Source organism: Niallia oryzisoli, assembly GCF_043641075.1.
Classification (GTDB): Bacteria; Bacillota; Bacilli; order Bacillales; family Cytobacillaceae; genus Bacillus_BD; species Bacillus_BD oryzisoli_A.
The window spans coordinates 176,697-218,500 of sequence record NZ_JBHZRC010000008.1; the positions used below are offsets into that span (position 1 = coordinate 176,697).

45 protein-coding genes are annotated in these 41,804 nt (G+C 40.3%); 27 read left to right on the forward strand and 18 right to left on the reverse strand.

The features are described 5' to 3' along the window. Positions 1-102 precede the first annotated feature (102 nt). The 3 genes from ACHUFV_RS19975 to ACHUFV_RS19985 all read right to left on the reverse strand — a co-directional run bounded on the left by ACHUFV_RS19975 (position 103) and on the right by ACHUFV_RS19985 (position 1,210). On the reverse strand, positions 103-321 hold the full coding sequence (locus tag ACHUFV_RS19975; RefSeq protein ID WP_394237191.1) for a DUF2922 domain-containing protein: 219 nt from the start codon (positions 319-321) through the stop codon (positions 103-105). A gap of 34 nt (positions 322-355) precedes the next feature. Next, positions 356-580: a DUF1659 domain-containing protein gene (locus tag ACHUFV_RS19980; protein ID WP_394237193.1), complete on the reverse strand. Its 225-nt coding sequence runs from the start codon at positions 578-580 to the stop codon at positions 356-358. Positions 581-742: 162 nt separating this feature from the next. Continuing rightward, positions 743-1,210 carry a sigma-70 family RNA polymerase sigma factor gene (locus ACHUFV_RS19985; RefSeq protein WP_394237195.1) on the reverse strand — a complete coding sequence of 156 codons (468 nt, stop codon included), beginning with the start codon at positions 1,208-1,210 and terminating at the stop codon, positions 743-745. Positions 1,211-2,009: 799 nt separating this feature from the next. Here ACHUFV_RS19985 and ACHUFV_RS19990 point away from each other — a divergent pair. The 7 genes from ACHUFV_RS19990 to ACHUFV_RS20020 all read left to right on the forward strand — a co-directional run bounded on the left by ACHUFV_RS19990 (position 2,010) and on the right by ACHUFV_RS20020 (position 9,676). After that, positions 2,010-3,680 carry a glycoside hydrolase family 13 protein gene (locus ACHUFV_RS19990; protein WP_394237197.1) on the forward strand — a complete coding sequence of 557 codons (1,671 nt, stop codon included), beginning with the start codon at positions 2,010-2,012 and terminating at the stop codon, positions 3,678-3,680. 66 nt (positions 3,681-3,746) lie between these two features. Beyond that, complete coding sequence (locus ACHUFV_RS19995) at positions 3,747-5,387, forward strand: PTS transporter subunit IIBC (protein WP_394237199.1); 1,641 nt, start codon at positions 3,747-3,749, stop codon at positions 5,385-5,387. Between the two features lie 3 nt (positions 5,388-5,390). After that, entirely contained in the window at positions 5,391-6,179 is a 789-nt protein-coding gene (locus ACHUFV_RS20000; RefSeq protein ID WP_394237201.1) for an endonuclease/exonuclease/phosphatase family protein, read from the forward strand. A gap of 18 nt (positions 6,180-6,197) precedes the next feature. Beyond that, positions 6,198-6,689: a PTS sugar transporter subunit IIA gene (locus tag ACHUFV_RS20005; protein WP_394237203.1), complete on the forward strand. Its 492-nt coding sequence runs from the start codon at positions 6,198-6,200 to the stop codon at positions 6,687-6,689. An 85-nt stretch (positions 6,690-6,774) separates the two neighbouring features. After that, positions 6,775-7,797 (forward strand): LacI family DNA-binding transcriptional regulator, encoded by a 1,023-nt coding sequence (locus tag ACHUFV_RS20010; protein WP_394237205.1) that lies wholly within the window; start codon positions 6,775-6,777, stop codon positions 7,795-7,797. A 169-nt stretch (positions 7,798-7,966) separates the two neighbouring features. Next, positions 7,967-8,923 (forward strand): ROK family glucokinase, encoded by a 957-nt coding sequence (locus ACHUFV_RS20015; protein WP_394237206.1) that lies wholly within the window; start codon positions 7,967-7,969, stop codon positions 8,921-8,923. A gap of 264 nt (positions 8,924-9,187) precedes the next feature. Further along, positions 9,188-9,676 carry a glycosyl-4,4'-diaponeurosporenoate acyltransferase CrtO family protein gene (locus ACHUFV_RS20020; protein ID WP_394237208.1) on the forward strand — a complete coding sequence of 163 codons (489 nt, stop codon included), beginning with the start codon at positions 9,188-9,190 and terminating at the stop codon, positions 9,674-9,676. A gap of 189 nt (positions 9,677-9,865) precedes the next feature. Here ACHUFV_RS20020 and ppnP read toward each other — a convergent pair whose 3' ends face one another. From ppnP to ACHUFV_RS20040, 4 genes are all read right to left on the reverse strand, one after another. After that, on the reverse strand, positions 9,866-10,186 hold the full coding sequence (gene ppnP, locus ACHUFV_RS20025) for a pyrimidine/purine nucleoside phosphorylase (RefSeq protein WP_394237210.1): 321 nt from the start codon (positions 10,184-10,186) through the stop codon (positions 9,866-9,868). A 15-nt stretch (positions 10,187-10,201) separates the two neighbouring features. Continuing rightward, positions 10,202-11,002 (reverse strand): pyrroline-5-carboxylate reductase, encoded by an 801-nt coding sequence (gene proC, locus ACHUFV_RS20030; protein WP_394237212.1) that lies wholly within the window; start codon positions 11,000-11,002, stop codon positions 10,202-10,204. 152 nt (positions 11,003-11,154) lie between these two features. Beyond that, the gene (gene hypD, locus ACHUFV_RS20035) at positions 11,155-13,563 is read right to left on the reverse strand and encodes a trans-4-hydroxy-L-proline dehydratase (protein ID WP_394237214.1); all 2,409 of its coding nucleotides are present in this window, start codon (positions 13,561-13,563) and stop codon (positions 11,155-11,157) included. A gap of 183 nt (positions 13,564-13,746) precedes the next feature. Then, complete coding sequence (locus tag ACHUFV_RS20040) at positions 13,747-14,523, reverse strand: glycyl-radical enzyme activating protein (protein ID WP_394237216.1); 777 nt, start codon at positions 14,521-14,523, stop codon at positions 13,747-13,749. 783 nt (positions 14,524-15,306) lie between these two features. On the opposite strand from ACHUFV_RS20040, the gene tnpB reads away from it, so the two are divergent. After that, positions 15,307-16,482 (forward strand): IS200/IS605 family element RNA-guided endonuclease TnpB, encoded by a 1,176-nt coding sequence (gene tnpB / locus ACHUFV_RS20045; protein WP_394237218.1) that lies wholly within the window; start codon positions 15,307-15,309, stop codon positions 16,480-16,482. 71 nt (positions 16,483-16,553) lie between these two features. Continuing rightward, positions 16,554-17,036: a rhodanese-like domain-containing protein gene (locus tag ACHUFV_RS20050; RefSeq protein ID WP_394237220.1), complete on the forward strand. Its 483-nt coding sequence runs from the start codon at positions 16,554-16,556 to the stop codon at positions 17,034-17,036. A 58-nt stretch (positions 17,037-17,094) separates the two neighbouring features. On the opposite strand, the gene ACHUFV_RS20055 is transcribed toward ACHUFV_RS20050, so the two are convergent. Beyond that, entirely contained in the window at positions 17,095-17,586 is a 492-nt protein-coding gene (locus ACHUFV_RS20055; protein WP_394237222.1) for a DUF6803 family protein, read from the reverse strand. 246 nt (positions 17,587-17,832) lie between these two features. Here ACHUFV_RS20055 and ACHUFV_RS20060 point away from each other — a divergent pair, with 246 nt between their 5' ends. From ACHUFV_RS20060 to ACHUFV_RS20095, 8 genes are all read left to right on the forward strand, one after another. Beyond that, positions 17,833-18,027: a hypothetical protein gene (locus tag ACHUFV_RS20060; RefSeq protein WP_394237224.1), complete on the forward strand. Its 195-nt coding sequence runs from the start codon at positions 17,833-17,835 to the stop codon at positions 18,025-18,027. 456 nt (positions 18,028-18,483) lie between these two features. Then, positions 18,484-18,969, forward strand: a complete 486-nt coding sequence (locus ACHUFV_RS20065) for an aromatic-ring-hydroxylating dioxygenase subunit beta (protein ID WP_394237225.1) — start codon at positions 18,484-18,486, stop codon at positions 18,967-18,969. Between the two features lie 35 nt (positions 18,970-19,004). Further along, positions 19,005-20,339: an aromatic ring-hydroxylating oxygenase subunit alpha gene (locus ACHUFV_RS20070; protein WP_394237227.1), complete on the forward strand. Its 1,335-nt coding sequence runs from the start codon at positions 19,005-19,007 to the stop codon at positions 20,337-20,339. After that, positions 20,336-21,235, forward strand: a complete 900-nt coding sequence (locus tag ACHUFV_RS20075; protein WP_394237228.1) for a VOC family protein — start codon at positions 20,336-20,338, stop codon at positions 21,233-21,235. The genes ACHUFV_RS20070 and ACHUFV_RS20075 overlap by 4 nt, the downstream gene beginning before the upstream one ends. Before the next feature lie 9 nt (positions 21,236-21,244). Beyond that, positions 21,245-21,445, forward strand: coding sequence for a hypothetical protein (locus ACHUFV_RS20080; protein WP_394237230.1), 201 nt, complete (start codon positions 21,245-21,247; stop codon positions 21,443-21,445). 24 nt (positions 21,446-21,469) lie between these two features. Further along, the gene (locus ACHUFV_RS20085; RefSeq protein ID WP_394237232.1) at positions 21,470-22,546 is read left to right on the forward strand and encodes a zinc-dependent alcohol dehydrogenase; all 1,077 of its coding nucleotides are present in this window, start codon (positions 21,470-21,472) and stop codon (positions 22,544-22,546) included. Positions 22,547-22,829: 283 nt separating this feature from the next. After that, positions 22,830-23,708 (forward strand): alpha/beta fold hydrolase, encoded by an 879-nt coding sequence (locus tag ACHUFV_RS20090; RefSeq protein WP_394237234.1) that lies wholly within the window; start codon positions 22,830-22,832, stop codon positions 23,706-23,708. Positions 23,709-23,858: 150 nt separating this feature from the next. After that, positions 23,859-25,097, forward strand: a complete 1,239-nt coding sequence (locus ACHUFV_RS20095) for an MFS transporter (protein ID WP_394237236.1) — start codon at positions 23,859-23,861, stop codon at positions 25,095-25,097. A gap of 520 nt (positions 25,098-25,617) precedes the next feature. On the opposite strand, the gene ACHUFV_RS20100 is transcribed toward ACHUFV_RS20095, so the two are convergent. Both ACHUFV_RS20100 and ACHUFV_RS20105 read right to left on the reverse strand, forming a co-directional pair. Beyond that, a complete protein-coding gene (locus tag ACHUFV_RS20100) occupies positions 25,618-25,836 on the reverse strand; it encodes a Spo0E family sporulation regulatory protein-aspartic acid phosphatase (RefSeq protein ID WP_394237237.1) in 219 nt (72 codons plus the stop codon). Beyond that, entirely contained in the window at positions 25,829-26,770 is a 942-nt protein-coding gene (locus ACHUFV_RS20105) for a CobW family GTP-binding protein (protein WP_394237239.1), read from the reverse strand. Before ACHUFV_RS20105 ends, ACHUFV_RS20100 begins: the two co-directional genes overlap by 8 nt. A 162-nt stretch (positions 26,771-26,932) precedes the next feature. Between ACHUFV_RS20105 and ACHUFV_RS20110 the strand changes: the two genes are divergently transcribed. The 4 genes from ACHUFV_RS20110 to ACHUFV_RS20125 all read left to right on the forward strand — a co-directional run bounded on the left by ACHUFV_RS20110 (position 26,933) and on the right by ACHUFV_RS20125 (position 31,116). Further along, complete coding sequence (locus ACHUFV_RS20110) at positions 26,933-27,721, forward strand: IclR family transcriptional regulator (RefSeq protein ID WP_394237241.1); 789 nt, start codon at positions 26,933-26,935, stop codon at positions 27,719-27,721. Between the two features lie 393 nt (positions 27,722-28,114). Then, the gene (locus ACHUFV_RS20115) at positions 28,115-29,122 is read left to right on the forward strand and encodes a Bug family tripartite tricarboxylate transporter substrate binding protein (RefSeq protein WP_394237242.1); all 1,008 of its coding nucleotides are present in this window, start codon (positions 28,115-28,117) and stop codon (positions 29,120-29,122) included. A gap of 16 nt (positions 29,123-29,138) precedes the next feature. Beyond that, entirely contained in the window at positions 29,139-29,597 is a 459-nt protein-coding gene (locus tag ACHUFV_RS20120; protein ID WP_394237244.1) for a tripartite tricarboxylate transporter TctB family protein, read from the forward strand. A 13-nt stretch (positions 29,598-29,610) separates the two neighbouring features. Further along, positions 29,611-31,116 (forward strand): tripartite tricarboxylate transporter permease, encoded by a 1,506-nt coding sequence (locus tag ACHUFV_RS20125; RefSeq protein ID WP_394237246.1) that lies wholly within the window; start codon positions 29,611-29,613, stop codon positions 31,114-31,116. 81 nt (positions 31,117-31,197) lie between these two features. On the opposite strand, the gene ACHUFV_RS20130 is transcribed toward ACHUFV_RS20125, so the two are convergent. Further along, the gene (locus ACHUFV_RS20130) at positions 31,198-31,701 is read right to left on the reverse strand and encodes a GNAT family N-acetyltransferase (protein ID WP_394237247.1); all 504 of its coding nucleotides are present in this window, start codon (positions 31,699-31,701) and stop codon (positions 31,198-31,200) included. A 307-nt stretch (positions 31,702-32,008) separates the two neighbouring features. On the opposite strand from ACHUFV_RS20130, the gene ACHUFV_RS20135 reads away from it, so the two are divergent. Continuing rightward, the gene (locus ACHUFV_RS20135) at positions 32,009-32,194 is read left to right on the forward strand and encodes a Spo0E family sporulation regulatory protein-aspartic acid phosphatase (RefSeq protein WP_394237249.1); all 186 of its coding nucleotides are present in this window, start codon (positions 32,009-32,011) and stop codon (positions 32,192-32,194) included. A 65-nt stretch (positions 32,195-32,259) separates the two neighbouring features. On the opposite strand, the gene ACHUFV_RS20140 is transcribed toward ACHUFV_RS20135, so the two are convergent. Next, the gene (locus tag ACHUFV_RS20140) at positions 32,260-33,180 is read right to left on the reverse strand and encodes a DsbA family oxidoreductase (RefSeq protein WP_394237251.1); all 921 of its coding nucleotides are present in this window, start codon (positions 33,178-33,180) and stop codon (positions 32,260-32,262) included. A gap of 182 nt (positions 33,181-33,362) precedes the next feature. On the opposite strand from ACHUFV_RS20140, the gene ACHUFV_RS20145 reads away from it, so the two are divergent. Beyond that, complete coding sequence (locus ACHUFV_RS20145; protein WP_394237253.1) at positions 33,363-33,905, forward strand: TetR/AcrR family transcriptional regulator; 543 nt, start codon at positions 33,363-33,365, stop codon at positions 33,903-33,905. A gap of 115 nt (positions 33,906-34,020) precedes the next feature. Here the strand turns inward: ACHUFV_RS20145 and ACHUFV_RS20150 are convergent, their stop codons facing one another. The 5 genes from ACHUFV_RS20150 to ACHUFV_RS20170 form a co-directional block, all read right to left on the reverse strand. Next, on the reverse strand, positions 34,021-34,863 hold the full coding sequence (locus ACHUFV_RS20150; protein ID WP_394237255.1) for an aldo/keto reductase: 843 nt from the start codon (positions 34,861-34,863) through the stop codon (positions 34,021-34,023). Between the two features lie 186 nt (positions 34,864-35,049). After that, positions 35,050-35,232, reverse strand: a complete 183-nt coding sequence (locus ACHUFV_RS20155) for a hypothetical protein (RefSeq protein ID WP_394237257.1) — start codon at positions 35,230-35,232, stop codon at positions 35,050-35,052. A gap of 263 nt (positions 35,233-35,495) precedes the next feature. Beyond that, positions 35,496-35,768, reverse strand: a complete 273-nt coding sequence (locus tag ACHUFV_RS20160; protein WP_394237259.1) for a hypothetical protein — start codon at positions 35,766-35,768, stop codon at positions 35,496-35,498. A gap of 213 nt (positions 35,769-35,981) precedes the next feature. Further along, on the reverse strand, positions 35,982-36,566 hold the full coding sequence (locus tag ACHUFV_RS20165) for a helix-turn-helix domain-containing protein (RefSeq protein ID WP_394237261.1): 585 nt from the start codon (positions 36,564-36,566) through the stop codon (positions 35,982-35,984). Positions 36,567-36,713: 147 nt separating this feature from the next. Then, positions 36,714-37,346 (reverse strand): LysE family translocator, encoded by a 633-nt coding sequence (locus ACHUFV_RS20170; protein ID WP_394237263.1) that lies wholly within the window; start codon positions 37,344-37,346, stop codon positions 36,714-36,716. Between the two features lie 240 nt (positions 37,347-37,586). On the opposite strand from ACHUFV_RS20170, the gene ACHUFV_RS20175 reads away from it, so the two are divergent. Together ACHUFV_RS20175 and ACHUFV_RS20180 are read left to right on the forward strand one after the other, a co-directional pair. Beyond that, positions 37,587-37,811, forward strand: coding sequence for a helix-turn-helix transcriptional regulator (locus tag ACHUFV_RS20175; RefSeq protein ID WP_394237265.1), 225 nt, complete (start codon positions 37,587-37,589; stop codon positions 37,809-37,811). Beyond that, a complete protein-coding gene (locus ACHUFV_RS20180) occupies positions 37,792-38,223 on the forward strand; it encodes a hypothetical protein (RefSeq protein WP_394237267.1) in 432 nt (143 codons plus the stop codon). The genes ACHUFV_RS20175 and ACHUFV_RS20180 overlap by 20 nt, the downstream gene beginning before the upstream one ends. A 79-nt stretch (positions 38,224-38,302) precedes the next feature. Here ACHUFV_RS20180 and ACHUFV_RS20185 read toward each other — a convergent pair whose 3' ends face one another. Next, on the reverse strand, positions 38,303-39,643 hold the full coding sequence (locus ACHUFV_RS20185; RefSeq protein ID WP_394237269.1) for an MFS transporter: 1,341 nt from the start codon (positions 39,641-39,643) through the stop codon (positions 38,303-38,305). 613 nt (positions 39,644-40,256) lie between these two features. Between ACHUFV_RS20185 and ACHUFV_RS20190 the strand changes: the two genes are divergently transcribed. Beyond that, positions 40,257-41,150, forward strand: a complete 894-nt coding sequence (locus ACHUFV_RS20190) for a fumarylacetoacetate hydrolase family protein (RefSeq protein ID WP_394237271.1) — start codon at positions 40,257-40,259, stop codon at positions 41,148-41,150. Positions 41,151-41,439: 289 nt separating this feature from the next. Then, complete coding sequence (locus tag ACHUFV_RS20195) at positions 41,440-41,724, forward strand: hypothetical protein (RefSeq protein WP_394237273.1); 285 nt, start codon at positions 41,440-41,442, stop codon at positions 41,722-41,724. Positions 41,725-41,804 lie beyond the last annotated feature (80 nt).

The following is a 41,804-nucleotide window of genomic DNA, read 5'->3' on the forward strand; positions in this document are numbered from 1 at the left end:
TGTTATTTGTGCTGTGATTTTAGATTTTCTCCACGTTATCGGAACTACTTACCGGAAGGAAAGCAGCCTTTTTGTTTTCATTGATCACGAAGGGAATGGACCTTACACGATTTCGTAATCGGTTACGTTATGCTCCACAATACGTGCTTCCTTCACGCTGACAAAGCTTTGAGTTTCACTGCCGAAAATATTGGCCGCAATAATCAAATCCATCACCTGTTTTACAGCGATCTTATCCACCGGCTCTTTCGGATAATCAACCGTCAGCTTAGCCGTTTTACCTACACTATTAATAAAGTGCAATTCGAGTGTTTTTGCCATTTCTGTCATCCTCTCCTATTCTTGTCGCTCTTGCTTAGCCAAGTACTTCATAAAGCTCATTCTTTTCGACGGTTGCTAGCGGGTGAATGGACAGAGAAGCTAGAGCTTGTCCCACCTGGTACAGCTGATCCGGAGTAGCTGTCTCAACTACACCACCATACGTCTTCGTCTTAAAAATCGGTTTCCCATCTGCACTACTCCCTGTCTCGTAAGTCAACCGCAGCTTAAACGCCTTTGCAAATGTCTGTGCCATCTTCATCATCCTCTCCTTTCATGCTTGTTATATAGAAAAAGAGGCAAAAAGTGTCCTATGAATTTTAAAAAGTTTCTCGATGGAAGCGTGGGGACGGTTCTAGTGCTTCCAACCAAACGGATAGCTATAAATCGGAAGCAGGAGAACCGTCCCTCTGCATCTAAAATTCTAGTTTTTGAGCAGAAGTTTCTTTAGTGCTCGTCTTTCGCAGGAGCGGACGGTTGCTAGTTTCATATGTTCCATGTCAGCTATTTCTCTGTTGGACAGGCCTTCGTAGAAGCGTTGGACGACCCATTTTTGTTCACGGTCTGTGAGATGGCGGAAGTAGCTTAGCAGTGTTTCTTTCTCTAGCAGGTCTGTTTCGCACTGTAGCAGATTCCAATATTCTTCACTTGGATAGTAGCAAAGGTCGTCGTGTTGCTTCTCTTTTTTTAACGCACACAGAATTCTGCCTTTAATAAAGCTGTAAGCATAGGTGGAGAATTTCCCTTTCTTCGCATCAAAGTTTTTGCCGGCATCCCAAAGTGCAATTAACCCGATTTGGTAAAAGTCCTCTTGATTTTTGTAAATATGCAATGAATGGATAATAGAGTGAATCATATTCGAATGCTCGGCAGCTAGTTGTTCAAAGTCCATGTCTGGACGCCTTTCGGAACGTGCACCATTCCTTGTATTCCCGGGTATCACTAAAATACCGCGAAACCAGATGGAGTTCGAATTTCGAAAAACGCGTTTTGTGTACAGAAAATGCGTTTTTGCAGCTAGAAAATGATCATTTGGGTACAGAAAAATGCATTTTCAGCTCAAAAACGCGAAAAAAAGAAGTATTTTAGGAAACGGAGGGACGGTTCTGCTGCTTCTTTTAGTTTTAGAACGGAGCAAACGTATGGGGATGATAGTCTTTTTATATTTCTCTTGTGGTAATCTTTGAAGTACTCTATGAAGTATTCTCTGTAGTACTCTATGGTATTGCTTTGTTCCGAATGGCCGCTTCTATAGACCATTCTAAGTAAATAGTTGGTTCATTTTGACTAGTAGAGGGCAGCGAGGTGAACAGTTCATTGAGTCATTAGGCAATAGTCAATAACGTAATTTGAGCTAACTATGATGATCTTTAGTTCCCTTAGGAAAGCAATGTGAGAAGGAAAAATGCTCAAAAAAAGGGTTGCTCATACAAATGAACAGCCCCAAGCATCATTGTCACGCCGCCAATTGCGTTACGCCAACTATGCTTAACAATGTGGGTGAGAAGCCTCAACCCACACCCTTCTTCTTAAGGTTAATGTATGAAATGCGTTTCATAGCAAGAAAAAAGTTATTAAAAAGGAAGCAGGAGAACCGTCCCCTGCATTTTTTCTAGAATTTTGATGCAAACGGTTGCACAAAATTTTTCATTTTGATATAGTAGTACCATAAGAAAGAGGAGGACGACATCATGAAGAGGATATGGTGGAAGGAAGCGGTGGCGTATCAAGTTTACCCACGCAGCTTTATGGATTCAAATGGTGACGGAATCGGCGATATTCAAGGAATCATTTCCAAACTGGATTATTTAAAGGACTTAGGAATTGATGTGATTTGGATTAGTCCAATTTATTCTTCGCCTAATGATGATAACGGTTACGATATTAGTGATTATAAAGGAATCATGGAAGATTTCGGCACCATGGCTGATTTTGACCAGCTTTTACAAGAGGTACATAGCCGCGACATGAAGCTGATTATGGATTTAGTGATTAACCACACCTCTGATGAACATGCATGGTTTATTGAATCTCGTTCGTCAAAGGACAATCCATACAGAGATTATTATATCTGGCACCCCGGCCATAATGGCAAGGAACCGAATAACTGGGAATCGATCTTTGGCGGCTCGGTTTGGGAGTACGACCCACAGACAAAGGAATACTATATGCATGTATTCTCCCGCAAGCAGCCAGATTTAAACTGGGAAAATCCACAAGTTCGAAACGACTTATATGAAATGGTCAACTGGTGGATCGACAAAGGAATTGACGGATTCCGTGTTGATGCAATTTCTCATATTAAAAAGGTTCCGGGATTTCCAGATTTACCAAACCCGAAAAACCTAAAGTATGTTCCGTCATTTGAAGGTCATATGAATCGCGAAGGAATCGAAATTTTTCTTCAGGAGCTGAAACGCGAAACCTTTGCTAAGCACGACATCATGACAGTCGGTGAAGCGAATGGTGTCAAAGCCAATCAGGCGGAGGAATGGGTCGGTGAGGAAAACGGTGTCTTTAATATGATTTTCCAATTCGAGCATTTAGACCTTTGGGGAAAAAGTGTAACTGGCGGTATTGATCTTCCGGTTTTAAAAGAAACCTTCCATAACTGGCAGACAGAGCTTAATGGAAAGGGTTGGAATGCATTATTCCTGGAAAACCACGATCAACCTCGCTCGGTTTCAACATGGGGTGACGCAGAAAACTTCTGGGATGTATCTGCTAAATGCCTTGCAACCATGTACTTTCTCATGCAGGGGACACCATTTATTTACCAGGGTCAAGAAATTGGCATGACCAACGTTCAGTATTCTTCCATCAATGATTATAATGATGTGGCGATTAAAAATCTCTACCACAACGGCATCAAGGATGGTCAGACGCATGAGGAATTGATGGAGATCATTTGGAAAAACGGCCGTGATAATTCACGAACTCCGATGCAATGGACTGACGGAAAGAATGCAGGCTTTACAACAGGCCAGCCGTGGTTAAAGGTAAATCCAAACTTTACAGAAATCAATGTTGAAAAAGCGATAAACGAAAAAGACTCGATTTATCATTACTACAAAACGCTGATTCAATTACGAAAAGACCATCCGACATTTGTTTACGGACAGTTTGAGCTTGTACTACCTGAGCATGAGCATATTTTTGCTTACAAGAGAACATTAGAAAGTGAAACCTATCTAATTATCACCAACCTTTTTGCAAACGAAACCGAGTACCAACTTCCGCACGCTCAATGGAAAAATAAAAACGCGGAAATGCTAATCAGTAATTATCCAATAGATTCAAAGGTGGATTTTCACAACGGCAGCTTAAAGCCTTTTGAAGCAAGAGTGTATCGAATAAACTAATTTTTTTAGCAAATAATGCAAACGATTGCACATAAAAAGTTCTAAATGATGAAGGGACTGGAGAAAATGAAACTTAAATCCTTTGATTTTTGGCAAAAGTTCGGAAAGGCTTTGCTTGTTGTTGTAGCCGTTATGCCAGCAGCAGGTATCATGATTTCCCTCGGCAAGCTAGTGGGGATGCTTGGCGTTGACATTGCTGTCATTAAAACGATTGCCTTAGTGATGGAGGAAATCGGCTGGGGTATTATTGGGAATCTTCATGTATTGTTCGCCGTTGCGATCGGCGGCTCGTGGGCGAAAGAGCGTGCCGGCGGTGCATTTGCTGCCTTAATCGCTTTTATCCTAATCAATCGAATCACAGGTGCCATCTTTGGCGTCAATGGTGCCATGTTAGGGGATCCTGAAGCAACGGTTTCCTCCCTGTTCGGCAGTGAACTAATTGTTAGCGATTACTTTGTATCGATTCTTGGTGCACCTGCCTTGAACATGGGTGTGTTTGTCGGAATCATTTCCGGATTCTTAGGTGCCAATCTATTTAATAAATACTATAATTTTGATAAGCTTCCGCAATCTCTGGCCTTTTTTAACGGAAAAAGATTTGTCCCGTTTGTAGTGATTGCCGGTTCGGTTGTAACAGCTCTTATTCTTTCAATCATCTGGCCATTTATTCAAGGCTTGTTAAATGACTTTGGCCGTTGGATTGCTTCATCTCGTGATACAGCACCGGTTGTTGCACCATTTATTTTTGGCGCATTAGAGCGTTTATTGCTTCCGTTTGGCTTGCATCATATGCTGACAGTGCCGATGAACTATACAGAGCTCGGCGGCACCTATACAATCCTAACAGGTTCAAGTGCCGGAACAACGGTTGCAGGACAAGATCCGCTATGGCTTGCATGGATTGCTGATTTAAATAATCTGCTTGCAGCTGGTGACACTGCAGGGTATAACGCCTTATTACAGGATGTAACTCCAGCACGCTTCAAGGTTGGACAAATGATTCTTTCATGTGCATCTTTAATCGGGATTGCGATTGCGATGTACCGCAATGTGGATAGTGATAAACGTGCGAAATACAAATCTATGTTCTTTTCTGCTGGATTAGCGGTGTTTTTAACAGGTGTTACAGAGCCAATTGAATTTATGTTTATGTTTGTCGCACCGGTGCTTTATGTTGTTTATGCTATCATGACAGGATTGGCGTTTGCGGTAGTCGATTTGGTTCATATCCGAATTCATTCCTTCGGCTTTATTGAACTGTTAACAAGAACACCGATGATAGTAAAAGCGGGCTTATGGTTAGATCTCGTGTACTTTGTGGTTGCATGCCTAGTGTTCTTTGCACTAAACTTTACTGTGGCTAATTTTCTCATTAAAAAATTAAAATATGCGACACCAGGACGTTTAGGAAACTATGTGGAAGAAGAGGCTGGACAAACTGGACAAGCTGATTCGAAGGAACAGGACGGTTCACTTGCCACAGCCATTATTGGTTTATTAGGTGGGAAAGATAATATCGAAGAAGTGGATGCGTGCATGACCCGCCTTCGCGTCACAATCAAGGATGTCAATGCAGTTGCATCTGAGCAGCAATGGAAGCAGCATGGCGCGCTTGGCTTAATTATCAAAGGGAAGGGTGTTCAAGCCATTTATGGCCCAAAGGCCGATGTCTTAAAATCCGATATTCAAGATCATATAGGGGCGTAGGAAATGAAATTATTAACACTAAACTGTCACTCCTGGATCGAAGAGCATCCTATTGAAAAAATGAAGATCCTTGCTGAAACGATTAAGGAAAAATCATATGATGTGATTGCCCTGCAGGAAGTGAACCAATCCATCGATGCGGAAAGTGTCGATGGAAGGATCAAAAAAGATAACTTTGCTCTTGTGCTCCTTGAGGAATTAAAGAAGCTTGGGGTAAATGAGTATAGTTTAGTATGGGACTTTTCCCATTTTAGCTATACAGTGTATGAAGAGGGGGTTGCTCTTTTAACAAAGCATCCCATTGTAGAAAAAAAATCGTTCTTTGTTTCCCAATCCGAGGATCCTAAGAACTGGAAGACGAGGAAAATTGCCGGCATCACCATCCGTTTTCAGGATGAATTGCTTCGTTTTTATTCCTGTCACCTTGGCTGGTGGGAGGATGAAGAGGAGCCGTTTAAGGAGCAACTAGATCAGTTATATCGAATGGCAAGCAAGGATAAAAGGTTTTTCCTGATGGGTGATTTTAATAATGCCGCCCATATTAGAGGCGAAGGCTATGATTATATACTGAGCAAAGGGCTTTATGATACGTATCAATTAGCGAAGCAGACGGATGATGGGATTACGGTGGCTGGAAAAATCGCCGGCTGGGATGAAAACAAACATGATCTCAGGATCGACTATATTTTTTCCAGCGTACCAGTAGAGGTAAATCAATCTTTTGTTATTTTTAACGAAAAAAATAAACCGGTTATCTCAGATCACTTTGGTGTAGAGGTGACGATCAAATAAGAAAAGGGGTAGTACGATATGTTTAAATCATTATTTAAGAAAAAAATGGAACCGGAACAGGTGCAGGCACCATTAACTGGAAAAGTGGTATCGCTCGAAGAAGTCCCGGATCCCGTTTTTTCGCAAAAAATGATGGGAGACGGAGTCGCGATTATTCCTAGTGACAAGCAGGTGTATTCACCGGTCGATGGGGAGATTGTCAGTGTATTCCCAACGAAGCATGCGATCAGCCTGCGCACGAAAGCAGGGGCAGAGCTTCTGATACATATGGGGCTAGAAACCGTTGAATTAAAGGGCGAAGGGTTTCAAATATTAGTTCAGGATGGTAGCAAGGTTTCAAAAGGCGAGCCAATTGCTGAATTTGATTTTGAAAAGGTTTCAAGCCTTGGTAAAGAAGTAATTACCCCAATCATCCTTCTAAATGGGGATCAATATAAGATCGAAAATAGACAAACAAGCACGTCCACCACAGGCGGCAAAGATATTATAATGGAACTAGTGAAGGCTTAAAGGCCAGGGGAACGGGTAGGGAGACGGGTCCCTTGGCCCACCAAAAATTTTTTCTCACACGATCATTACAAAGGGGGTGTAAAGGGTGGTTATTACAATAAAGGATGTTGCGAAGGCAGCGAATGTTACACCATCAACCGTCTCAAGGGTTATTGCCGATAATCCGAGAATCAGTAATAAAACAAAAAAGAAGGTCCGTCAGGTGATGGAGGAGCTTGGTTACCAGCCCAATTATAAGGCGCGCAATCTGGCAAGCCGTACGACTCAAACCATTGGGCTTGTGATGCCAAACTCAACCGATAAAGTGTTTCAAAATCCATTTTTTCCTGAAGTCATTCGCGGGATTAGCAAAATGGCCCATCTGAAGGAATATGCAATCCAGTTCTCAACAGGGGAAATGGAAGAGGAGATCTATGACGGGGTTGTCCGAATGGTTCAGAGCGGGCGTGTGGATGGTGTGATTCTGCTTTATTCCCGCATAGATGACAAGGTAATGGCTTTTCTAGAGGAAAAGAACTTTCCTTATACAATGATCGGAAAGCCCTCCTATGACGTGGAGAAAATTTCTCATGTTGATAATGATAATTTTAGCGCCGCAAAGGAAGTAACGGACTACTTGCTGAAACTTGGGCATAAAAGAATTGCTTTTGTTGGGGGAAATCATTCCTTAATGGTGACAATGGACCGTCAGCGGGGATACGAGACAGCGTTAAAAGAAGCCGGGATTTCCATTTGCCAGGATTACATCGTCCACGAGGATTTCTTAATTGAAGGTGGAAAACAGGCGATTTCAGAGCTGTTGTCACGGAAGGAAACGCCAACAGCCTTAGTGGTTGTGGACGATTTAATGGCCTTCGGGATCATTAATACATTGGAGAAAATGGGGCTTCGTGTTCCAGATGATATTTCGATTGTCAGCTTTAATAACCTACTATTATCTGAGATTTCGCAGCCTCCATTAACGACGGTGGATATTAATATTTTTGATTTGGGCTATCATGCTATGAAAAGCTTGATCGAAAAGATTAATAACCCGGACGAACCTGCTAAAAGAATCATCGTACCTTATCGAATGACCGAGCGGAGTTCTTGTAAAAAAATACGATAAAAAAGATGGCCGCCGTACTGTATGGCGGCTTTTCTTTTAGGACCACGGGGAAGGACCACGGGGACGGGGCGCTGGGTCCTGAAAGTGCCAAAAGGAGCCAGAGGGTCGGGTACCCTGTTTTACTAAAAATAGAAATTATATACTACACAGATTAAAGGGGGAATCAATGATGGAAGAAAAATGGCTGGTTGGTGTTGATTTAGGCGGGACCACTATTAAAATGGCGTTTATTAGTATGGATGGCGAGATTAAGCACAGCTGGGAAATTGCTACGGATACTAGCGAAAAGGGGAGGCAAATTCCTGCATCAATCTCGAGATCAATTGATGAAAAGCTAGCTGAATTCATGAAGACAAAGGATCGGTTGATCGGGATTGGAATTGGCGCTCCAGGGCCGGTAAATGAGGATGACGGCTCACTTGAGGTTGCTGTTAACTTAGGCTGGGAGAACTTCCCGCTGCAGGAAATCCTTGAGCGTGAAACCTCTTTGCCAGTGGCTGTAGAAAATGATGCCAATGTAGCTGCCCTTGGTGAAATGTGGAAAGGTGCTGGTAACGGGGCGAAAAACCTGTTATGTGTCACATTAGGTACAGGCGTCGGCGGCGGGATCATTGTGAATGGGGAAATCGTGCATGGAACAAATGGTGCCGGCGGTGAAATTGGCCATATTACATCTGTTCCAATTGGAGGCGCACCATGTAATTGTGGGAAAAAAGGCTGCTTAGAGACGATAGCATCCGCAACAGGCATTGTCCGTCTCGCAAAGGAAGAGCTTCTTACTGCTTCAGAGGACAGTCTATTAAGAGATTATAAGGGAATCACAGCCAAACTAGTATTTGATGCAGCAAAGGAAGGCGATAAGCTTGCCAACCGTGTGATTGAACAGGTTGTCTTCCACTTAGGCCTAGCCTTAGCCAATTTAGCGAATGGATTAAACCCCGAAAAAATTGTCATCGGAGGCGGTGTTTCAAAAGCAGGCGGAGCATTACTAGAGCCGTTAAAAACAGCCTTTACACCATTTGCCTTCCCAAGAGTAGCCCAAGGAGTAGAAATAGTCCCAGCCACACTCGGCAACCAAGCAGGCGTCATCGGAGCAGCCTGGCTCGCAAAACAAAAACTAAGCTGAAACAGAAGAAGCAGGAGGAGGGTTCCCATTGAAGCAGGGGGACGGTTCTCTTGCTTCTTTTTCATCTCACCCGGAAGCAGGGGGACGGTTCTCCTGCTTCCTTTTCATTTCAATAGGAAGCGGAAGAACCGTCCCCCCGCTTTTTTTATTCATATGCCGTCCAAGGAAATCATAAGAATTCTTATAGAATGGTGGAAGGGGATAAACGGAGGTTTGTAGAAATACAGATGTACGTAAAGGGTTTTCGGTCAGGGGGGATTTTGAATGTCGTGGTTTACATTTTGGATGATTGTGATTAATACAAGCTTTTGGTTAATCTGCTGCTTTGGTACAGCCTGGTTGGTCCACAGGGTATTACCGAGCTCGATATACGAAAAAATCAACTGGCTTTTTAAAGAAAGGTCATTTGAAAAGCGCTTTTATCAGATGATTTTTCTTCCCAAATGGAAGGATAAGCTGCCTGAATGGGGGAAAGTATGGAATTTTGAAAAAAGTCATTTGAAACAGGAACTAAATTTAGACTATGTGAATCGATTTATTCTTGAGACCTATCGTGCAGAAATCGGCCATATTGGTATGGCAGTATTGGGGTTTGCGTGTGTATTGGCTAATCCACGTGATTATGCTCAAATGGCTATTATTTGTTCAATCCTGAATGTGGTGGTTCAAATCCCGTTTTGTTTAATACAGAGATATAACAGACCCCGGCTGGTTCGTTTAAAAGTAAGGTTTGAGAAGAGAGGTCTACAATAAATAGAGCAGGAAGATTTAATTCATTCAATTAACGAGTAAAAGGACCCTTCATATCTTAATCAAACGTTTGTTTAAGATATGAAGGGGTCCTTTTGAAAGTGAAGGGCTAACTCACTTTAGAAGAAAAAGAAGCAGGAGAACCGTCCCTCCGCTTCCAAAAAGGAAGCAATAGAACCGTCCCCCCGCTTCCTATTCTTTTATATAAGAGCAGCAATAATCGGCCATTTGTTCGACTTTGACTTGGAATTTTGAGTTGGCAGGGACTTCAAACGAAGCTCCTTCACCGATTGTTTTCCAATCGTTTTCTCCAGGCAGCTTTACTGTCATCGACCCGCCGATGATTTCCATGATTTCTTTATCGGCGGTACCAAACTCGTACTCACCAGGAAGCATAAAGCCAAGTGTTACTTTTTCTCCGTTCGCTAAATAAACGGTGCGGCTAGAAACCTTGCCGTCAAAATAGACGTTTGCTTTTTTCTCTACAGTTGCATTTTCAAATTTAATCGTCATGTCAGACTCCTCACCTTATAATGTTCTACTTTTCTCAGTGGCCGCAACAACGGCATTCATAACGGCAGCACGGAAGCGATCATTTTCTAAGCTTTTTACACCGGCAATCGTTGTTCCGCCTGGAGAGGAGACCATGTCTTTTAGTTCGCCTGGATGCTTGCCTGTTTCGAGAACCACTTTGGCAGAGCCCAAAACTGTTTGAGCAGCAAACTTATAGGCACTGGCACGTGACATTCCTTCCGCTACAGCACCGTCAGCCAATGCTTCAATAAACATATAGACAAATGCCGGACCGGAGCCGCTTAATCCTGTAACGACATCCATTAAATAGTCCCCAACCACTTCGGCTTCCCCAAAACTATTGAAAATCGCTAATAATTCTGCTTGCTCAACCTTGGTCACGAAAGAATTACATGAGAGCGCAGACATTCCTTCGCCTACTAAAGCCGGCGTATTCGGCATTACACGAACAATCTTTGCTTTTTCCGGCACATTGGCGCTCAATCTTTCAAGCGTCACGCCCGCTGCGATGGATACGATGATTTTATCAGCAGTAATTTCATCCTTAACCGTCGTAAGTACTTCTGCAATATGGTTTGGTTTTACTGCTAGAATAATAATATCTGCTTTTTGCACGACTTCCTTTTCGCTGGAAGTGGTGGTTACACCTAATTCCGTTTGTACAGCATCTAGAGATGGCGGATAAACATCATAGACAACGATATCCTGTGCTGACGCAATTTCCGCCTTAATGATTCCATTCATAATGGCCTTTCCCATATTTCCTGCTCCAACAAATCCAATTGTCTTGCTCATGTTTGCACCTGTCTTTCTTTTTATAAAATAATCCTACCAATACTATAACCTTTTCTAACTTCTGAATATAGATATTTTTCACATAAACTGTTCACAAGAAAGAAGCCGCCGAAAGGACAGCTTCTTTACTAAGGCAAATCTTCATTCTTATTCTAATAATCACCAAAGCTCTGTTCTGTACGGAAGATAATCTCATCCTGCAGCGCTTTTTCTAAGTTGTGGAAATAATCGCTGTAGCCGGCAACCCGGACAATCAGGTTAGGGTATTGCTCCGGAAACTGTTGGGCCTTCAGTAATGTTTCACGGCTTATGACGTTAAACTGGATATGGTGACCGTCCATCGCAAAGTACGATCTAATTAAGGAAGCCATATGTGACAAGCCACGATCTCCTGCGACAACAGAAGGTGTGAACTTCTGATTCAAGAGGGCCCCTCCCGTTTTTAGCTGATCTAATTTAGATGCCGATTTGATCACGGCTGTCGGCCCATTACGGTCTGCGCCCCGTTCCGGTGAAATTCCATCTGGTAATGGAATGCCGGCATGGCGACCGTTCGGCGATGCCTCCATGACCTGTCCAAAGTAGACGTGGCAGGTGGTTGGCAGGAACTCGACAATTGTCTTCGAGCCCTTTGGAGTCCGGCGGCCCGCAATGGCAGACTGCAGGGAATCAGCCACCTGTTTTAAAATATCGTCTGCATAATCATCATCATTTCCGTATTTAGGTGTACGATTATACACCAAGTCATAAATCTCATCGTGACCTTCAAAATCATCCTTCATCGCCTTTAATAATTGATCCATGGTGATGGTTTGATTCTCAAAGACCTGCTTTTTAATGGCTGCAAAGGAATCCGTAATCGTTGCAATCCCCACACATTGTATATAGCTGGAGTTATAGCGTGCGCCGCCCGCATTGTAATCCTTTCCTGATCTAATGCAGTCATCGGTCATAACCGAAAGCAGCGGCACCGGCATGTATTCCATATACATTTTCTCAATGAGATTGTTTCCGGCCACCTTCACATCGACGATATATTTTAACTGCTTGTAGACCGCATCATAAAATTCCTCATAGGTCTTAAACTCACTTGGGTCACCAAGATCTAACGCCACCTGCTGCTCTGTATAGGAATCATAGCCGCGGTTCAGCACCAGCTCCATCACCTTTGGTACGTTCAGGTATCCTGTTAAAACAAACGCCTCCTTGCCGGCAACCCCCGTTTCAACACAGCCGCTCGCGATGCCGCTTTCCCGGGCATCATCAATCGATTTGCCCATATTAATCAGCTCCTGCATCAGGGCCTCTGAATTATAGAAGGCCGGCTGCCCCCAGCCCTTGCGAGAAATCTTCACGGCTTCTTTTAAAAAGTGCTCCGGTGACTTTCGGGATATTTGGACATTGGAGCTTGGCTGTAATAGCTTCATTTCATCCATCACTTCGAGAATTAAATAGCTGACATCACTGACGCCGGATGTGCCGTCAGGGCGGAGGGACCCTGTGTTGATATTACAAAAATCCGTGTACGTTCCGGATTCCTTCAGCGTAATCCCAACCTTTGGCGGTGCCGGCTGGTTGTTGAATTGAATCCAAAGGTTTTCGAGATATTCACGGGCCTGTTCGCGAGTCAGCGTGCCTGCAGCGATTTCTTTTTCATAAAAAGGCTCTAAATGCTGGTCAAGCTTACCAGGTGAATAGGCATCCCAGTTATTCATTTCCACCGTAATGCCAATATGCGTAAACCAATACATCTGAATTGCCTGACGGAAGGTTTCCGGTTTATGTGCCGGTACGACATCACACACCTCTGCTAACTCCAACAGCTCCTGACGCCACTCGGGATCCGTTTCGCCTGCGGCCAACTCCCTTGCGAGTGCAGCATAACGCTCGCCGAAAATAATCATGCCTTCGCAGACCAGCTTCATGCCCTCCAGTTCATCTCGTTTAGAAAGAGCCTCGAGGTCGTTGTTATAATCTAGCTGGGCGATTTGTGCCTCGATTTGGTCAATAAAGTCAAGGTACCCATACTTGTACATTTTTCCATCTGCTACGGTGTGACCCGGACCGCGCTGCATAAGGAATTCAGTAAATAAGCCGGCATTGAACAGCTTGTGCCATTCATCAGGAAGCAGCCGGTTCATTCGTGTCATCATTGCCCGCTCCTGCCAATAAGGAATAATGACTTCCTCCTGGATTCTCCGGTCCTCATCACTTACTCTAAAAAACACCTTCTCACGCTTGTCCATGTTTTCAAAATCCTGCAGCGAGTGGCAGCAGAGCTCAGGGAAGGTAGGCGCTGCCCATGGGCGATGTCCCTTTTCACCAACAATCAGCGAGCCGCGCTCTAAAAAGAGCGTCCGGTTTTCCATAATGTATTTGAATACCTTTCCGCGTAAAACAGGTGTCGGATATTTGCCCTCCCACATTTTGTAGGCCTCGGTTAACAACACCGCTCGTTCCATCGACAAAATTGGTTGACATTCCTGCTCACTAATCTCACGCAAACGCTTAATTCTTTCAGTCGAACCTCTCCTAGCTGGTGCCATTGCTAAAGTAGTCATGGATACTCCTCCTGGAAATTAGTATTCTATCAATTTGGCAGATTATTCATTAGTTTTTGACCAGATGAAGCAGAGGGACGGTTCTACTGCTTCCATTTTAAAAGAACAGGGGGTATTTTCTGCTGCTTCTCATTTAAAAAAGCTTCGATTCTATTCCTTCCAAGTTGAAACCCTCAGCCACTATTACCCGCCAACGGTCACCGTATAATGATGCATTTTCCATTGCAGCTTAGTTTTTTCCAGCGTTTCGTCAGATGGCTTGCTAAATATCTGACAAGGTTTTCCGAGCCGGGCGTATTTATCACTTCCGAACTCGTGATACGGCAGAAGGTTCACCTCATCTATATGAATATGATTATCCTGCAGCCAGCGGATGGTCTGCTTGACAGCTAGTTTACTATTGTTGACGCCGTCCACTTGGATGAGGCGCAGACTAATGACGGCACCGGCTTTACTTAATTTTTTTAAATTATCCAAGACCAGCTCATTCGGCGCACCTGTATAGTCCTTGTGCAGTGTTGAATGGATGAACTTCAAATCATATAAAAATCGATCGACATAGGGCAGGACGCGTTCAAAGTTTTTGAAGGGGGCAACGCCGCTTGTATCGATTACAACGGAAATCCCTTTTCTTTTTAACGTTTGAAGAAGCTCTACGATATAATCCATATCCTGTGTCATGACCTCACCACCGGATAATGTGACACCGCCGCCGGATTGCTCGTAGAAAATCTGATCCTTTGCCAGTTCTTTGACAAGCTCAAACACAGTATAGTGTTTCCCAACGATTTCCTCCTTTCCATCTTTCGTTTGAATCGGTTCAATCTCGTATTTCATTCCTTCCGGATTGTGGCACCATTTGCACTGCAGCGGGCACCCTTTGAAGAAAACAGTTGTCCGGACACCTGGACCGTCATGGATAGAAAATTTTTGGATGTTAAAAATGACAGGTGCTTCCATTATTATTCGCCTCCTCATTGTAAGCAAAGGTTTGAAAATCGATCATCATGCCTATTTTTACAGCAGCAGATGAATGATTTAAAAAAATTCACTGATATTGATTAGTTAAAATGTTCTGTCCTCCTATCACGTTTACAAAATGCTTATCTATAAAATGCTGGTGAAACAGTTTCTTTGTACGGGTAAGAATGGAAAATAAAAGAGGTATAGATTTAAATAATGTCTATGTAATCATGAAAAAATATGACATCTTTCAATATAAAAACAAATTCAAATCCAAGAAGCTATAATGGGTAAGAAATACTCTAGTTGAAGGTAATAGGGCTACGGTAATTCATAAGCATAATTGTGTTATACTTCACATTCTATTCTACCAAATTCATAATTCCAAATTCTGTGAATAAGTAAGTAAACTTTAATAGAAATATCACTTTGAAGCAGGGGGACGGTTCTCCTGCTTCCGAATGTGGATTAGAAAGGACAGGGGAATTAATTAGTGACCAATATAAACCTCTGTGTGTGCTTTTCAACGATAAATCTCACTTTCGCAAATCGTTATTTATACTGTAGGATTCGATTTTGGCAAAGGGAAAATGAATTAGACCCAATCAAATTACAGGTGTTACAATTTTTATCCTTTTCCGACAGAAGACTCCCACCTCAAGGAACGGGAAGGGTGCAGCCCAGTGAGTAGGTGGGAGATGAATGTTGGTTGGCGATAGCCAAAGAGGTCCTCCTATGATATAATTGGAACAAACGTTCGATTTTGAGAGGTGTAGTACGATGCTAGTCAACAAGGCTTATAAGTTTCGTATCTATCCAAATAAGAAACAAATTGAACTGATCAATAAAACGATTGGCTGTTCAAGATTCGTGTTTAACTTCTTTTTAGGAAAGCAAAAAGACAAAGACGCCTATTGGTATGTCGTCGAAGAGATGATTCAAAATGGTCAGCTTCAAGTGAACAACTGGAAAGGCAGATGTCTCAACAAATATGAAACCGTTAAGTCTGTTAGAGAATTAAAAAAGCAGTATTCTTTTTTGAAAGAAGTCGATAGTATTGCCCTGCAAAAATCGGTTGAAAACTTAGCTGATTCTTATGATCGTTACTACAAAAAACAAAACAACTATCCACGTTTTAAGTCCAAAAAGAATCCTGTACAATCCTATACCACAAAACATACGAACAGAAACATTGCTGTCATAGAAAATTATATAAAACTTCCTAAACTTGGCTTAGTTCGTTTTGCGAAAAGCCGTGTGGTAGAAGGCAGAATTTTAAATGCTACGATTAGACGTAATCCATCAGGAAAATACTTCATCTCTATAGGAACAGAAGCAGAAGTATCAAAACTACCAAAAACACAATCGGCTATTGGTGTAGATGTAGGTTTAAAGGACTTTGCTACTCTTTCAGATGGAACGACTTACTCGAATCCAAAATTCTATCGTGCATTAGAAAAAAAATTAGCACGAGCACAAAGAACCTTGAGTAGAAGAACAATTGGCGGTTCGAACTGGTATAAAGCAAAAATAAAAGTGGCCCGTCTCTATGAAAAAATGTCGAACGCAAGAAATGATTACTTACACAAAATTTCCACCGAGATTGTCAAAAACCACGACACGATTGGGATGGAAGATTTGTCAGTATCGAATATGCTTAAGAATCATCATCTTGCGAAAGCAATCAGTGAAGTTTCATGGTCACAATTCAAAACCATGATTAAGTATAAAGCAAAATGGTATGGAAGACAGTTTGTGACTGTTGCGAGAAATTTCCCTTCCAGTCAACTTTGTTCTTTCTGTGGCTATCAAAACAAAGATGTTAAAAATCTCGCATTGCGTGAATGGGATTGTCCTATTTGCAGTGCCCACCACCAAAGAGATATAAACGCTGGATTAAATCTTAAAAATGAAGTAATAAGACTTCTAACCGCAGGGACTGCGGGGATAGCCTAATCCATAACTGGTGGATACACCGGTGTTCTTAGGAATCTCCCGCCTCAAACAACTCGTAAGAGTGTTAGGCGGTGAGTAGTTCAAGACAAATACATCACGTTGATACAAGTAAAGGAGATGTCGATATGCTTTTACTGATAATAGGAGGACTATTGGTTGTGATTGTCTTGATGGGTTTTTCTATGAAAAAAGGTTCAAAAGCAGAGGTATCCTATCAATACTATACAGCAGAGAAAACTCGGGCAGCTATTGAAAATAAGGAAGATCTCATACTACTTGATATTCAAATAGAAGAGCAGTGGAAGGCTGGTCATATAAAAGGCGCACTGCCGACACATGCTTACCCTGTAAAAACAACCGAAGATAAAGTAAAACTAGACAACATACTTCCTGAATTAGCCGGTAGACAGCCAATTGTTGTCGTTTGTCCAGGAGGAGGCAGCGGTGCTACTAGAACGATAGATTATTTAAAATCAAAAGGAATAGCTGCAACGAGATTATTCATATTGGAAAATGGTCAGAGTAAATGGCCCTATGACGAGTTAATAGAATGATAATTAAAAAAGGTGTTATACAGTGGCATGAACCATTATATAACACCTTATTATCATGCTACATGTTCATCATGTCATTGGTAGTCGGCGCTCCGAAAGTAGGATCGAGCATTCCCAGAATCATCGCCACATGTGAGACAACAAGGAAAATTCCGACGAAAGTGGCATGAATTTTGAGCTTTTGCTCTGCTGATTTATTTTTCCAAATAAGATTCATATCCAATAAGGCCATCCCAAGCAGTGGAACAATACCAGATAGATAGAGTCCAACAGCTAATATATCGGTTATGCCGCGCCATTCACCAGCAGTCGTGATAGGAACTACGGCGTTAATAAGGAGATAAATAAAAACACCAGTGAAATACAGGCCTACTATTATAGAAGCTACTTTATTAATGGATCGTAATGATCCGTTCAGGTTCCGGGTAAATAGGATGGCTAATTCGGAAATGGCAATCGTTTCAGCTAGAATAACCGGAATGGCCATAAACAAAATCAAATTCCAGGGTTGGTTTGTTGCCAGCAATTCCATATAATGCGTCATAGTCATGAAAATCAGTTTCTCCTTACAGTTCAATTTGTAAATGAATCATAGCAGTCAAATATGCAGAAACTGTTCAGAAATCATGAAGGATTCGTGACCATCAGGAAGCAGAGGGACGGTTCTCCTGCTTCCTTTTCGTTTGTAGGTCGCTGATTTCTAACAAATGAACAAGATTCAATCCCAACGGAGAATGATAATTAAGTGAAAATCGATTATACTAGAATGACGTCAAATGCTAAGGAGGAATTCCCTGTGACAGAAAATAATCAAGTCGAAGAGCCGAAAAAGAAGATCAGCCTGCAAGAAGCGATGAAGCAGCAGCTTGCAAACAAAAAGAACCAAGCTCAAACTGGTAAAGGAAAAACACAAATGGACCTTTCAACTAAAAAAATGAAAAGTCAGCAAACGAAGAAAACGAGCAACACCCGTAGAAAAATGGGCGTTTAAGGAAGCAGAGGGACGGTTCTGCTGCTTCTATTCCTTCCGGATCCCGGGAATGGAAGCAAGAGAACCGTCCCCATGCATCTAATAAAGCATGGAGAACCACCCTCATGCATCTATGTAGGCAAGAGAACCACCCCCGTGCATCTAAGGGAGCAATGAGGATCACCCTCTTGCAGTTATATACGAATAAAAAAGGTTGAACTCATGTGAGTTTAACCTTTTTTATTTGCTGGTTGTTTCTTTGATTTGTCCAATAAAGCTGTTCGTTTGCTAATTAAATATATAAACAATATGAAAAAGTTATTAACGTGTATCGTATAACGTTACATGCGTATTTTATACGATACATGTATATGGTAATCTATGAAATATAGAAAAGAAACAATATTCTAACAAACTGAAAATTCACGCACATAACAAAGCTCATATGACATTTATTCATGAGGAGGGAAAACATACATGTTAAGAGAAGTTGAAAACTTTATCTATCATGAAGCAAATTTAATGGACGAAGGTAAGTATGAGGAATGGGGAGAGCTGTTTACTGAGGACTCCACCTATTGGATTCCAAGCTGGATGACTGAGTCAAAAACAATCAGCAATCCAACGAATGAGCTTTCTTTAATTTACTGGAATAAAAATAATATTAATGAGTATGTTCAACGGTTAAATTCAGGTGATGCACATGTTATGATACCTTCTCCTAGAACAACTCGATATATTACCAATATATTAATTGAACCTTTAAATGAAACCGAATTCATCGTAAAAAGTAATTGGTTCCTCCATGATTTTAGACTTCAATACAATGAAGGGGTTCAGCAATTTTTTGGCGGGAAAATGGAGCATCGCGTTGTAAGAGAAAACGGTGAATTCAAAATTTCTCATAAAGAAGTCATCGTGATTAATGATAATATCAACCGCGGCCATTTAATGATTATCTAACTAAAAAGAAACTGAATGAGGAGGTTATCACCAATATGCTAAAAGAAAAACTAGAGCAATTCATAATCGATAATCCAGAGGATAGAGAGTTTAAAGTAAACGGGAAGGTTTATACAGACCAAGAGCTATACGAGAAAGAAATAGAATTATTTTTTGAAAAGTCATGGGTATATGTTTGTCATGAAGATCAGATTAAACAAGAGAATGATTACTTCTTAGCCCAAATCGGCAAGGAACCCGTTATTATTACAAGGTCTGCAGACGGGCAGATTCAAGGCTTCATTAATCGTTGTCCGCATCGCGGCGCAACAGTTTGCCGAGAACATCAAGGAAACTCCAAAAGTTTTCGATGCTTTTACCATGGCTGGACATTTAGAAATAATGGAGATTGTATTGGTGTAGCGGATCAACAGGCATACCCATCCAATTTTGATAAAAGCAAACACGGACTGACAAAGGTTGCCAAAGTTGAATCTTACCGCGGGTTTGTTTTTGCAAGTCTAGAAGAAAATGTACCCACTTTAGAAGAGCACTTAGGAAATGCGAAGCCGTTTTTAGATGTGGTGATTGACCGATATGCAGATGGAATTGAAGTGGCGAATGGTGTGACGAAATATGGAAACGTAGGAAACTGGAAGTTACAGCTAGAGAATGCACTTGATTATTATCATCCATTATTTGTTCATAAGAGCTACTTTGATATTGTGGCAAAAAGAGGAGTAAAACGTGAAAATGCCTCACTTCAGTTTAAGGAAAGAGTCGTTGACCACCAGTTATACTTGGGTGGAGGTCATGGCTTAACAGTTCACTATCGCGACTTCCTAAAGGCCGGATATTTAGAAGGGGAGTTATTTCAAAGTGACTTCCGTACACCGGAATGGGAAGAAAAAGTGGGCCCATTAATGGCAAAATGGACACAAAAAATCTCTATGCATCTATTGATTTTCCCAAATCTCTTAATTATGGAAGGACCAGCCCTGCAAATTCGCCAGATTCGTCCAGTATCTGTGGACCGGACAGAGGTATATGGCCGTGCGTATTATCCAAAGGGGCAGCCTGATGAATATACATCAAGACAGCTAGCGGCATATGAATTTTTAGGACCAGCAGGACATGGAACTCCGGATGATATTGCAGCATTTGAGTCATGTACAGTTGGCTATCAATCTGAAAAAGCCCCATGGAATAATCTATCAAGAGGTTATGATCGAGAGGTAACGGATGCTTCAGAACTAGAAATTTCCGAATTATCAAACTTCGAGGTCGCCGGAAACATTAGTGATGATACGTTTCTTCGCGCCATGTTTAGACATTGGAAAGAGCAATTAGCGGAAGAAAAGGATGCTAGTAAGAAGGAGGTTCATGCATGAGTAGCACGATAAAAAAGTTAGCTTATGTACACCTTAACTCCAAAAATCCACAAGAGACTGCCCGATTCTTTGAAGATTTATTTGATTGGGAAACAACAGAAGGTGAAAATGGGCAAATCTATGTTGCTGTAGATAAATACCATCATCGAATTACGATTTACCAAAATGACGAGCCCGGCTTAAGAGCAGCTGGCTGGCAGGTTTTAAATAAACGAGATTTTTTGAAAACACAAAAGGTATTAGACGAAGCTGGTGTTTCGTATCATGTTGGGACAGAGGCGGAATGTGAAGAAAGAAAGGTAAGGGAATTCATCTCCTTTATCGATCCATCGGGAAATACTGCAGAGGTATGCTATGCACCATACGTAACGAGACCAAACTGCCAGTCAATCGGTTCATTAGATATTCTGGATTTATTGCATGTAACGCTATCCGTGACGGCAGCAGAGTTCAAAGCAAATCTACAGTTTTATGAAGAAGTGCTTGAATTTAATGTGTCTGACTTATTTAATAAGCGAATTGCTTTCACAAGATGCAGCCAGAATCATCATAACCTTGCGATGGTAACAAGTGAGGAGCCTGGGAGACGGTTTAGACACTTTATGTTTGAGGTCAGAACCTTTGACGATGTAATGAAAACCTTAATGAAGGCAAAGAAATTGAACATTCCTGTAGAAGGTCCATCCAAGCATGGCAATTGTCAAACGGTACATGTCTACATGCCTATACCAGGTATGGGTAAAGGGTTAATCGAAATAGGCTGGAATCATAAGAAAATTCTCGATGATGAAAACTGGGAAGTTGTTTGCTATGACTTTGAGGGAGAAAAACTGGCTGAATTCATTGATGTATGGAAGGCTCCAGAAGTTCAGAAGGAAAAAATATCCTCTAAATAGGGTGATGACATGAAGAAACAGACTAGTGAAAAGCTCACGCTTCAAAATGAATTTGCAACCGTTCAAGTATATGTAGAATATAGTGCCAATGGCCCGCGATTATGTATTGCAGATGCAATCCGAGAAAGTGTTGTCTATCTAGATCCCCTGCAGGTCGAATGTTTAACGCGGATGGACTTGAGTGATTTAGAAAAATATTTACCCTATTAGGTGAAATAAGAGGGGGATGAACAGATGAATAATTCTTGCTTAGCAGCTGTTGCAATAGCTCCAAATACAACCGTCATCCAGGGATTTACGAAGCCGGAGATTTCTCTTGATGATGCTTTATTGAAGGTAGAGGCAGTTGGGATTTGCGGTGCTGACAGCTATATCTATAAAAATATCAAAACGCCCATGATATTAGGCCATGAATGTGTTGGAAGGATTGAAAAGATTGGAAAAGAAGCTGCAAGAAAATGGGGCGTAAAGGAAGGCGACCGTGTCGTCATTGAAGAACCGATGCCATGTGGGTATTGTGATGTTTGCAAAATGCAAAAGTATCAGCTCTGCAAAAATGGAGGACGTTACGGACAAGTGCCGATTTCTGTAGAGCCTTCCCTCTGGGGAGGATTCAGCGAATATATGTATCTGCACCCTAATACGCAGGTGTACAAAATCGCTGATCATGTAAAAAAAGAAATTGCACCGATGTTTATCCCTATTTCTAACGGAATCAGATGGGTACAGGATATTGGGAAATTAACACTCGGAGGTACCATTGTCATTCAAGGTCCAGGCCAGCACGGATTAGGCTGTGTCATTGCTGCCAAACAATTGGGCGCAGCCTGTATCATTGTCACAGGAATGAGTCAGGATCAAAAGAGATTAGAAGTGGCAAGGGAATTAGGCGCACATCACACAATCAATGTAGAAGAAGAGGATCCAATTGAAGCCGTTTCGAAAATTACAGGCGGGAAAATGGCCGATGTGGTCATGGACATTACGACAGGTGCAACCATAGCTATCAACCTATCACTTGAACTAGCTAGAATCGGGGGCACCATCGTGCTTGCAGGTGCAAAAAATAGACCGGTTCCGGACTTTAATAGTGATACGATTTTTAGAAAAGAACTAACCGTAACAGGTGTGTATGGCCGTGATTTCCGTGCAGTTGAGCCTGCCCTACGTCTAATCGAATCAAATACACTTCCATTGGAATTATTATCGACACACGAGTTTTCCTTACAAGAAACCGATTATGCGATGAAGGTTTTTGCCGGTGAAATCAAAACAGGAGTTCCTCCCATTCATGTTTCACTAATTCTTTAATTCTTTAATCTTTAGTCTGTTAAAGAACAATGTTGATTTTATTACTTTGTTGATTGGAATGGAAGGCACGAAGACTCCTGCGGGAGAAGCGAGACAGTTGAGACCCCGCAGACACGGAGTGTCGAGGAGGCTCGGCGGTCGCCCGCGGAAAGCGTAGTGCCTGGAATGGAAATCAACAGCTTTGTTTAACAGAATCTAATTTTTTGAAAGAAACAATTATAAATTAAAAGAACGGAAGCTAAATACAAGAGTCATTCAATCTATAGAGAAAGAAGGAGTCAGTATGACGAAAAATTATGATGTAAGCATTTGGAATGAATTATCTGGAATTGCCTTTAAACAATATTTTGTGGATGCCGATGGCGTAAGCACACGTATTGTCGAAGCGGGCGAAGGGGAGCCTCTTATTATGCTGCATGGGATTGGCGGACATATTGAAGCCTATGCAAGAAATATAAAAGAGTTAAGCAAGCATTTTCGCGTGATTGTGCTAGATATGCTTGGTCACGGGTATACGGGTAAGCCTGACTATCCTTATACATTGAATGAATACAGCAATCATTTATTAGCGGTATTAAAAGCACTTCAAATCGAACAAGCACATTTATCCGGTGAATCGCTGGGTGGCTGGATGTCTGCTTGGTTTGCTTCCAAGCATCCTGAGTATGTGAAATCCCTTTTGCTGAATACTCCCGGGAATATTACAGGCAACCGTGACGTAATGAAAAAGTTAAAAGACTCTACATTAAAAGCCGTATTAGAAGCGAACAACGAAACCGTTCGTACGAGACTTGAGTTTTTATTCTATGATACGAACTTTGTTACGAAGGAATTAGTAGAATCACGCTATACTATTTATACACAGCCTGAATTCAAAGAAGCGATTCATAATATTGTCGTTTTACAGGATTGGGAAGTCAGACAACACTTTACATGGGTGCCGGAATGGACAGAAAAGATTACGGCTCCAACACTGATCTTAATGTCAGATCATGACCCTACAGCAACCATTGAGGATGCCGAATATCTTAAAACACTTATCCCTAATAGTCAGCTGCTGATTGTTAAAGATGCAGGTCACTGGCCGCAATGGGAAAAGCCGGAGGAATTTAATGAAATTCAAATTCAATTTGCTAAAGGCTTGAATACTGTCAATCAGTAAGAAAAGCATTGGGTAGATAATATTGTAAATATTAGTGGAGAAAGCTGGTATCATACCGGCTTTTCCCCAGCCCTCATATTACCGAGTTACCTTCATAGCTTATTCGGGAGAAACCGATAGGCGTAATACAGCATGTGAGGAGAAAAACATATGAAAAAGTGGCTAAAGCCAACCATTGTGGTATTGCTTGCATGGGCAACGTATGTCATTTCTATTACAGACCGCATGGCATGGGCACCTGTCATTCCGTTAGCATCTGCGGAAATGGGAATTACTGCTGCTCAAGCTGGTCTTTATATGACTGCCTTTTACGTAGGCTATGTCCTCACTCAATTTCCAGGGGGACTTTTAACAGATCGGATTGGATATAGAAAAGTTTTATTAGGTTCTATTGGTATCGTTGCTATATTTACCATAGCGATGTATTTTGTCAAGAGCTTTGAAATGGGGCTGATCGTAAGAGTTCTTGCAGGACTTGGCTCAGGTGCCATTTTCTCAGCTGCTACGACATCTATCATCGATCACATCCCGGCTCAGCGCCGTGGCCTTGCGATTGGTTTCTTAATGACAGCAACATCTCTTGGAATTACCTTTGCTAATATTATTGTTCCAACTGTAGCGGATCATTTTGGGTGGAGAACTGCCTTTTTAGCTGTTGGCTGCTTTCCTATCCTTGGATTTATTTTAAGCTTCTTTTTTATGAAGGAAAGTTCAAATTACGTTGAAAGAAAGTCTGTTAAGGAAACAACTAACTTCTGGCAGGATACGCTAACCATCCTGAAAAATAAGAAAATCATCATCGTTGGTCTAGCTGGTTTTGGCGGTACATGGGCTGCGATTGGGACAGCTACCTGGGCAAATTCCTATTTAAATAATTCGTTGGGACTTACCCTTGTTCAAGCAGGGAGCATCATGGCTTTCTATGGGATGGCTGGATTGATTGTGAAGCCACTGATTGGTTTTATTTCGGATTATATGAATAAAAAAGTAATTGCCTTTTGGGCGCTTTTTCTTTTCGCACCTGTATTAGTATGGTTCGGAATGAATACGATTACAAACTTTACTTATCTTTTGATCCTAACCATCATATTAGGGACAGCTTCCTTTATGTATAGTCCCATTATGACGACCATTATTGGAGAGACGGTAGAGCCTCGACTCGTTGGAGGGGCATTAGGCCTGGTAAACGGTATCTGGCAGTTAGGTGCATTAGCTTCCCCTTTAATTATGGGAATGGTTATCGATCAAACTGGAAGCTATCTTTTGGTATTTATTACATTAGCTGCAGGTCCATTTGTCGGAGCGATTATTATGTTATTTTTAGGTTCTGGAAAATCAAAGACATATAAAGAGACAAGTGACGGAGATCATCTGAAAAAAGCGATATAGAATTTATTCTACGAGTTAGATTTAAGCAAATCCTGTTGGGAATGTATCAGTGAATAGTTCTTGCAAAAAGTGTGACAGCTTCTTGATTGCAGTCCTTATGATAATGGAAAATGAGACATCCTATAGCTCCATTTCGGTGGAGAAACATACCAAATAGTATGTTAAGTAGCTGACCAAATCATATGTGATTTGGTCTCTTGCTATTTTGTTTTTTTTACCTAAGTAGGTAACCAGAGATAATGAAAATAAACGGAGATTTTCCGGTTAGACTATATAATACAGCTCAGTTTGGGGTATATAAACGGAGGTTTTCCGATTAAGCAAAGCAAAATGGCCTATTTTTCCGTTTTTCGAGTAAATAGCCGGAATTCTTCCGTCTATTTAAGCTACTTTCAGTGTTATTTCCTAATTAAGAGAAATTTCTCCGCTTATCTATCAAACTCGCTTTAGCATCTAATAAAATAAAAAAAGCGGGCAATCGCTTAGAAGCCAGCTTTTTCACCTGCAAAAACCATAACCTTTATACAACTTTACTTTCATTCATTAATCTACTTTTCTTCTTAAACAAAAGCCTTTGATAGCGTGTGATAAGCTGATCTAATTTTTGACTGATGGCAAGCGTTTTATGGCTGTTCAAACCTGTTACAGCAGCTGTCTGAATCATTTCCTTTCTCAATTGCTTAATCCCTTCTTTTAACTCTTCTATCTCCGTTGATGTCATACTCATTCTACTAATCATGCTTGATCACGAAGTGTTCTTCAATTAGTTTGATAAGCTTCTCCTTTGAGAACCTTTCACCAATAAATACAGCAACATTGGTTAATTCGCTTTTGGCTGTCATTCGAATCATCTCTAATTCCTTGTATGCATATTGAAATACCATGGGTCCGTTCGTATCTTTAAAATGCAGAATTCCTTTCGCTCGATAGATCGTTTGTGGTAAAGTTTTTATCAAATCTTCAAAGGTTTGGCGCTCAATGGGTCTATCAAAATAGTGGGTATAGACCATAACATGGTTATGTGAGGAATGTTTACTGCTTCCAAGTGGCTTTATAGGGTTTGATCGCGAAATAGTCTCATCCAAAAAATCAAAGGATACCTTACAGTGGGTAGTTGTTTGAATGACGGCATTTGAATTCCAATGATGGATTGTATTTTTTAATTCAGATATTTTTTCAGATGGCACGCGATCCATTTTATTTAAAATAAGAATATCGCCATAGAAAATTTGCTCTTTTATCATTTGATAGGTTCTGCCTTTATTCTCCATTAGTTCTAGCAAATAATGAGCGTCTATAACAGTTACATTTGACTTTAATTCTACCTCAATATAGAGAGAGGCTTCTGTAATGGCGCTTATCGTATCTCTTGGGAGAGCCACTCCTGTTGATTCAATGATAATGACATCAGGTGTATAGTCCTCGCATACTTGTATAATCGTGTTCTTCAGGTCACCGCTGACAGAACAACAAATACAGCCGCCTAAAATCTCTGCAACCGGGGTGTCTGTCTCCAGGCTGTAACCATCCACATTAATTTCTCCTACTTCATTCATGATGACGGCCGCTTTTTTGCCTATATGGGAAAAATAGCTTAACGTGTTCTTTAATAATGTTGTTTTTCCACTTCCTAGGTAACCTGTTAAGAGATAAATAGGGATAGATGGTTTCATATATATTTCTCCTATAATTTTTAGATTATTATAATTATTGAATCTTTATGGTTCATAGATTAACATAAAGATGTATCGTATAAAAGCCTAATGTAACGTAATACGATACATTGGGTAGTGTTAATTATCTGTGATTGAAAAAATACCGAGGAGCGAAATATAGTGAATAAACAAGAGAATAAATATATCCTTTCTTCAGTGAAAAATACGCTTAAAGTATTAAACTCATTTACGAAAGACCAGCCTGAGTGGGGGATACGAGAGCTAGCAAAACATCTACAATTAACCCATAGTACCATTCAACGAATCATGGTGACGTTGGCCAGTGAAGGATACGTAACACAGGATATCAATTCAAGAAAGTATCGTCTTGGGGTCCGTTTACTTGCTTTTCAAAATGTGATCACAAGTCATTTAGAAATTCACGAAGAGTCCTATCCACATCTGCAGGAGCTGGTTAAAAATACAGGTGAAACGGCACATATCAGTATTTTAGAAGGAGCACAGCTCGTCTATCTTCATAAAGTGGAGCCTGCACGGCCGATACGTGTGTTCACTGAAATAGGGGCTCGAGTACCTTGTTACTGTGTGGCTGGAGGAAAGGTCATTCTAGCGTACCAAAGCGAGCAGAAGATTCAGGAGGTGATTGATGAAGGACTTCATCCTTTTACGGAGAAAACGGTCACTGACCCGGACATGCTGCGAAAGCAATTAAGGGAAATTACCGAAAAGGGATATACTACCACGCAGGGTGAACTATTAGTAGAAGGGGAGGTTCTCTCCATTGCCGCTCCGATATACAACTATTTTGGAACTGTTTTTGCCAGTGTATCTTTAGTGTGTATTGGACAAAGGATAACGGATGATATGAAACTTAAATATATTGAAAGAGTAAAAAAAACAGCCAGTAAAATTTCAAAAGACCTAGGCTACTATGAACAGAATAGCTAGACATACAATCATCATTGAAGTCTCTCCTTTTACAAAAATGTAAAGGAGAGTTTTTTATTTTCGCGGATATGATAAAAAAAGTGAAAAATTTTAAAAAGATGTACCGTATACCGTTACGATGGTATTTTTATACGATACATGACTATGGTAATCTATGAAACATAGAGATTAAATATTAGTAATTTTCTGAAAAAGGATTGAAGGGAGGGAATTAAGAGGCTTTTAGGATAGAAGAAGTTAAATCATTTATAAACAAAATGTACCATGCAAACCTTTTGTTTGAGAGTTTAGGAGTCTGAGATTCCTAAATTATTTTTTCTATATTTAACACTATATTGATAGGCGGAAATATAGAAATTTATTGCTATTTAATTAATAGAGGGGGCTAATACAATGAAAAGAAAGCGTTTTAAATTCATCGGTATACTTGTACTGTTACTATCCTTCATACTAAGTGCCTGTAGTGGAGGCGGTTCATCTGCCACATCAGGAGATGGAGAAGAGGCAAAATCTGATTTTCCTAAAAAACCAATTAAATTATTTGTTACATTTGCACCAGGAGGAAGTTCAGATATTGTAGCTCGTGCTCTTGCTGAGGCAACAAATAAGTACTTACCGAACGGGCAAACGGTTGTAGTTGAAAACAAACCAGGTGGTGCTGGTACGGTTGGGGTAACAGAGGTTTTATCGGCGAAGGCAGATGGTTATACAGTAGGTCTAACTGCAATGAGCCCATTAGCGATCCAACCGCATTATGGAAAAACGACTTATCAGTTGGATGATGTTGGAATGCTAATGCAGATCACTTCACAGCCACTGGTATTAGCTGTAAAGAATGATGCACCATGGAAAACCTACGAAGAATGGTTACAGTATGTAAAAGAAAACCCTGGTAAATTTAGATACGGCGTCCAAGGCTCAGGTGGTATTAGTCAGATCGTAATGGAAGCGGTTAATAAACAAGAAGGAACGAAAACAGAGCATATACCTTACGACGGTTCAGCACCTGCCATGACGGCTCTTTTAGGCGGGCATGTAGAGGGCGCCGTTGTACAAGATATGGAAGCAAAAACCTACGTAGATTCAGGAGACGTTAGAATTTTATTTAGTTCCGAGGCTTCCATGCTTTACAAGGATATTACAACGTTAAAAGATGCTGGAATTGACTTTGAGATGGGAACATGGAGCGGGTTGATCATGCCGAAGGATGTACCAGAGGATATTCGAGATATTCTACATGAATCGTTTAAAAAGGGCTTAGAAGATTCGCAAACAGAGAAAATATTAAGTGAACAAGGACTGTCTATTCAATATGCGGGCCCAGAAGAATTTAAAACGATGACAGAAGATGATTCTGACGTCCTTGGAAAAATTATGAAAGATACGGGACTCATTAAATAATAGAGGAGGCGTTCATATGTTAAAAAAGAATGCCGGGCTATGGGCAGGGATTATTACATTGGGCTTTTCGCTCCTATTCTTTGTCACTTCACTCCAATATAGTTTTTTAAGTGACCGGGGCATTGGCCCTGGTCCAGGCTTTCTTCCTCTTTGGTTAAGTGGATTAATGGGATTTCTAGCCATACTACTCATGATAGATGCGCTAAGAAAACCAACATGGTTCAGCATGATTATTCCAAAGAAACCAGAGGCAAAGAAAATAGCATTAGTATTCGGCTCAGTCATCCTATTTTTAGCGATCGTTTCATATGCAGGGTTTATCATCTCGACCACGATCATGTTGTTTTTACTTTTAAGAGGCTCTTACCGCTGGTTTATCAGTTTAGGAACTGCAGCAGGAACCTCCATTCTATTATACTGGGTTTTTGTTATTCTACTAAAGGTTACGCTACCAGTAAACGCTTTAGGTTGGTAAGGAGGAGGGAAAAATGGAAGCATTAAGCTTACTGCTAAATGGTTTTGAAACAGCGTTTACGTTTACAAACGTTTTATATTGTTTAATTGGTGTTACAGTCGGCATGCTTGTTGGCGTAATGCCTGGTCTAGGTCCCACTTCTGGAACGGCCATTCTCATTCCGTTGACGTTTGGGATGGATCCTGTATCTGCGATTATTATGCTATCCGGAATTTATTATGGTGCCATGTATGGAGGAACGATTACCTCTGTCCTTATCAATACACCAGGGGAAAGTGCTTCTGTTGTTACCTGTATAGATGGATATGAAATGGCGAAAAGGGGGAGGGCAGGAGCTGCATTAGGTGTGGCAGCCATTGGATCCTTTGTTGGCGGAACGGTTGCGATTATCGGCTTAACCTTTATTGCCCCAATGCTAGCCAGCTTCGCACTTAAGTTTGGTGCCCCTGAATTTTTCTCCTTAATGCTTCTTGGATTAATGATGCTAATTGCCTTGATGGGGAAATCCATTATCAAGGGGTTGATTGCGGCATTATTTGGCTTCTTACTAGCATTAATTGGAATGGACCCAATTACGGGAGAAATCCGCTTTACCTATCATTCTATTGAATTAGTCAGAGGGATAGATTTTGTCATAGTGGCCATGGGATTATTCGGAATTTCAGAAATCCTATCGAATTTAACGCAAAGTGGAAAAATGGAAAAACCTCCAAAGGTAAAGAAGCTTTTCCCTGAAAAAGGTGAATGGAAAACAACGATTAATTCTATTAATCGTGGGACAGTTATCGGGTTTTTACTCGGCTTAATTCCGGGGTCCAACGCAGCTGTAGCTAGTCTGATGTCCTATGCCTTAGAGAAAAAAACATCAAAGAATCCTTCTAAATTTGGTAAAGGCGCGATTGAAGGGGTCGCTGGTCCTGAAACGGCCAATAATGCGTTCAGTGGATCTGCTTTAATTCCTTTATTTACATTAGGACTTCCAAGCTCTCCTACCGTTGCCGTTTTACTAGGCGCATTTATTTTACATGGCTTGACTCCAGGACCGATGTTATTTACGGAAAACTCCAATTTTGTTTGGGCCATTATTGCAAGTTTATTTATCGGTAACTTTCTTCTATTAATAATGAATTTACCAATGGCCGGGGTGTGGGCAAAAATTGCGTTAGTACCTTATAAACTGCTATTTCCATTAATCGTTACCTTTGCTATTATTGGGGCTTACAGCATTAACAACAGCCTTTGGGATGTGGGCGTAATGATGCTATTCGGATTGATTGGATATTTTATGAAAAAATTAGATTTCCCACTAGCTGCAACTATTTTAACCTTTGTTTTAGCTAGAAATATTGAATCTTCACTTGTGCAAACATTAAAGATGTCACACGGCAGCTTAATGATTTTCTTAGATAGACCGATATCAGCCACAATCATCATCAGCGTATTCGTGATTCTAATCATCAGTATCGTGAGCAGCCTTAAAAACAAGCGCTCCATGCTTATGAGTGACGCAGAGATTTAAGTGATGAAACATGAAGCAGAGGGACGGTTCTGCTGCTTCCTTTCCTTCCGGAAAAGGAAGCAAGAGAACCGTCCCCATGCATCATAAACCTCTTTGGAAATATTCTTCCTTTAACAGGGAATAGACTTTCTGGTCTAAATATCCTCGCTCCGATTTATTGTTTTGGCGCAGGATGCCATCGCAATGCATACCTAAGCTTTCATATAGTCTGATTCCAGTATGGTTATCCGGGTACACATCAAGCCAAAATCGGTTGATCTTTCTCTCCTCAAAGGCATACTTCAGTAACGCTTCCATTGCTTCTTTCCCGTAACCAATCCCTTTTTTGGACATGACAATCCGTCTTAGCTCAAAAATATCAGATTTGAAATCAATTCTATTCAATGCAAACCCAACCACGCTATTGTCTGCTTTTTGCTTTATGGTAAAAAGTAAGATATCTTCTGCTTCAATTTCTGCTTTATGATCTTCGTAGGTACCACTCCAGACATAGTTTCGATTATCCTGATGTCTTTCCATTTCCATAATGATTTCAATATCTGCTTCTGTTGTGTCTACTATGTAGAGCCGATTCGTTTCAATCATTTGTGCCTCCTAGTAGTATGGCTTCATTTGAAAACATACGATATTGGTGATGTGTGAAAAACCTACTGTGTTGTTCATTATTTTTTCAGAATTTTCGATGTTTACTAATAGATTTTTCGTGTGAAAAATGGTTAAATAGTACTAACATAACTATATACAAATACTATTCTATAAAACAGTCTAATTTACCCGTATGTTCACATAAAATTACCAAGTAGATGGGACTGTTTTTGTGATTAAAGTCACTGTCACGAGGTTCAATTTTTAATAAAATTCTATTATATTCTGAAAAAAGGGGGTCATTGGTATGTTCTTAAAAATCAAAAATGATGAGAAAAATGACCTGATGAATATTATTACAACCATTCGAGAAGAAATGATTCGAACTGGTATGAGAGAAGGACTCACCAGCACTAACACGATTACACTAAGTCAACGACTTGATGAATATATAGCAAGATATCAGGCAATTATGCTTAAAGAACTAGCTTAAAAAGTGAAAAGAGGAAATTTTCTTCGGAGTGGAATACAAAGGAGGCTGTCGGAACAGCCTCTTTGCTATTTTTTCTCTAGGTACTGCTCACCTAGTATTTGTTTTTGCTGGTAGTTTTGGAGATCGATTTCATTTTCAATAAAGGCAGTTACTTGGCTTTGATCTAGGTCGTACATGACCTCTATTTCCTTTGAAAATAGTCGGCTGCCGGTTTTCAGAAGATCAACAAGGAGCGGCGGCAATTTTGGTGTTATTTTTTCAGAAGGAAGGACCTGCTGAAGACCGTCCACGTAATTCTCGAAACTGCGGGCGCCTACTATTTTTACGCCTTTGTTTTCTTTGTTAACCATAATGATTGTTGGGAACCCGCGTACTCCTAGACTTCTGGCCAAGGAAAAATCTTCATTTAATAGAGCTTGGGCTTCCGATTCGGCTGACTCCTGGACGATTTTTTTTCCATCAAAGCCTAATTCATTTACAATTCCCCGCAGGACTTCTTCATCTGCAATGTTCTGATTGAACACAAACACGGCTTCTCTTAATTTTCGTAAAAAGAGATTCGCCTTCTGCTGGTCTATGCTTTGAATGATTTTATAGACACGGGAAGGGGGATAGGAGGAATGAACTGGATTGTCGAGCCACAGTGTACCGTCGATCGGCATGCGAGAGTGCTCGCCAACTTCAAGCCAATGACCGGCCACATCCGATGCCTTGCTGATACCGTTAGCGACATCCGCAAAGCCGTCCCAGCTTTCCAACAGTCCTCCCATAACCGTATGGACCTTTACATACTGGCCATATTGCGCTAAAAATTTCTGCAGCACCGGCTCGAGTGCCCAGCAATGCGAGCAAATGGGGTCTGTTACATAATATAGCTCAATCACTTCGTTTGGTTGGTTGAAATCGATCATTTCCATTTCTTCATCACCAGCTGGTCCGCAGACACCTGTTTCTAAGTCACAAATCATAGGATTTTTTTCAGTCATGATTTTCACTCCTTCTATTAAAAGTAGACATTGGTCTAAATGGTTCCACAGTTATGAACATTTGGTGTACAATTTTATAATAGTGCAATCTGATAAAGGCTAAAACCAACCGTTTTGGCCTTTTATCGTATATACGACAGATTCGACTATTTGTTGAAAAAACAGAAGGGAGTGTGCCTGCAATGACTGAGTCTAAAACAGACCCACGATTTCTTCGGACCCGTAAGCTAATCATGGATTCCTTTATTGAACTATCTAGTAAAAAGGAATTTAAGGACATTACCATTAAGGATATCACCACTGCCGCTACCATTAACCGGGCGACGTTTTATTATCATTTCGAGGATAAATATGATTTATTGGAAAAAGCGTTATCTGAGGTTTTCCTAATCAATTTGAAGAGTGAAGGGGTGGAGGATGAGTTAAACGAAGAAACCATTGTCAGGATGTTCCTGGCTGTCACCAACTTTCAAGCCTCCCTGTCTAACCGCTGTCACCGAGGCTACGAATCAACCATTGCTGCCATCATTAAAGAACAGCTGGAGGTAATGTTCTCTAGAATGCTCTATAAACAACATAAAACTGACCAAAACGAAGCCCTCCGAATCACAGCCGTCATCCTAAGCTCCGGCCTCTACGGAGCCTCCCAAGACTGGCTCCGCAACAGCAGCGGAATGGCACCTGAAGACTATATAAAACTGGCTATCCCTTATATACTCAAGTGAATCAGTGGGTCGGAGAAGCGGAGGGACGGTTCTCCTGCTTCTTTTTATGAGAAGAACGATACCCACAAAAGCGCATCACTCCAATGAGTGGTGCGCTTTTGTTTATAATCACAACTTAAAATTCCTCATAAACCGCAGGATCTTGGTTGTTAATCCGGCCATCCTTGCGTGTTAAGCCTGAGATAATGCTCATTTCTGTCTGATCCAGCTCGAAGTCGAAAATAGAGATGTTTTCAAGCTGGCGTTCTGGTGAAGCTGATTTCGGTATGGAAATCGCGCCAAGTTGATAATGCCAACGCAGTACCACCTGCGGTATCGACTTATTGTGTCTGTTAGCAATCTCTTGGATCGAGTCAACGTGAATATCGCGAATGCCACGAGTTAATGGACTCCAGGATTCAATCGCAATGTTATTTTCCTGATGCCATTTTCTTGCCTCTTCCTGGTTGAAAAATGGATGTAATTCAATTTGGTTAACGCTTGGCTTTACGCCGGTTTCTTTTACCAAACGATCGATATGCTCTGGTAAAAAGTTGCACACACCGATGGAGCGGATCAGTCCCCATTTCTTTGCGTCAATTAATGCCTGCCATGCTTCTACATATGTATTGACATTCGGGTTTGGCCAGTGGATTAAATATAAGTCATAATAATCTAAATTCGCACGATATAAGGATTCCTGAATGGTCGTAACCGCTTTATCATATTCTTGATAGCGACCAGGCAATTTAGAGGTAATAATCAGTTCTTCTCGTGGGACGGAGCTTCGTCGAACAGCTTCTCCTACGGTTCCCTCATTCTCATAATTATAGGCAGAATCAATTAAGCGATAACCGGCATCAATCGCCGTTAGCATGGAGTTCACACCTGCATTTCCCTTAAGCAAATAAGTACCCAAACCAACAACAGGCAGATGAAGACCATCGTTAAGTGTAATTTCTGGAATAGATAAAACCAACACCAATCACTCCTTTCAATATAATTTAAGATTACCATATTTTGAGAAGGTATGGTTAACTTTTGGCTCTATTGGTAAAGTTAGAGATTCTAAAAACCATAGTGCCATGTACAATCATATGCGGAGCAGGGGGACGGTTCTGTTGCTTCCGTGGAAGCAACAGAACCGTCCCCCTGCATCTTTTTATTATCCCTTTATATAGAGAAAAATCATAATCACGATGATAAATCCGATGAATAGGAAAGGGCCTAAACCTGAGCTGTATATGAAGTGAACCTTGATATTTTGCATAGTGTTTACCAGAATGTAGATGAGTAGAAAGCCGCCAAGAAGTTGAATGAGCTGCAGGTTTTTGTTTTTTCTTCTCATTAACGATCCGCTCCTTTTGCAAGCTCTTATTACAGGTTCGGAGGTTCAGTCAGCCATAGCAGGGGACAAGGCTATTCGTTTTCTGTCCATTTATAGTCAGATTATGTTAACCGTGACTTGTATTATTCGGATTATTTTTAAGGCGGATGGTTGGGAAGCCTTCCTATAAAAAAGAAGGTTGAATATAAAAAGAAAGGAACTTGATATCTACCATACGTAGATAATCAAATCCCTATATTTGCCGTACTTTAGCCGTTAAAGGTTCATACACATTTAAAGATATTATGCTCCTTTAACACACTTTTTAATTTAAACATAATCGTGTTATATGTTTCGTATTTATAGGTATTTAAAAGAGCACCTTCTATTTTATAGGCTTTGAAAAAGAAATCAATTTGTTTTTTTACATATCGTATGATTTGTTCTTTATAAAACAACTTCTTTTGTGCAATTTTTTCACGAATGTCATCCATAAAAGAAAAAATGAAATGGAGAATGGAAGATTCTATTTTTCCGCAATACTCAGTCACTGTCATATTTCATACCTCCTCTTTTGTCAATAACTTTTATAAAAAAATTACATTAATCTACTATTCTAGCCTAAAATCAAATAAAGTCAAACTCCCCGATCAAAGGGTCAAAAGGGAATAGGCACCATAGAAAAATCCCTCACCTTTTAAATTTGTAAGGTAAGGGATATATTTTAATCAATTAAAGTTAAGTCATAACGCAAGCATTCTAACTAATTTTTAGACAAGCTGATAAAATAAGCCGCGTTGTGTATCAAACCATAACAGCTTGCCATGTTTGCGTTTAGGGATCCGTGTTTGCAAGCTCCATTCAGGATACTGTTTGATAATCTGAACTTGATCACCTGTAGCTAAGGCAATAAATGATATATAATGCTCTTTTGTCATCGGATGATCGCTAGAAATAAACCATTCATTATCAATCACTGTCATGGATAGCTTTTCCTCGTCTGTTGCTTTCTTCGCTTCGAGAGGCTCTAGCTTTCGCCCACAGCAGGAAATGGTACTATTTCCAGTTGCTAATACGATATTATTACATGATGGACAGACAAAATAATGTGACCTTTTCATATTTCCTCCCACAAATTCATTCGACGATAATTCACCATCTAATATATTTTCTATATTTACTCCCAAGAGGGTCGATAAGCTTGGTAATAGCGTGACATCTGGGCATCCATTCCCGCGCTCCCATTTTGAAATCGTTCGATCAGAAATGTTCATTTGATCCGCTAATTGTTTCTGTGTCAGTCCTTTTTCTTTTCGCAAATGATAAATTAACTCTCCAACTTTACGATTATCCATCCATTTTCCCTCCTGCTCTATTGATATCTTAGAGATTTATAAGGCTGTAAGCAACAAACGCTCCGTAGAGTTAAAGGTGAGTTCCACTCGTTCGGCTCCCATATGGTAAAAAAAAGACCCTTCAAATGGGGTCTAATAAAATTAAATCTAATGATGAGCCTTTTCAAGAGCAAGTTTTATACCAAAACCTATCAATACTGTACCTGTGATTCCTTCAATCATATGTTGTGTTTTAGGTTTTTTCATAAAAGCACTAATCTGATTGATTAAATAGATATAAAGTAAAAACCAAACAGCAGTCAGAGCCGTATACGTGATACCCATTAAAAGGAACGGAATAAAGGTATTGCTGTCAGCGTCCACGAATTGAGGCAGGAAGGTTAAGAAAAAGACAGCAACTTTTGGGTTTAGGAGATTGGTAAGGAATCCTTGTTTAAAACAAGATGTGTTCTTGAACGGGCCTTTTGGGTTCGTCTCAACGCTTGCAGCGCCTTCCTTTTTCCTCAAAGACCACAGGGTTTTCACACCTAGATAAATTAAGTAAACGGCACCAACGTATTTGAAGACAGAAAATAATAACGCTGATTTCACGATGATTGCTGAAAGTCCTAATACTGCAGCAGAAGTATGGATAAGCAGGGCACAACAAGTACCTAAAGCTGTTTTAAGCCCCCCTAATTTACCAATCGTGACGGTGTTTTTTGTAGCAATGGCCGTATCGGGACCAGGTAAAAGAATGAGAAAAATACACATGAGGACAAAAAGATAAAAGTTTTCCATTTTGAGATCACCTTTCGGTTAGGATAAGTTATGAAACTGTGATTCTTACCATGTATTATATATAAATCAGGTTATGAATTGAATATAAATTATATAAACATAGAGAAGAATCTGACGAATACAAGGGAATGACAAAACTGAAAAAGAGCCAAGGTGTCCGTCCCCCTGGCTTTAATGTAATATATAGATGGAGTAATGTAATATATATGTTACAATATATTCGGGGGAGGGATCTGTTCATTGGAAAATAGGGTGAAGATAGCGCGTGTTCAAGTAGGTTTAACTCAGCAGCAGTTGGCTGAGAAAATTGGGATCACGCGACAAACCATTAGCTTGATTGAAAAAGGAAAATATAATCCAACCTTAAAGCTGTGTCTGGATATTTGTTATGCAGTGAATAAAACATTAGATGAACTATTTTGGATAGAAAAGGAGAGTGATCACCATGAAAAAAATAAAGGATGAGCGGTTAATTTTACAAAATCTAAAAAATATCCGGATCGCATACATAATTCAAACCCTCGGTATTCTGGGGATATTGGGCTATGACTTCGTCACAAAAGGGTTTGACGGAATGAGAGAAAATCCATTATGGCTTGTATTCATTCTCACAACGGTTATTTCTACCTATCTATCAATGAGTATTAGTATCGACCATGAAGGAAATGAAAAATCCCCGAAAAAGGGTTTAACTATTTCACTGATTATTATCGTTATTGTTTCGATATTAATTGGATTTTTTGTATCCATTACGCATGGTTTTACGATAGCTAACGGGATAATGATGGGAGGGATTTTATTGATTTGCGGACTTGTGCCAGTCATTTATATTTACTATTTACGAACAAAGCGGCAGAATGAACATTTCGATGAATAAAAGGAAAGGGACAAAGGGCGCTTTGTTCCAGCATTACTACACTGGACCGCGGTGCCGTCCCTTTGTCCCCTTGCTCCTATTAATTAGCAGGTGTATCTAATTGGTGTTGAGTAGTTATGACCTTTTCGCCTTGTTGATTGGCTAAGAAAACAGCAAATGCGGCAATGACTCCTGGAATCGCAAATACTAGGAAGTTTACCTGTAAAGTTAATTGTGAAGCGAGTAAAATTCCGCCAATCGTTGGTCCAAGTATTCCTCCAATCCGTCCAACTGCTAAGGCCCATCCTAGTGCGGTTGAGCGCATAGTGATTGGGTAGAATTGAGACGTATAGGAATGTGTAAGGTTTTGCGTTCCAACGGTTGCTGCCCCTGCAATCGCTACCATAACATACAATAGAATCATATTTGTTGCAAAGCCAAGGCTTGTAATGGAAATCGCGGCAATGACAAAGAACAAAATTAATGCTTTACCAACACCCCAACGGTCGGCTAACCAGCCCATGAGAATCGCACCGATGGTTGCCCCAACATTTAACGCAAGAAGGAAGCTTAAGCTTGAGCCAAGAGGGAAGCCAGCTTCGGTCATGAATTTTGGCAGCCACGTATTCAATCCATAAATCATCAATAGTGACATAAAGTATGTTAACCATATCATCACAGTTAAAAGGCCTCTATTTTCAGTGAATAAATTTTTAACTGGAGATGAATCCTGCTTAGGTTTATTTAAAACAAAGGTTTCATTCTCTACTGGTTTATACGTTGCATTAACTTTTACTAGAATCTTTTGGATCCCTTTTTGATCATTTTTTGCCATTAATGTTCCTACTGAATCAGGTAATAATTTTACAAGGAACGGCAGGAACAATATTGGAAGGGCACCAAAGAAAAATACGGATTCCCAGCCAAAATTAGTGATGAGAATCATACTTAATAAAGCAGCGACAACACCGCCAATCGAATAGCCAGCCATAATTGTAGCAATCATTCGGCTACGCAATCCATCTGGAGAATATTCACTAATTAACCCAATTACATTCGGCATCATACCGCCTAATCCTAAACCAGTAATGAATCGGAACAGTCCAAAAAGTTCTGGGCTTGGAGCTAATCCTGCAAGCAGCATAAATAGACTAAAGATAAAAACACAAATCAAGATGATCTTTTTTCGGCCTAATTTATCTGCTAAAGTTCCAAATATTAAAGCTCCAAACATCATACCGAATAAGGCATAGCTTCCATACATCCCTGCTTGAACAGCTGAAATTCCCCATTCTTTCATTAACGTAGGTACCACTGCGCCATAGATCGTTAAATCAAACCCATCAAATAGCATTAATAGGGCGCCCCAGAAAAGCAGCATACCATGAAACCTATTGAATTTTGCCTTTTGAACCATTTGTTCCGCATTTGTTACTTGCATTGTCTTCCTCCTCCTTTGATGTTATTTCCTTAATAAGTGCCACTACAGATTGAAAAATATAATGACTTAATATATTAACCACTATAAATATAGTGTTAATTAAATAAAAAATGAGAAATACTATGTTGCCCCTGTTTACTTGATTGAATAGGTGAGAAGACTGTATTTCTTTTATTCTAGAGATCTTTATACAGTAATTGATCTGTGGCTTGGTATGCCTTTCAGTGGAGGGTAAAAATTTTGTGCGTGCATATTAATAGAGATTAGTTGCTGAATTTGGAATAAGTAATAGAATAATTTTATGTAAATTTAAAATAATCTGAATTAAATATAAATTTAATGCTTTTCTGATGTAATGTCTAATAAATATTTTCTTGAAGAAATAACCAAAATCCCAAAAAAAATGAGTGAATAGATTTCTTGACCCAGATAATTTTTAAAAAGACAGATTTAATCATATAGTAAAATAACGATTAAACTTTCCGATTAGCACGGAAATGGAGAAACATGATGAGTAGATAGCTGGCAAGTAATAAATACCTTTTTCTGTATATACTTTTTAAGAAAATTCTTATTATAATATAGAAGAAGATCAGAGCGAAGAGGTGAGAGGATGAAATTTGTAACAGTAAAGGATCAGGATTGTGAATTTATTGGATTAGTAGATGAGTCGGAGAAGCTTGTTTTGCCATTAAAAAAGCTGTGGGATCAGTTAGAAAAGGGTGCTTTTCCTATCACGATGCTAGAGGCAGTGGAGCTTGGAGATGAGTTTATCACGAAGGTACAACGGTTAGTAGGAAATGTAACAAGTGAGTCATACATACCGTTAGATTCTGTTACAACGCTGGCACCTTTGACAAAGCTACGAAAAAATATATTCTGTGTGGGAAAGAATTATGTTGAACATGCAATCGAAATGGGAAGTGAAAAGGATATCCCCAAGCATCCGATTATTTTTACAAAAGCCCCAACAACCGTCGTAGGATACGGTGCAGAGGTTCAGAATCATCAGGATGTAACAAGTGAGCTGGATTATGAAGGGGAGCTAGCAGTTATTATTGGGAAAAAAGGGAGTAAAATCAGCAGGGAAGAGGCATTGGATTACGTTTTTGGCTACACCATTCTAAATGACGTAACAGCAAGAGATTTACAAGCGCAGCATAAGCAATTTTTTATTGGTAAAAGTCTTGATACGACATGTCCAATGGGACCTTGGATTGTTCATGCCTCCGCAATCGAAAACCCTCATCATTTAGCACTGGAAACAAAAATTAATGGAGAAGTGAGGCAGTCTTCGAATACGAAGCATTTTATTTTTCCTATTGATGAAATCATCCATGTTCTATCAAAGGGCATGACCCTGGAGCCCGGGGATATTATTGCAACGGGAACGCCTGCAGGGGTGGGGAAAGGCTATAAGCCACCACGTTTTCTAAAGCCGGGTGACAAAATGGAAATCACCATTGAGAAAATCGGAACATTAGTTAATACTATTTCGGAAAAGTAACTTTTTTGATCGAAAGTGGGACAAAGAGAAAGGGGATTTTTCCCTTGACCTAGACAATAAGCCAGCATCCGTTTGCCGGCTTATTTTTTTTTTAGTTTTTTTGCTTGTTTCAATTATACTGAAGGATTAGAATATCCTCTTTGGTCATGCATTTTCAGATTAATATTTTTATATAAGTAAGGGAGAGATTTCTTATTTATTCTGTTGATGAATAAACTTAGAAAGAGTACCTGGTTCCTTTTGATTTTATAGTCTAACTCTATTTAACTATCAAAAAGGAGGTATATTTTTGAGAGTGCTGCGATTTATCCTAAGTGCAATCTTATTGCTAACGGGCCTTTTTCTCTTTTTTACTAAGTTGGAATTAGCGGGAGTTATTGTATTAGTCATTGCCTTTATTCTTTTCCCTGCCGGAAGGGGTAATGCTAAGAAAGGGTCTAGTGTAAAAAGAGGGAACGACAGCCATTATGGTCATACTGACGATGACGATGATTGGGAGGATAAAGATGACCACGACTATGGCCATGGCCATGATGACAATGGAGGTTCTGACTCAGGAGGGTCTGATGATTGAATAAATGGTGTCAGCGTACTATGTCAAGTAAGATTTTTAGATTTTTGTGCATAGGTAACACAACTTACGTAGTTTTTTTA

What these genes read in the sequence shown, in the direction of transcription:
- ACHUFV_RS19975 (WP_394237191.1), bottom strand. Translation starts at nt 321, where the DNA reads ATGGCAAAAACACTCGAATTGCACTTTATTAATAGTGTAGGTAAAACG.
- ACHUFV_RS19980 (WP_394237193.1), bottom strand. Translation starts at nt 580, where the DNA reads ATGAAGATGGCACAGACATTTGCAAAGGCGTTTAAGCTGCGGTTGACT.
- ACHUFV_RS19985 (WP_394237195.1), bottom strand. Translation starts at nt 1,210, where the DNA reads ATGGACTTTGAACAACTAGCTGCCGAGCATTCGAATATGATTCACTCT.
- ACHUFV_RS19990 (WP_394237197.1), top strand. Translation starts at nt 2,010, where the DNA reads ATGAAGAGGATATGGTGGAAGGAAGCGGTGGCGTATCAAGTTTACCCA.
- ACHUFV_RS19995 (WP_394237199.1), top strand. Translation starts at nt 3,747, where the DNA reads ATGAAACTTAAATCCTTTGATTTTTGGCAAAAGTTCGGAAAGGCTTTG.
- ACHUFV_RS20000 (WP_394237201.1), top strand. Translation starts at nt 5,391, where the DNA reads ATGAAATTATTAACACTAAACTGTCACTCCTGGATCGAAGAGCATCCT.
- ACHUFV_RS20005 (WP_394237203.1), top strand. Translation starts at nt 6,198, where the DNA reads ATGTTTAAATCATTATTTAAGAAAAAAATGGAACCGGAACAGGTGCAG.
- ACHUFV_RS20015 (WP_394237206.1), top strand. Translation starts at nt 7,967, where the DNA reads ATGGAAGAAAAATGGCTGGTTGGTGTTGATTTAGGCGGGACCACTATT.
- ACHUFV_RS20020 (WP_394237208.1), top strand. Translation starts at nt 9,188, where the DNA reads ATGTCGTGGTTTACATTTTGGATGATTGTGATTAATACAAGCTTTTGG.
- ppnP (WP_394237210.1), bottom strand. Translation starts at nt 10,186, where the DNA reads ATGACGATTAAATTTGAAAATGCAACTGTAGAGAAAAAAGCAAACGTC.
- proC (WP_394237212.1), bottom strand. Translation starts at nt 11,002, where the DNA reads ATGAGCAAGACAATTGGATTTGTTGGAGCAGGAAATATGGGAAAGGCC.
- hypD (WP_394237214.1), bottom strand. Translation starts at nt 13,563, where the DNA reads ATGACTACTTTAGCAATGGCACCAGCTAGGAGAGGTTCGACTGAAAGA.
- ACHUFV_RS20040 (WP_394237216.1), bottom strand. Translation starts at nt 14,523, where the DNA reads ATGGAAGCACCTGTCATTTTTAACATCCAAAAATTTTCTATCCATGAC.
- tnpB (WP_394237218.1), top strand. Translation starts at nt 15,307, where the DNA reads ATGCTAGTCAACAAGGCTTATAAGTTTCGTATCTATCCAAATAAGAAA.
- ACHUFV_RS20055 (WP_394237222.1), bottom strand. Translation starts at nt 17,586, where the DNA reads ATGACTATGACGCATTATATGGAATTGCTGGCAACAAACCAACCCTGG.
- ACHUFV_RS20065 (WP_394237225.1), top strand. Translation starts at nt 18,484, where the DNA reads ATGTTAAGAGAAGTTGAAAACTTTATCTATCATGAAGCAAATTTAATG.
- ACHUFV_RS20070 (WP_394237227.1), top strand. Translation starts at nt 19,005, where the DNA reads ATGCTAAAAGAAAAACTAGAGCAATTCATAATCGATAATCCAGAGGAT.
- ACHUFV_RS20075 (WP_394237228.1), top strand. Translation starts at nt 20,336, where the DNA reads ATGAGTAGCACGATAAAAAAGTTAGCTTATGTACACCTTAACTCCAAA.
- ACHUFV_RS20080 (WP_394237230.1), top strand. Translation starts at nt 21,245, where the DNA reads ATGAAGAAACAGACTAGTGAAAAGCTCACGCTTCAAAATGAATTTGCA.
- ACHUFV_RS20085 (WP_394237232.1), top strand. Translation starts at nt 21,470, where the DNA reads ATGAATAATTCTTGCTTAGCAGCTGTTGCAATAGCTCCAAATACAACC.
- ACHUFV_RS20090 (WP_394237234.1), top strand. Translation starts at nt 22,830, where the DNA reads ATGACGAAAAATTATGATGTAAGCATTTGGAATGAATTATCTGGAATT.
- ACHUFV_RS20095 (WP_394237236.1), top strand. Translation starts at nt 23,859, where the DNA reads ATGAAAAAGTGGCTAAAGCCAACCATTGTGGTATTGCTTGCATGGGCA.
- ACHUFV_RS20100 (WP_394237237.1), bottom strand. Translation starts at nt 25,836, where the DNA reads ATGATTAGTAGAATGAGTATGACATCAACGGAGATAGAAGAGTTAAAA.
- ACHUFV_RS20105 (WP_394237239.1), bottom strand. Translation starts at nt 26,770, where the DNA reads ATGAAACCATCTATCCCTATTTATCTCTTAACAGGTTACCTAGGAAGT.
- ACHUFV_RS20115 (WP_394237242.1), top strand. Translation starts at nt 28,115, where the DNA reads ATGAAAAGAAAGCGTTTTAAATTCATCGGTATACTTGTACTGTTACTA.
- ACHUFV_RS20120 (WP_394237244.1), top strand. Translation starts at nt 29,139, where the DNA reads ATGTTAAAAAAGAATGCCGGGCTATGGGCAGGGATTATTACATTGGGC.
- ACHUFV_RS20125 (WP_394237246.1), top strand. Translation starts at nt 29,611, where the DNA reads ATGGAAGCATTAAGCTTACTGCTAAATGGTTTTGAAACAGCGTTTACG.
- ACHUFV_RS20130 (WP_394237247.1), bottom strand. Translation starts at nt 31,701, where the DNA reads ATGATTGAAACGAATCGGCTCTACATAGTAGACACAACAGAAGCAGAT.
- ACHUFV_RS20135 (WP_394237249.1), top strand. Translation starts at nt 32,009, where the DNA reads ATGTTCTTAAAAATCAAAAATGATGAGAAAAATGACCTGATGAATATT.
- ACHUFV_RS20140 (WP_394237251.1), bottom strand. Translation starts at nt 33,180, where the DNA reads ATGACTGAAAAAAATCCTATGATTTGTGACTTAGAAACAGGTGTCTGC.
- ACHUFV_RS20145 (WP_394237253.1), top strand. Translation starts at nt 33,363, where the DNA reads ATGACTGAGTCTAAAACAGACCCACGATTTCTTCGGACCCGTAAGCTA.
- ACHUFV_RS20155 (WP_394237257.1), bottom strand. Translation starts at nt 35,232, where the DNA reads ATGAGAAGAAAAAACAAAAACCTGCAGCTCATTCAACTTCTTGGCGGC.
- ACHUFV_RS20160 (WP_394237259.1), bottom strand. Translation starts at nt 35,768, where the DNA reads ATGACAGTGACTGAGTATTGCGGAAAAATAGAATCTTCCATTCTCCAT.
- ACHUFV_RS20165 (WP_394237261.1), bottom strand. Translation starts at nt 36,566, where the DNA reads ATGGATAATCGTAAAGTTGGAGAGTTAATTTATCATTTGCGAAAAGAA.
- ACHUFV_RS20170 (WP_394237263.1), bottom strand. Translation starts at nt 37,346, where the DNA reads ATGGAAAACTTTTATCTTTTTGTCCTCATGTGTATTTTTCTCATTCTT.
- ACHUFV_RS20180 (WP_394237267.1), top strand. Translation starts at nt 37,792, where the DNA reads ATGAAAAAAATAAAGGATGAGCGGTTAATTTTACAAAATCTAAAAAAT.
- ACHUFV_RS20185 (WP_394237269.1), bottom strand. Translation starts at nt 39,643, where the DNA reads ATGCAAGTAACAAATGCGGAACAAATGGTTCAAAAGGCAAAATTCAAT.
- ACHUFV_RS20190 (WP_394237271.1), top strand. Translation starts at nt 40,257, where the DNA reads ATGAAATTTGTAACAGTAAAGGATCAGGATTGTGAATTTATTGGATTA.